The organism is Pseudomonas sp. P4_C3, from assembly GCF_056402075.1.
Genome location: NZ_JBFUIC010000004.1, coordinates 1 through 57,671 on the forward strand (window position 1 = coordinate 1; position 57,671 = coordinate 57,671).

Consider the following 57,671-nt stretch of genomic DNA (forward strand, 5'->3'; position numbering starts at 1 on the left):
GGTTCTCCTGGCGCAACCGGGCCAGCAGCGGGCTTTCGCGTTCGCCATCGGCAGTTTGCAATTGTTTGTTCAGATCTTCCCGTTGCCGTTCGCTTTCTTTCAAGCGTTGCTGCAACTCGGTGATCTGGCTGCCGGCGCTCAAGGAAAGCGGCGTGGAATTACCGCCCTCGACACTTTCCTCACCGTGGGCAGGCGCCCCGATCGACAACGTGACCAACATCAGACACAACGGACCCTTGCGCATCGCGACTCCTGATTCCAATACGAGTATTGGGCAAGTTGTCGGCCGGCAAGCGAGAATAATGAGCGATTGAGAACGCGATGTACCGACAAGGTTCATCGCGTGGGGCAATTGCGAGAAGAAAGTTACGGCAGGACTTGCTTGAACGGCTTGACCAGAACGTTGGCGTAGACGCCTGCGGCGATGTACGGATCAGCGTCGGCCCAGGCCTGGGCGGCGCTCAGGGAATCGAATTCGGCGACGATCAGGCTGCCAGTGAATCCCGCCGCGCCCGGATCATTGCTGTCGACGGCCGGGTGTGGGCCGGCCAATACGATGCGACCTTCGCCCTTGAGCACTTGCAGGCGATCGAGGTGCGCAGGCCGTGCGGCCAGGCGGGCTTCCAGGGAGTTGGCGACGTCTGTGGCAATGATTGCGTAAAGCATGTCAGTCCTCGGTTTTTGGCGTAGTGGTATCGGCATCGTGCAGATGGCGGGACAGGTAGATGCCCTGACCGACCAGGAACAGCAAAGTCATGCCCAGGCTGCCGAAGACCTTGAAGTCGACCCAGTAGCTCTGGAAGGTGAACGCGACAAACAGGTTGGCGGCACCGCAAAACAGGAAGAAGACGATCCAGGCGATGTTCAGGCGCGTCCAGACCGGCTCCGGCAAGGTCAGCGCGTGGCCCATGATGCGCTTGATCAGCAGGCTGTCACCGACGAAGTGGCTGCCGATGAACGCCAGGGCGAACAGCCAGTTGACCACCGGGGCTTTCCACTTCAGGAACGTCTCGCTGTGGAACGCCAGGGTCAGGCTGCCGAAGACCAGGCAGGCGATCAGGGTCAGCCACTGGCTCTTCTCCAGCTTGCGCTGCTTGATGAACAGCGTGCCGTAGACCACCAGGGAACTGACGATCAGCATCGCGGTGGCGCTGTAAATACCGCCTACAGTGAGCTCATGGCCGGCGATGTCGACGACCCGTGGATCGATCTTGAAGACGATGAAAAACAGCAGGAGCGGGATGAAATCGATGAATTGTTTCACAGTGGCAGCCAGAAGCAGGATGTGGCGGCATAATAACAAACATATGGGCGCGCGATAGCGCCAGCTGATTTGAGGTTACAAAGCCCTGTGAATGTTGATTTGCACTGCCATAGCACGGCCTCCGATGGCGCCCTGGCGCCTGCGGTTCTGGTGGCGCGGGCGTTCGAGAAAGGCGTGCGAGTCCTGGCCCTGACCGATCACGACACCCTTGAAGGCCTTGACGAGGCCCGCCACGCGGCCACCGCGCTGGGGATGCAACTGGTCAACGGCGTCGAATTGTCCTGCACCTGGGGTGGCGCGACCATTCATGTCCTGGGCTACGGTTTTGACGTGAACGCCGCGCCGTTGGTCGAGGCCATCGCCAGATTGCATGATGGCCGCTGGCTACGCTCCGAGGAAATCAGCCGCAAACTGGCGCTCAAAGGCATGCCGGGGGCGCTGGAGGGCGCCCGCAAGATCCAGCAGGAGCTGGGCGACAGCGGCAATGCGCCGGCCCGCCCGCATTTCGCCGACTGGATGGTGCGTGAGGGTTTCGTCAAGGACCGCGCCGAGGCGTTCCGCAAATGGCTGGGCGCCGGCAAGCTGGGCGACGTCAAGCAACACTGGCCGACCCTGGAAGAAACCGTCGAAACCCTGCGCGCAGCCAAAGCCTGGGTCAGCCTGGCACACCCCTGGCACTACGAATTCACCCGAAGCAAGCGTCGTCGCCTGATTGCCGACTATATTCAAGCAGGGGGCCACGCCATCGAAGTGGTCAATGGTTACCAGCCTGCCGAGCAAGTGGGCAGCCTGGCCATTCTGGCCCGCGAGTTCGGTCTGCTGGTCAGCGCCGGCAGTGATTTTCATGGCCCTGGAGGGTGGTCGGAGATCGGTGAATACCGGCCACTCCCGGAGGATCTGCCACCACTATGGTGTCGATTCAAACATGACCCAGTTATTGCCGCCGTCTGAACAGGTAGAGAATGTGAGTCAATTTTTCCAGATTCATCCGGAAAACCCGCAAGCGCGCCTGATCAAACAGGCAGTCGAGATCATCCGCAAGGGCGGGGTGGTGATTTATCCCACGGACTCTTCCTACGCCATTGGTTGCCAGATCGGCGACAAGGTGGCCGTGGAGCGCGTTCGGCGCCTGCGACAGCTGGATGAAAAACACAACTTCGCGCTGATCTGCAGCGACCTGTCGCAACTGGGCCTGTTCGCCAAGATCGACACCGGCACATTCCGTATTCTCAAGGCCCATCTGCCGGGACCGTATACCTTCATTCTCAACGCCACCCGCGAAGTACCGCGGCTGTTGTTGCACCCGAAGAAACGTACGATCGGCCTGCGTGTGCCGAGCCACCCGATTGCCCTGGCGCTGCTGGCTGAACTGGGCGAACCGTTGATGAGCGTGACCCTGATCATGCCTGGCGATGAAGATCCGTTGAGCGACCCACACGAAATGCGCCAACTGCTCGAACACCAGGTTGATCTGATCATCGACGGCGGTTTCGGCGGGATCAAGGCGTCCACCGTGATCAGCCTCGCCGACGGCGAGCCGGAAGTCATTCGCGTTGGTTGCGGCGACCCTGCGCCGTTCATGGTCGAGGCCTAGATGTCCGCAGTAGAACCCGTCGACAGTCAGGCCGGAGCCCAGCAGGAACTGCCCTTCGCCATGGTCTATGGCCAGGCGGTCATGGAAATGCCGCTGGACCTGTACATCCCGCCGGATGCCCTCGAGGTCTTCCTCGAAGCCTTCGAAGGGCCCCTCGACCTGCTGCTGTACCTGATCCGCAAACAGAACATCAACATCCTCGACATCCCGGTGGCGGAAATCACTCGCCAGTACATGGGCTACGTCGAGTTGATGCAGTCGGTGCGCCTGGAGCTGGCCGCCGAGTACTTGGTGATGGCTGCGATGCTGGCCGAAATCAAGTCGCGGATGTTGTTGCCACGGGCCGAAACCGTTGAAGACGAAGAGGAAGACCCGCGCGCCGAACTGATCCGCCGCTTGCAGGAATATGAACGCTTCAAGGCTGCCGCCGAAGGCATCGATGGCCTGAGCCGCGTCGGTCGTGATGTGGTGGTGCCCAGGCTTGACGCCCCAGAGGCCCGGGCGCGCAAGCTGCTACCAGACGTGCGTCTGTCCGAGTTGCTGCTGTCGATGGCCGAGGTGTTGCGCCGTGGCGACATGTTCGAAAGCCATCAGGTCAGCCGCGAGGCGCTGTCGACCCGCGAACGCATGAGCGATGTGCTGGAACGGCTCAAGGGCGGCGGTTTCGTGCCGTTCGTCGAGCTGTTCACCGCTGAAGAAGGGCGCCTGGGGGTGGTGGTGACCTTTATGGCGATCCTTGAATTGGTCAAGGAATCCCTGGTCGAGCTGGTGCAGAATGAGCCATTTGCCGCGATCCACGTGCGAGCGCGAGCCGAATAACGAGTCGAAACATGAACCTGACTGAACCCCGTGATCTGGCACCCTTGCTCGAAGCCTTTCTGTTGGCTTCGGGAAAACCGCAATCTCTGGAAAGCCTGTTCGAACTCTTCGAAGAAGGCGAGCGCCCGGAGCCGCCGGTGTTCAAGAAGGCCCTGACGATTCTGGCCAAGTCCTGCGATGGCCGCGCGTTTGAACTGAAGGAAGTGGCCTCGGGTTATCGCCTGCAAATTCGCGAGAAATTTGCGCCTTGGGTCGGGCGTCTGTGGGAAGAGCGCCCGCAGCGTTACTCCCGTGCCATGTTGGAAACCATGGCCCTGATCGCCTATCGCCAGCCGATTACCCGTGGCGAAATCGAAGACGTGCGGGGCGTGGCGGTCAACAGCAACATCGTCAAGACGCTGATGGAGCGCGAGTGGATCCGCATCGTCGGCTACCGCGACGTGCCCGGCAAACCGGCGATGTTCGCCACCACCAAGGCGTTCCTCGATCACTTCAACCTGAAAAACCTCGACGACCTGCCGCCGCTGGCGGAACTGCGCGAGCTGGAACCGGATCCGGTGCTCGATTTCGATGACGCGCCCGTACCTGCCGGTCTGCAAGCGTTGGCCGACGCCAGCGCCGAGCCGGAAGAGCCCAAGGAAGAAACCAGTTTCCACACGCTGTTGCTGGAACTGGACAGCATGGAGGAGGGGCTCAAGACCGACTTCGACGACTTGCTGCGTGATGGGGCGTCGCCTGAGTTCGATCCGCAACAGTCGGATATCGAACCAGAAGTCGAAGCGGCGCAGCCCGAGCCGGAAGGCGAGCCTCAGTCGGACATTGAACCAGAGCAAGAAGACGACATTCTCGGCGTTGCCGAAGCCCGGGAAAAACTCCTGGCCGCCGTTGCCGCCCTCGAACAGCCGAAGCCCGAGCCCGAACTGTCAGATGAGGAAGCCGAAGCCCGCGCCCTGGCCGAAGCCATCGAAGCGGAACGCCGCGAACTTGAAGATTGACACGGACCCTGTGGGAGCGAGCTTGCTCCGGGCGGCGATCCGACGATGACGGCAGAACATTCAACATCAAGGTGACTGATCCATTGCTATCGCGAGCAAGCTCGCTCCCACAGGGAGCTGTGTTTGCTGGGCAGCTGCGCCACCGGCCGGCGGAAAAACAAATAACCTTGCATTGATCAGCTAGTCTCTGATGCGCAAACGCCCTCATGCGCGTATGATTCGCGACCCTTCGGCGATCCCTTCGCCCAAGTACCCAGTTTTCAGACCACACCGGGAGGTGCCCAGATGAGTATCAAAGACCAGCAAGACGACCAGCCAATCGGCCCAGCAGGCGAAAAACTGCAGAAAGTCCTCGCCCGTATCGGCGTCGGCTCGCGCCGTGACGTGGAAGCCTGGATCAGCCACGGCCGCATCAAGGTCAACGGCAAAGACGCCACCCTTGGCCAGCGCGTCGACATGCATGACGCCATCACCATCGATGGCAAGGTGATCAAGCGCGAAGAGGCCGCCGAATCGGTGCGCCGCGTGATCATGTACAACAAGCCCGACGGCGAGATCTGCACCCGTGTCGATCCGGAAGGCCGTCCGACCGTGTTCGACAAGATGCCGCGCCCTAAAGAGGGTCGCTGGATCAACATCGGTCGTCTGGACATCAACACCACCGGTCTGCTGATGTTCACCACTGACGGTGAACTGGCCAACCGTCTGATGCACCCGTCCTACGAGATGGACCGCGAGTACGCCGTGCGTGTACGCGGTGAAGTCGACGACGAGATGATCGAGCGTCTGAAGGCTGGCGTTGTCCTTGAAGATGGCCCGGCCAAGTTCACCGACATCAAGCAGGCGCCAGGCGGTGAAGGTTTCAACCACTGGTACCACTGCGTGGTGATGGAAGGTCGTAACCGTGAAGTGCGTCGCCTGTGGGAATCCCAGGGCCTGGTGGTCAGCCGTCTGAAGCGCGTGCGTTTCGGCCCGGTGTTCCTCAACTCCGACCTGCCGATGGGCCGCTGGCGTGAAATGAGCCAGTACGAAGTCGACATTCTGAGTGCCGAGGTCGGCCTGACACCGGTCGCGATGCCGCAGATGAACGCCAAGAGCAAGGACAAGCTTGACCGGATGCAGCGCAAATCCTCGCGTCCGATGGCCAAGACCGAGCGCGTGCGTACCCTGCGTCCGGCCGCTGGCGCAGCCGCCGCACCTGCCGCGCCACGTGCCAGCCGCGAGCCGCAGATCGAAGGCGAGCGTCCAGGGCGCAAGCCTGCTGCGCGTCAGGACGGCGAACGCGGTCCACGCACGCCACGTCCGGCCAACGGCCGTACGGAGCGTGGCGAAGGTCGTGGTACGCCGGTAGCCGATCGTCCGGCCGACACCAAGCGCCCGGCCAAGCCTGCGCCGAAGCGTCCGGGGATCAAGCTGGTCGATGGTGACACGCCATCGGGCAAGCGCCGTGGCGCACCGGCCGGTTCCGGCCAGCGTCCGGGCTTTGGGCGTCGCAAGCCGGAATAATCGGCTGAGCGCTTCATAAAAAAACGCCAACCTTCGGGTTGGCGTTTTTTTTGGCCTGGCTTTGTGTCTGTGTCGTTTTTGAGGCCGCCTTCGCGGGCAAGCCAGTCGCCGCACCGGGATGTCCGAAGTGGAAAGCCAAAATTACATGCTGTAAAGAAATCATGACGAAATCAACAGATTAACCCCATGAAATCGCCCCTCCTCGAATGTTGTAAGAAAATTCTTACGCGTCATTACCTTGCATCCTTCTCTCAACGCTCTAGCCCGCTTGTTTCATCGCGCCATGCAGGGTGTTATGCGCGCCATGCCTGTCGTGCAGGTGCATAACAAAAAGGAGGCGCAATGAACGCCGTATACCATCTCCATCTCTCTGCGAGAGGCGGTTTTCCTGCCTTTCCCGTCGATGATCCGCAAGGATCTGACCCATTTTTTGCAGCCGCCCGAGCTCCTCGGGGCGGACACAGGCAATCCCGGCCATAGACACGCTTGTCCAGCGGGTCTGGCAGCAGGGGGTTACGGGTGTACAATGCGCCGCGTTTTACCTGTGACCTCCTGCGCATCTGCGCAAACCTCAAGGCTATCCGCCTTGTTCACTCCGTCGCGTCACGAGCGTGTCGGGTTCGATTTCGTCACAGATAAAAACAAACAGGTGACGCATGACCGTTGTAATTACGCTGAACTCCTGGTGCCTGCGCTGGGGTTTGATCGGTGCCGCTTAACGCCTTTCCTGAGCAGCAACGTCTACTGAACATCATCAAACCTTGCGTGAGACCCTTTTCATGAGTGGACAAAACCCGCAATCAGGCGAGCTGAAACGCGGCCTGAAAAATCGCCACATTCAATTGATCGCCCTCGGTGGCGCGATCGGTACCGGTTTGTTCCTCGGCTCGGCCGGGGTACTGAAGTCCGCCGGCCCGTCGATGATCCTCGGCTATGCCATCTGCGGCTTCATCGCCTTCATGATCATGCGCCAACTGGGCGAAATGATCGTCGAAGATCCAGTGGCCGGTTCCTTCAGCCACTTCGCGCACAAATACTGGGGCGGCTTTGCTGGCTTCCTGTCGGGCTGGAACTGCTGGATTCTGTACATTCTGGTGGGCATGTCCGAGCTGACGGCCGTCGGCAAGTACATCCACTACTGGGCGCCGGACATCCCGACCTGGGTCTCTGCAGCTGCCTTCTTCGTACTGATCAACGCGATCAACCTGGCCAACGTCAAAGTGTTCGGCGAGGCCGAGTTCTGGTTCGCGATCATCAAGGTCGTGGCGATCGTCGGCATGATCGCCCTGGGCAGTTACCTGCTGGTCAGCGGCAATGGCGGCCCGCAAGCGGCGGTCAGCAACCTGTGGTCCCACGGTGGCTTCTTCCCGAACGGCGTCAGCGGTCTGGTGATGGCCATGGCGTTTATCATGTTTTCCTTCGGTGGTCTGGAAATGCTCGGTTTCACCGCAGCTGAAGCCGACAAGCCGAAAACCGTGATCCCGAAAGCCATCAACCAGGTGATCTACCGGATCCTGATTTTCTACATCGGTGCCCTGATCATCCTGCTGTCGTTGACTCCATGGGACAGCTTGCTGACCACCCTGAACGCCTCCGGTGACTCCTACAGCGGCAGCCCGTTCGTGCAAGTGTTCTCGATGCTGGGCAGCAACACCGCTGCGCACATCCTCAACTTCGTGGTTCTGACCGCTGCCTTGTCGGTGTACAACAGCGGCACCTACTGCAACAGCCGCATGCTGCTGGGCATGGCTGAGCAGGGCGACGCGCCGAAGGGCCTGGCGAAGATCGACAAGCGTGGCGTGCCAGTGCGTTCGATCCTGGCCTCGGCCGCCGTGACCCTGATCGCGGTACTGCTGAACTACCTGATCCCGCAAAACGCGCTGGAACTGCTGATGTCGCTGGTGGTGGCCACCCTGGTGATCAACTGGGCGATGATCAGCTACTCGCACTTCAAGTTCCGCCAGCACATGAACAAGACCAAACAGACGCCGCTGTTCAAGGCCTTGTGGTACCCATACGGGAACTACGTCTGCCTGGCGTTCGTGGTGTTCATCCTTGGCGTGATGCTGTTGATTCCGGGGATTCAGACATCGGTGTATGCGATTCCGGTGTGGCTGGTGTTCATGTGGGTCTGCTACTGCATCAAGAACAAGCGCAGTGCTCAGCGTGCCTTGCAGGCCGCAGTGGAGTAACTCCGCGCAGAAACGACAAACCCGGCCAAGTGCCGGGTTTGTCGTTTCTGCACGTACACATTTCCCTGTGGGAGCGAGCTTGCTCGCGATTAGGCCGTGTCAGTCGACATCATCGCTGCCTGACACACCGCTATCGCGAGCAAGCTCGCTCCCACAAGGGATTTGTGGCGTGCTGAAGATCTGATCGCGGTATCCTGCACGCTCTGAATACGGACGCTTTTCCATGCTGGTGATTTCCAACAACGTGCACCTGCCGGATGCCGAGATCGAGTTGACGGCCATTCGCGCCCAGGGGGCCGGTGGGCAGAACGTCAACAAGGTTTCCAGTGCCGTGCACCTGCGCTTCGACATTCCGGCGTCGTCCTTGCCCGAGTTCTACAAGGAGCGGCTGCTGGCGCTGCGCGACAGTCGCATCACCAGCGACGGTGTGTTGATCATCAAGGCCCAGCAGTACCGGACGCAGGAGCAGAACCGTGCCGATGCGCTGGAACGTTTGATAGAGCTGATCCAGAGTGCCACCAAGGTCGAAAAGAAACGCCGCCCGACCAAGCCGACGCTCGGCTCAAAAACCCGTCGGCTCGAATCCAAATCCAAGCGAGGCAACATCAAGGCCGGGCGCGGCAAGGTCGATTTCTAACGCACGTCTCGCGTTTCGCGTTGCTTCGGCGCCTGCCGGTACAGGTAGACGCTGAGCGCAAGACCGCTGAGCGCGGCGAGTGCGGCGAACAGGAAGATCGAAGCAAAGCCGAATCCCGCCGCAATCGCACCGGCCAATGGCCCGGTGATCCCCAGCGACAAATCGATGAATAGCGAATAAGCACCCACCGCCGCACCACGGCTGGAGGCGGGCACCAGATTGACCGCTTCCACGCCCAGCGCCGGAAACACCAGCGAAAAACCGAACCCGCTCAGCGCCGCGCCCGCCAGTGCCCAATGAGCGTCGGGTGCCAGCCACAGCAGCAACAGGCCCAGGGTCTCCACCGACAGGCAGGCAATCGCCACGCGAAAGCCACCGAGACGGTTGATCAGGTTGCCGAACAGCAAGCGCGCGCCGATGAAGCTGGCGCCGAACAGGCTCAGGCACAGCACCGCGTTGTCCCAGTGTTGCGTGGCGTAATACAGAGTGATGAAGGTGGCGATGGTGCCGAAACCAATGGAACCCAAGGCCAGGCCACAGCCGTGGGGGAAGACCCGCCCGAGCACATGCATGAACGGCAGGCGCTCACCGGCAACGATTGGTGCGGCGGTTTTCGGCCAGGCCAGCAGCAGGCCGAGCACGGCCAGCAACACAATGCTCACGCCCATGCTCCACAAGCCCAGTCGATGGACGAGCAACACCCCCAAGGGCGCGCCGACAGCCAGTGCACCATAGCTGGCGATACCGTTCCATGAGATGACTTTGGCCGTGTTCGCCGCGCCGACGCGGCCGATGCCCCAGCCAATCGAGCCCGAGCCCACCAGGCTTTCCGCGCTGCCGAGCACCAGACGGCCGATCAACAGGCTGAACAGGCTCAAGGCCGGCAGGTTCTGGGTCCAGGCCGAGACCAGCATGAACACACCGCTCAAGCCGCAACCGGCCAGGCCATACATCACAGCCAGCTTGCTGCCCTTGTTGTCGATGATCTTCCCGGCATAGGGSCGGCTGAGCAGGGTGGCCAGGTATTGCACGCTGATCACCAGGCCSGCGATCACCGCGCCRAAGCCCAGSTCGCTGTGSACGTAGCCGGGCAATACGGCCAAGGGAATGCCGATGTTCAGGTAGCCGATAAAGGTAAACAGGACGATGGAAACAACTTGCAGCGTGACCGCCAGGGGGCGCTGGTTTTCAGGCATGGGTAAAGGTCCACGGTAAAGCAGGATAGATAGGCTGCTTATGATAGCGGTGTGGACAGTCGCAGGTTGTGAAAAAGTAAAACTATTTGCCGGGCGCTGTCATTCAGGTTTGACGGGAGCGACCAGCTGCGTGGTGACCAGGGCGGCCAGCGCATTTTCCTGGGTGCCGAAGCGGGCGAGCAAGGCGGTTTGTTTCTCGGGAGAGAGGCGATTCCAGATCTCGATCATTTTCTCGGCGGTGCCGATCAGGACGCTGGCCTGCGCTTCGCTGAATTCATCGGTCATGGGTAAAGGCTCTTTCAGGCAGTGTGGAAAGCGCATGTTAGCGCTTTCCACACGGTCTGTACGGCGGGTGTTTCAGTCTTCTCTGTCAGCCTGGCGGCTGTCAGTGGCTTCTTTCGGCTCGGGCTGTTGGGCTCCGGCTTGCTGCGTGGTCGTCTGCTCAGGTTCGTGCAGGCTTGGGAAGGGGAGATTAGGAATCTCGTGCATAGTCGCGCTCCTCGCTAAGTCTGTTGATAGATCTGGTAGATCCGCGCTTTTAAAAAGCTTGGGCAGGATACAGCACTGAAAATGACAAACGGATTTTTATATCCATTTGTTTCGACGGGTGGGGTTGTCTAGACATGACTGGAGGAGCGACACAAAACAAATGTGGGAGCAAGCTCGCTCCCACAGGGGATTTGCTGAGTTTGGGGGGTTACTCGCAGACTTTGGCAATCGCCTCGGCCAGCAAATCCAAACGCGTAGCATCAATACCTGCGACGTTAGCCCGTCCCGAACTGACCATATACACGCTGTGGTTGTCCCGCAGGTTCTTCACTTGCACAGGCGTCAAGCCGGTGTAGGAGAACATCCCGCGTTGCACGCCAATGTGCGCGAAGCGCTCGCGCAAACCGTGAGGCTCCAGCGCTTCCACCAGACCGCTGCGCAGTTGGGCGATACGCAGGCGCATGGCTTCCACTTCGTCAGCCCAGAGGTTTTTCAGCTCCGGATCAGCGAGGATGGTCGCGACCACGGCCGCCCCGTGATCCGGCGGCGTCGACCACAGGTTGCGGGCAATGTTGGCCAGTTGGCTGCGAATGTCGGTGAGCTTGTCGGCGGTTTTCGCGCAGACAATCAGTGCGCCGGTGCGGTCGCGGTACAGGCCGAAGTTCTTCGAGCAAGAGCTGGTGATCAGCAGTTCCGGCAACTCGGCGGCGAACAGCCGGGTCGACCAGGCATCCTGCTCCAGGCCATCGCCGAATCCTTGATACGCGAAGTCGATCAATGGCAGCAGTTCGCGCTTGCGTACCACCTCCAGTACCCTCTGCCAGTCATCCTGGGACAGGTCGAAACCGGTCGGGTTATGGCAGCAGGCGTGCAGCAAGACCACGTCACCCTTGGGCGCTTCATTGAGCGCCGCCAGCATGCCATCGACGTCGAGCCGGTTGTCACTGCCCACGTACGGGTAGTGGCTGACCTTGACCTTGGCTGCCGCAAAAATCGTTTCGTGGATCGGCCAGGTCGGGTTGCTCAACCACACGCCGCGGCCCGGCAGGCATTGGGCGATAAAGTCCGCGCTCAGGCGCAAAGCCCCGGTGCCGCCCGGAGTCTGGGTGGCGCCGGCGCGTTGTGCGCTGATCAGCTTCGAGTCGGCGCCCAGCACCAGCTCATTGATCGCTTTGCCGAACGCCGGCTCGCCGTGACCGCCGATGTAGGTCTTGGTGGACTGACTGTCCACCAGACGTTGCTCGGCAAGCTTCACCGACTGGAGAATCGGCGTCAGGCCCTGGGCGTCTTTGTAGACGCCCACACCCAAATCGAACTTGCGCGGGTTCGGGTCCTGCGCGTAGGCCTCCATCAGGCCGAGGATCGGGTCGCCAGGTACTCGACCGATGGCGTCGAAATGCATTATTTGCGGCCCTCGGCGTCCTTCGCCACTTCGTCAGTGCGCGCGGCCATGATGAAGTCGTTGCGGTGCAGCCCCTTGATCGAGTGGCTCCACCAGGTAACGGTGACTTTGCCCCACTCGGTCAGCAGGCCCGGGTGATGGCCTTCGGCCTCGGAGATTTCACCGACGGCGTTGGTGAACGCCAGGGCGTGCTTGAAGTTCTTGAACAGGAAGACCTTTTCCAGCTGCATGATGCTGTCACGTACTTCGATGTTCCAGTCCGGGATCTGCTTGATCAGGATCGGCAGTTCTTCGTCGCTGACTTGTGGGGCGTCGGCGCGGCAGGCTTCGCAATGGGCTTGAGTTAATGCGGTCATGATGTGTTCCTGAAATCGAATGTTGGGAAATCGGCCCTCAGTGCTACCACGCTAATCCAAAGCGATGGTTTCTGACAGGCTCACTTGATTCTAAAAGCGGCGGATCACGCGGCTTTTGGTTTTGGCGGAAATTTCGGTGTGTGCAGACCCATCTGCATCGCTTGCTTGACCATGCCCATGATGTCTTCGTGAGCGAGGTCGAACAGACGCTTGAGATTTGGCAACGCGAAGTACAGTGGCTGCAAGATATCGATGCGGTAGGGCGTGCGCATGCATTCCAGCGGATCGAACGCCTGATGCTCAGGCTCGTCCGACAGGCAATACACGGTCTCTTTCGGAGAAGACAGAATGCCGCCGCCGTAGATGCGTTGGCCTTGCGGAGTGTCGACCAGGCCGAACTCGATGGTCATCCAGTACAGGCGCGCCAGGTACACACGTTCCTCCTTGGACGCCTTGAGGCCGAGTTTGCCGTAGGTGTGGGTGAATTCGGCGAACCACGGGTTGGTCAGCAGCGGGCAGTGACCGAAGATCTCGTGGAAAATGTCCGGCTCTTGCAGGTAGTCCAGTTCTTCGCGGGTACGAATGAAGGTCGCCACCGGAAACTGCTTGCTGGCCAGCAATTCGAAAAAGGTCTGGAAGGGAATCAGTGCGGGAACCCGGGCAACTTGCCAGCCGGTGGTTTCACCGAGGACCTTGTTGATTTCGCCGAGTTGAGGAATGCGGTCGTGGGGCAGACCGAGTTTTTCGATACCGTCCAGGTACTCCTGGCACGCACGCCCTTCGATCACTTTCAGTTGGCGAGTGATCAGCGTGTTCCACACCGCGTGTTCTTCGGCGGGGTAGTCGATAAAACCTTGCGCATCGGGCTCGCGAGCCACGTATTGCGTCTGCTTCATGCTGCTCTCCTGCTAGGGGATTTCGTTCTTGTTATGTACTGCTATGGACCTAGAAATACTCCAAGGATTGCACTGTTGCAGCAGGTGCTCGGCGTCAAGCGTAGGAAAATTCCTCGATAATCGTAAAGCTTTCGTTACGTATTGAGCGTCGGTGCGCAAATGTTGAGATTGGCGGGTGGGAAAAGCTCTCCACCTGTAACATAATCTTGACGACTATCTGAGCGCCTCAGCAGAAATTATCCCTGCGCACCTTACTCACCGTTTTTTCAGGCCATTCATATGCGTATCAAAGTCCACTGCCAGAACCGCATCGGCATCCTGCGCGACATTCTCAATCTGCTGGTGGAGTACGGGATCAACGTGGCCCGCGGTGAGGTGGGTGGTGAGCATGGCAACGCCATCTACCTGCATTGCCCGAACCTGATCAACATTCAGTTCCAGGCCTTGCGTCCGAAGTTCGAAGCGATTGCCGGGGTGTTTGGCGTCAAGCGTGTAGGGCTGATGCCCAGCGAGCGTCGGCACATGGAGCTCAACGCTCTGCTCGGTGCGCTGGAGTTTCCGGTGTTGTCGATCGACATGGGCGGTTCCATCGTCGCGGCCAACCGGGCGGCGGCGCAGTTGCTCGGGGTGCGGGTCGACGAGGTGCCGGGGATTCCCCTGTCGCGCTACGCCGAAGATTTCGATTTGCCGGAACTGGTGCGCGCCAACAAGTCGCGGATCAACGGGCTGCGGGTCAAGGTCAAGGGTGACGTGTTCCTGGCCGACATCGCGCCACTGCAATCGGAGCATGACGACAGCGAAGCCATGGCCGGTGCGGTGCTGACGTTGCATCGAGCGGACCGGGTGGGCGAGCGCATCTACAACGTGCGCAAGCAGGAATTGCGTGGCTTCGACAGCATCTTCCAAAGCTCGAAAGTCATGGCTGCCGTAGTGCGCGAAGCGCGGCGCATGGCGCCACTCGATGCACCGCTATTGATAGAAGGCGAAACCGGCACCGGCAAAGAATTGTTGGCGCGGGCCTGCCATCTGGCCAGTCCTCGTGGGCAGTCGCCATTGATGGCGCTCAACTGCGCCGGCCTGCCCGAGTCCATGGCCGAGACGGAATTGTTCGGTTACGGCCCCGGTGCCTTCGAAGGGGCGCGGGCAGAAGGCAAGCTCGGGCTGCTGGAGCTGACGGCGGGCGGTACGCTGTTTCTCGATGGCGTYGGGGAAATGAGCCCGCGCTTGCAGGTGAAGTTGCTGCGCTTCCTGCAGGACGGTTGCTTCCGTCGTGTAGGCAGTGATGAAGAGGTCTACCTTGACGTGCGAGTGATCTGCGCGACCCAGGTCGACCTGTCCGAACTGTGCGCTCGCGGTGAGTTCCGCCAGGATCTCTATCACCGCTTGAATGTGTTGTCGCTGCACATCCCGCCGCTGCGCGAATGCCTCGACGGCTTGACGCCGCTGGTGGAGCACTTCCTCGATCAGGCCAGTCGGCAGATCGGTTGCCCGCTGCCGAAACTGGCCCCGGCGGCCATGGAGCGGCTCAGTCACTACCATTGGCCGGGTAACGTGCGGCAACTGGAGAACGTGCTGTTCCAGGCGGTTTCCCTGTGCGACGGCGGCACGGTCAAGGCCGAGCACATTCGTTTGCCGGACTATGGTGTGCGCCAACCCCTTGGCGATTTTTCGCTGGAGGGTGGGTTGGACGAGATCGTCGGGCGTTTCGAGAAGGCGGTGCTGGAGCGGCTGTATTCCGAGCATCCGAGCAGCCGGCAGCTGGGCAAGCGGTTGGGGGTTTCGCATACCACCATTGCCAACAAGTTGCGTGAATATGAGGTGGGCAAGACTGAGTCATAGCTGAGGCCTGCTGCGTTTGTGCTGGCCTCATCGCGAGCAAGCTCGCTCCCACAGTGGTTCATCGGCGGACACACAATCTGTGATCACCAGTGACCCTGTGGGAGCGAGCTTGCTCGCGATGGCGGTTGTGGCCGTTGCCCACGGTCACACCTTGCCACCCACTGGCATGACACCGCCGGTTTTTCGTCTCTGATACAAATCACAAATCCCCTCTGAATCCCCAAAGTCCCCTGTTTGCCGGGCCTGGCGCCGCCAAAAACAAGTTGGTCTGCAAATTGCTTATGGCTCAGCAGTACAGCAGTGGGCGGCAAACGTCCGGCAGGCAGAGGAAAGAGTGTGGACAAGTACCTTTATGTGGCAATGACCGGCGCCAGCCAGAATGCACTGGCGCAAAAGGCGCATGCCAACAACCTCGCGAACATCTCCACCAACGGCTTCCAGAAAGACCTGGAGCAAGCTCGTTCAATGCCGGTGTTCGGTGACAGCTTTCCGGCGCGTGCGTTTGCCATGTCCGAACGCCCGGCCACCGATTTCTCCCCCGGCTCACTGGTGGAAACCGGTCGCGACCTTGACGTTGCCGTGCAAGGCAGCGGCTGGATTGCCGTACAGAATCCCGATGGTGCTGAAAGCTACGTGCGCACCGGCAGCCTGAACGTTGACGCCCTGGGCGTGTTGCGTGCCGGTAATGGCATGCCGGTCATGGGCAATGGCGGGCCGATTGCCGTGCCGCCGGAGCAGCAGATCGAAGTCGGCGAGGACGGCACCATCAGCATCCGCGCAATGGGCGAAGGTCCCCGGGTGATGGCTGAAGTCGACCGCATCAAGCTGGTCAATCCGGACCTCAAGAACATGACCAAAGGCCTGGATGGTTCGATCCACACCAAGGACGGCGCGCCTGCGCAGGCCGATGCCGGCGTCAAGCTGGTGTCCGGGTTCCTCGAGTCGAGCAACGTCAATGCCGTGGAAGAGATGACCTCGGTACTGGCCTTGTCCAAGCAATTCGAGCTGCACATCAAGATGATGAACACCGCCAAAGACGATGACCAGGCCATGGCTCGGGTCTTGCAGATCAGCTAATTACCAGAACGTCGCGCCGTAAAACAGGCGCACGAGGAGAATCGAATGCTTCCGGCTCTATGGGTTGCCAAAACAGGCCTGTCCGCCCAGGACACCAACCTGACCACCATTTCCAACAACCTGGCCAACGTGTCGACCACGGGTTTCAAGCGTGACCGCGCCGAGTTCCAGGACCTGCTCTACCAGATCAAGCGTCAGCCAGGCGCCCAGTCGACCCAGGACAGCGAACTGCCGTCGGGTCTGCAACTGGGTACCGGTGTGCGTATCGTCGGCACCCAGAAAAACTTCACCGCCGGCAGTCTGCAAACCACCGAACAGCCACTGGACATGGCCATCGACGGTCGCGGTTTTTTCCAGATCCTGCAACCGGACGGCACCACGTCCTACACCCGTGACGGGACCTTCCACCTGGACTCCAACGGCCAGATCGTCAACGCCAGCGGCTTTGCCCTCGAACCGGCCATTGTCATTCCGAACGACGCGCAAACCTTCACGGTCGGTCGCGACGGCACAGTGTCCATCACCGTTGCCGGCAACCCGGCTGCCCAGGTGATCGGCAACCTGCAAACCGCCGACTTCATCAACCCGGCCGGCCTGCAGGCAGTGGGCAACAACCTGTTCCTGGAAACCGCCGCCAGTGGCGCGCCGCAAGTCGGCACTCCGGGCCTGAACGGTTTCGGCACCACGCTGCAGAACACCCTGGAAACGTCCAACGTCAGCACCGTTGAGGAGATGGTCAACATGATCACCACCCAACGCGCCTACGAGATGAACTCCAAGGTGATCTCCACCGCCGACCAGATGCTCTCGTTCGTAACGCAGAATCTGTAATCAAGTCTATGGGGCGGCCATGAGGCTGCCTGCAACACCGTGAGGTAGGGTCATGCATCGCTATGTATCTGTTCTGGCACTGAGTGGGATCACCGCGCTCGCAGGTTGCGTGCCTGCGACGCCCAAGCCCAATGACCCTTACTACGCTCCGGTGTTGCCGCGCACGCCCTTGCCGGCAGCGGCGAACAACGGCTCGATCTATCAGGCCGGTTTCGAACAGAACCTCTACAGCGACCGCAAGGCGTTCCGGATCGGTGACATCATCACCATCACCCTGAACGAAAGGACCCAGGCCAGCAAAAACGCCAACTCGCAAATTGGCAAGAACAGCAAGGCCAGCATCGGCCTGACCTCGCTGTTCGGCTCCACCCCCAACACCAACAATCCGTTCGGCAGTGGTGACCTGAGTCTGGACGCCAGCTATGAAGGCGATCGCGCGACCAAGGGCGACAGCAAGGCGGCGCAGGGCAACACCCTGACCGGCTCGATCACCGTGACCGTCGCCGATGTGTTGCCCAACGGCATCATCGCGGTGCGCGGCGAGAAGTGGATGACCCTCAATACCGGCGACGAATTGGTACGGATTGCCGGCCTGGTGCGCGCCGATGACATCTCTACCGACAACACTGTGTCGTCGACCCGTGTCGCCGATGCGCGCATCACCTACTCGGGCACCGGTTCGTTTGCCGATGCGAGTCAGCCAGGCTGGTTCGACCGTTTTTTCCTCAGCCCGCTGTTCCCTTTCTAGGTGGTCAGTTTGAATCTTAAACACCTGATGGTGGCCGCCTTGATGCTGTCCGCCGCGCTCAACGCGCAGGCCGAGCGTCTGAAGGATATCGCCAGCATTTCCGGCGTGCGTTCCAACCAATTGATCGGCTACGGCCTGGTGGTCGGACTTAACGGCACCGGTGACCAGACGACGCAAACCCCGTTCACCCTGCAGACCTTCAACAACATGCTCTCGCAGTTCGGCATCAAGGTACCGCCGGGGTCGGGCAACGTGCAGTTGAAGAACGTCGCGGCGGTGTCGATCAGTGCCGATTTGCCGGCGTTCGCCAAGCCGGGTCAGCAAGTCGACATCACCGTTTCGTCCATCGGTAACTCCAAGAGCTTGCGCGGCGGTACCTTGCTGCTGACACCGCTCAAGGGTATCGACGGCAACGTCTATGCGGTGGCCCAGGGCAACCTGGTGGTCGGTGGTTTCGATGCGGAAGGGCGAGACGGTTCGAAGATCACCGTCAACGTTCCGTCGGCCGGTCGCATCCCCGGTGGCGCGTCGGTGGAGCGCGCGGTGCCGAGCGGTTTCAACCAGGGCAACAGCCTGACGTTGAACCTCAACCGTTCCGACTTCACCACCGCCAAGCGCGTCGTCGACAAGATCAACGACATGCTCGGCCCTGGTGTGGCCCAGGCCATCGACGGCGGTTCGATTCGCGTCACCGCGCCGCTCGATCCGAGCCAGCGTGTCGACTACCTGTCGATCCTGGAAAACCTCGAAATCGATCCGGGCCAAGCGGTGGCGAAAGTCATCATCAACTCCCGTACCGGCACCATCGTGATCGGCCAGAACGTCAAGGTATCCCCGGCCGCCGTGACCCACGGCAGCCTCACCGTGACCATTACCGAAGACCCGATCGTCAGCCAGCCCGGCCCTCTGTCCAATGGCACAACGGCGGTGGTGCCGCGTTCGAAAGTCAACGCCCAGCAGGAAGCCAAGCCGATGTTCAAGTTCGGCCCWGGCACCACCCTCGACGAGATCGTGCGGGCGGTGAATCAGGTCGGCGCGGCACCGGGTGACTTGATGGCCATCCTCGAAGCGCTGAAGCAGGCAGGCGCCCTGCAAGCCGACCTGATCGTGATCTGAGGACGGCCATCGTGGATATGCGCAAGAGCGGTCTGGTCAGCAGCAGCGATTCGGGCTCCTATTCGGACCTCAATCGCCTGAACCAGCTCAAGGTCGGCGACAAGAACAGCGACGGCAACATGCGCAAAGTGGCGCAGGAGTTCGAGTCGCTGTTCCTCGGGGAAATGCTCAAGTCGATGCGCTCGGCCACCGAAGCATTGGGTCAGGACAATCCGATGAACACCCCGGCGGCCAAGCAGTACCAGGAAATGTACGACCAGCAGCTGGCCGTTTCCATGTCCCGCGAGGGCGGTGGTATTGGCCTGGCGGATGTGCTGATGCGCCAGATGTCGAAGAACAAACCGATGGCGCCGGGCGAGGCAGCGGCTGCGTCGCTGGCCAAGCAAGAGGCTGCCAAGGCGGCCGTGCAAACGCCGATGGCGGCTGGCACGGTTGCGCTCAATGGGCCGTTGTCACGGGTCAACGGCCAGCGTCCGTTGTGGGCCTCGCGCTCGGTCCATGCGCAGCAAGAGGCGGGCGAGGGCGCTCATCGCAATGACATGGCGCTGATCAATCAGCGACGCCTGGCATTGCCGCCGAAGCTGGCTGATCGGTTGTTGGCCGGGCTGGTGCCTTCGGTGACGACCACGGCCACAACGCTCAACAAGACACCATTACCTGAACGCACGACGAACACGGGTGCGGGACCGTTGTACAACGGCGACTGGCTGGCGAACGCACAGCAATCCTCCGCGGGCGGCATGCAGATTTACGGTCGCGCCATGGCGCAGATTCCTCTGGCACCACCGAAGAAAGCCTTCAGTTCCGCCGACCAGTTCGTCAACACCATGTTGCCGATGGCCAAGGAAGCGGCGGACCGGATCGGTGTCGATCCACGTTATCTGGTGGCCCAGGCGGCCCTGGAAACCGGTTGGGGCAAGTCGGTCATGCGCCAGCAGGATGGCAGCAGCAGCCACAACCTGTTCGGCATCAAGGCCGGCAACAGCTGGCAGGGCAATTCGGCGCGGGCGATCACCAGCGAATTCAGAAACGGGCAGATGGTCAAGGAGACGGCCGAGTTCCGTTCCTACGACTCCTACAAGGACAGTTTCCATGACCTTGTGACTTTGCTGCAGACCAATAATCGCTATCAAGATGTCGTGAAGTCGGCCGATAACCCAGAACAGTTTGTACGCGAGTTGCAGAAGGCCGGTTACGCAACCGACCCGGACTACGCAAGCAAGATTTCGCAGATAGCCAGGCAGATGACGAGTTACCAGAACTACGCTGCGGCGGGCGTTTCCACCACGCCTTTATAGGCACAAGGTATAAGGTCTGAAACATGAGTTTGCTCAATATCGGGATGTCGGGGCTGAGTGCTGGCCATAACTCGTTGGTGACGACCGGCAACAACATTGCCAACGTCGACACCGCCGGGTACTCGCGCCAGCAGTCTGTGCAGAGCACCAAAGGCTCGATTCAGTACGGCAATGTGTTCATCGGCACCGGCACGACGCTGGCCGATGTGCGTCGCGTGTACAACTCCTATCTCGATTCGCAGCTGCGTACCGCGACCTCGCTCGACAGCGAAGCTACGTCGTACAACGCTCAGGCCACGCCGCTGGACGCCACGCTTTCCGATTCCAACACCGGGCTGACCGGTGTGCTGCAAAAGTTCTTCACGTCGATGCAAGGCGTTTCGACCTCTGCCACCGACGACACGTCCCGCCAGTCGGTGCTGACCGGTGCCCAGGCCTTGTCCGCTCGCTTCAATTCGATTGCCAAGCAATTGAACGATCAGAACACCAACCTGAACGGCAGCCTGGGCGACATGGCGGATCAGGTGAACAAGCTGTCCACCACGATTGCCACGCTCAACCAGAAGATTTCCGAGCTCTCCACCGGCACCAACCAGCCAAACGACCTGCTGGACTCGCGCAACGAAGCCGTGCGCCAACTGTCCGGGCTGGTCGGTACCCAGGTGGTCGAGCGTGGCAACAGCTACGACGTCTACATCGGCAGCGGTCAGCCACTGGTGGTCGGCAACACCACCAATACACTGCAAACCGTGCCGAGCCAGGGCGATCCATCGCGCATGGCGCTGCAGCTCAACCGTGGCTCCAGCACCATCGACGTGACCTCGGTGGTCAGCGGCGGTGAGATCGGTGGTTTGCTGACTTACCGCAAGGAAGTGCTCGACCCTTCGCTCAATGAACTGGGACGCGTGGCGCTGGTGGTGGCTGACCAGATCAACAGCCAACAGGCGCAGGGCATCGACAAGAACGGTGATTTCGGCGCGGCGATCTTCAACAACATCAACAGTGCCGCCCTGGTCAGCCAGCGCAGCATTGCCGCGGCGGGCAACAGTGCCGGCTCCGGCAACCTGGATGTCACCATCAAGGACACCGGCAAGCTGACCACCAGCGACTATCAGGTGACGTTCACCAGCGCGACCAACTACACCGTCAAGCGCTCGGACGGCACCGACATGGGCGCGTTCAGCACCACGACGACCCCGGCCCCGGTGATCGATGGCTTCAGCCTGAACCTCAACGGCGGTGCGCTGAGCGCCGGCGATTCGTTCAAGGTGACACCGACCCGTGGCGCGGCGGCGAGTATCCAGACCGTGCTCACCGACCCGAAAAAAATCGCGGCCGCAGCACCGTTGACCGGCGTGACCAGTGCCAACAACACCGGCACCTACACCCAGCCGATGCTGACCAGCACCCTCGATATCTACAACCCGGCGGCCCAGGCAGAAATGCAGACCGCGCTCAAGAACTCGACGCCGGTCAAACTGGTGTTCGGCGCGGCCAGCGGCGGTAGCCAGAGCTACAACATGGTCGATGCCAAGGGCAATTCGATCAGCACCGGCACCATCGTTCCCGGCCAGAGCAACACCCTGAACCTGAAAGTGGGCATGGTCGATGCCAGCGGTGCGCCGGTCATGGACACCAGCGTCACGCCGGCCGTGCAGAAGACGTTTACCGTGCAGACCACGGTCGGCGCCACGCCCGCCAGTGGCGAAAGCTTCACCATCAACCTGACCGGCGCGGCGTCTTCGGACAACCGCAACGCCCAGGCGCTGGTCGGCCTGCAAACCAGGCAGACCGTAGACACCGGCACGGCGAGCAAGGGCATCAGCCTGACCGATGCCTACAACAAGCTGGTGACCAACGTCGGCGCCAAGGCTGCCCAGGGCAAGTCCGACAGCGACGCCACCACGGCGATCCTGGCCAATGCCAAAGGGGCGCGGGATTCGAACTCCGGGGTCGACCTGGATGAAGAAACCGGCAACCTGGTCAAGTACCAGCAGTACTACACCGCGTCTTCGCAGATCATCAAGGCTGCGCAGGAAATTTTCACCACGCTGATCAACAGCCTTTAAGGAGTCGTAATTCATGCGCATTTCCACCGCCCAGTATTACGAAATCACCGCTGCCAATTACCAGCGCAACTTCAACAAGGCCATCGCGACCAGCAACGAAGCCAGCAGCCTGACCCGCATCAACACCGCCGCCGATGATCCGATCGGTGCCGGTCGTTTGCTGGAGCTGGGTCAGCAGAGCGCGATGCTTGAACAGTACGGCACCAACATCGGCACCACCAAGAATGCGTTGAGCCTGCAGGAAACGACGCTCGACTCCATCGGTACCGCTTTGCAGCGCGCCAAGGAACTGGCCCTCGCCGCCAGCAACGGCATTGCCACCGATGCGGACCGCAAGGCCTACGCGTCGGAGTTGGGCCAGATCCAGCAACAAGTGCTGGGCCTGATGAACGCCAAGGATGCCAACGGCAACTATGTGTTCTCCGGTTCGAAAACCGACACCGCGCCTTACTCGCAGAACTCGGACGGCACCTACAGCTACAACGGTGACCAGACCACCATCGACCTTGGCATTGGCGATGGCATGACGGTCGGGACCAACACCACGGGCTGGAATGCGTTCCAGCAGACCCTCAACACCAGCCGCACCCAGACCACCATGACCGCTCCGGCGGTGGATGACGGTCGCGTGGTGCTGTCCAACGGTACGGTCGGCACCAGCTCCACCTACAATGCGAGCTTCACGGGCGGCCAGCCGTACACCGTCAGTTTCCTCAGCAGCACCCAGTTGAAGATCACCGACTCGCTGGGCAATGACGTGACCGCCGAAGCCAGTCAGAACGGCCTGATCAGTAACTCCAATGGCGCCAACCAGACGGTCAGTTTCCGTGGCGTTGACCTGAAGCTGAACATCAACCTCAAAACCGGTGATACCAACCCGGATGCGGTGATCGCCGGTCACAGCTTCAACCTGTCTTCCACGTCGGACACCTTCAACACCTCGCGCAGCGCCGGTAACGCGTCGACCGCGGTCATCACCGGTTCCAGCGTGAGCAACCCGACGGCGTACACCAACGCCTTCCCGTCGGGCGGGGCGATCCTCAAGTTCACCAGCGCCAGCAATTTCGACCTGTATGCCGCGCCGATCACCGCCGACAGCAAACCGGTGTCGTCGGGTACCGTATCGGGCGGCAACGCCACCGCGGCGGGTGTGACCTTTGCCCTGGGCGGTGGCGCCCCGGCGTCCGGCGACCAGTTCGTGATTCAGTCCAACAACCATCAGACCCAGAACGTGCTCGACACTCTCGGCCAGATGATCACCGCGCTGAACACGCCAGTCGATGGCGACCCGGTGGCCAAACAGAAGTTTCTGGGCACCATGGAGTCGGGAATGGGCAACATCGACAGTGCGGCCAACCAGATCGGCTCAGCCATCACCACGATCGGTGCCCGCGGTCAGGCACTGGATAACCAGACCGCGACCAACGAGAGCCTGACCCTGGCGAACAGCGCCAGTCAGAAGTCGATTCGCGATTCGGATCCGGCCGAAGTCATGACTCGCCTGACCTTGCAGCAGACCATGTTGCAGGCGGCGCAGCTGGCGTTCAGCAAGATTTCCCAGCTGGGCCTGTTCAACAAGATCTGACGGTGGTCGGGCGCGCAGGCGCCCGATGGCCTTGCCCCTTCAGTATTTATCGTCTTTTTTGCGGTAACAAAGGGCTCGCTTTTCAGGGCGGGCTCGCACCGCCTGTGAGCCTGCCGTGAATTCACTTCCGCTTGTCAGCCTGGTCATTCCCGCCTTCAATCCTCGCTTTTTCGGTCGTGCCTTGCACACGGCTGTGAACCAGAGCTACGGCAACCTGGAGATCATCGTTTGCGATGACAGTCGCGGTCACGAGATCGAAGACTTCGTGGCTTCGGTGGTTGAGCAGGGCGCGACCGTGCGGTATGTGCGTAACCCGCGCACCCTGGGGTTGGTGGGTAACCTGCAAGCCTGCCTGGAAGTGGCGCAAGGCGAGTACATCAAGTTTCTGTGTGATGACGACCAGTTGTTTTCGGCCTGCATCGAGCGTCAGGCCCAGGTGCTGATCGATTGTGCCGACGTCAATCTGGTCGTGGCCCAGCGCCTGCTGTGGGATGCCGACGACATGCCGCTGCCGTCGCGCCTGGAGAACACTCCGCTGTCCCCGGTGGGCGGAGTGTTCAAGGGCGAGGACCTGCTGGCGATCTTCGAAAACTTCCCGGTCAACATCCTCGGCGGCTTCAGCAACGCGATGTTCCGGCGGGCTGACGTGCTCGAACTGTTCCCGGCACTGACGCAGCCCGGCCATTGCTTCGTCGCGACCCTCGATTTTGCCTTGTACGTCTGCCTGATGCGGCGCGGCAATCTGGCGGTGTCCAATCATGTGCTCGGCGTCGAGCGCCTGTACCCCGAGCGGCTGAGCGGCCAGCAGTCGATGAAGGACGCGGCCGAAACCGAGCGGCAGTGGCTGTCGCAGATGCTCAAGGCCCGTGGCGGCGAATCTGCGCCGGCCCAGGGTTGGGTGCGCTATGTGCCTCTGAGCAACGTGGAGGAGACACCGCGGGTTTGGGAAGAGTTGCCGCTGAGCAGGACCCTGGGCACCAAGCAGACCACCCAGGATTGGCATGTCGGCATCGCCAGTGTCAGCTTCGCGCAACTGTATGCCCAGTGGCTGGCGTGCCGCACGCTCACCGACGGTCAGCGCGAGTTGCTGGCGGATACGCTGGAGGCTTGGCCAACCCGGCCCAAAATCGTTCCGGTCATCATCGATGAGCAAGGCAGCCGTTCGGCGCTGGAGCTCACTCTGCAATCGCTGGCGGATCAGGATTACGCCCCTGAACTGACGCTGGTGCTGTCGGCATCGTGCACAGAGGCAGTGCTGGATGAGCGTGTGTTCCGCTTGCCGTTGCAGGACGATTGGCAGCAGCAGATCAACGCCCTGTTGCCGCAACTGGAAGGCATTGGCTGGTTCTATCTGCTGCGCGCCGGTGATCGTCTGGTGGCGCCGGCCTTGCTGGTCATGGCTGAGCGGATTGCGTTGTCGCGCACGCTGACTTGCCTGTACAGCGACGAAGGTGGCTTGCATCAGGGTGAGTCGGCCGAACCTGCATTCAAGCCAGACTTCAACCTGGACCTGATGCGCAGCTATCCCTACGTAGGGCGAGCGCTGGCGTTCGAGCGCGAGCAATTCCTGGCGCTGGGCGGTTTCGATTCGGTGTACGGCGAACTGGCGCCACACGATGTGATGTGGCGAATGGTCGAGCAAGGCGGCACGCACGTGGTCGGGCACATTTCGGAGGTGCTGCTGGAGTCGGCGTTCGACCTGGCCAAATGGCTGTCGCTGCCGCAAGTGATGGACACCAATCCGCGGTTGCTCGAGGCGCACTTGCAGCGCCTGGGTGTCGCCCATGACATCCGTGAGGGCAGCTCGGCGCTGCTCAATCGAGTCGACTATCGGCATGCTGATCGGCCGCTGGTGTCGATCGTGATTGTCAGCAAGGACCAGACCCTGGCATTGCAACGTTGTGTCGAGAGTCTGCTGGAGAAAACGGTCTACGGCGAATACGAGTTGCTGTTGGTGGACAACGGCAGCGAGAGCGCCGAGGCGCTCGACTGGTTCGCCGGCATGGCGCAATTGGGCAGCGAGCGGGTCCGGGTGCTGCGCTGCGAGTTGCAGGGTAATGCGGCGGCGGTGCGCAATTTCGCCGCGCAGCAGGCCGCTGGCGACTACGTCCTGATACTCAATCCCTACACGGTGATCACCCAGGGCGAATGGCTGGGCGAGCTGCTCAATCATGCACAACGTCCGGAAGTCGGCGTGGTAGGCGCCAAACTGTTCAACCCGGATGGCCGCGTGCTGCATGCCGGCCTGATACTCGGGTTGCAAGGGCCGGCCGGCGTGCCATTCCATGGTGAGACGCTGCAGGCGGCGGGGTACATGTACCGCTTGCAGGTCGCTCACAATTTCAGTGCCGTCGGCGGTGATTGCCTGATGGTACGCAAGTCTGTCTTTGATGCAGTCGGTGGCCTGGATGAGCAGGGCCTGGCGCAGTCCCTCAACGAAGTGGACCTGTGTTTGCGCGTCGGTCAGGAAGGTTATCTGGTGGTCTGGACGCCTCACGCGCAACTGGCGTTGGGTGCGCAGCCGGCGATGCTCGCGCAAGAAGGTGACCAGGCTCGAAGCGAGCAGGAGCAGGAAGTTTTCTATAAGCGCTGGCTGCCGATCGTGGCCCGTGATCCGGCCTACAACGCCAACCTGGCGCTGCAGGGTTTGGGTGGGGCGAGTTTCAGTCTCGAGCCCGGCCTGCGATCCGGTTGGAGTCCGTTTTCCAGGGCGCAGCTGCCGAAGATTCTCGCGTTGCCGGTCAACGCATCTGCCATTGGCCACTACCGGGTCACTCAGCCGCTGATCGAACTGGAAGCCGCCGGCAGGGCGCACGGGCGCATTCATTACAACCTGCCGACCATCATCGAAGTCGAGCGTCATTCGCCTGACGTGATCATCCTGCAGGGGCGCTATTCCGAAGGTCCGATCAACGAAATCCCGAGCCTGCAAAAATACTCCAGCGCGCGGCGTATCTATGAGCTGGATGACTTCGTGATCAACGTTCCGCACCGCAATGCGCATATCCGCAATATGCCGGGCAAGGACGAAATGGAAAAACTGGTGCGGCGCGCCATCGGCATGTGCGATCGCGTGGTGGTCTCCACCGAGCCGCTGGGTAACGCGCTGTCGGACATGCATCAGGACATTCGCGTGGTGCCCAACATGTTGGCGTCGCACCTGTGGACCGATCTGCGCAGTCAGCGCAGAACCTCGAAAAAGCCCCGGGTCGGTTGGGGCGGCGGCACCAGCCACCACGGTGACCTGGCGGTGATCGCCGATGTGGTTCGCGAACTGGCCAATGAAGTCGACTGGGTGTTCTTCGGCATGTGCCCGGACGATCTGCGCCCGTACATGCATGAGTTTCATGGGGTGATCGGGCTGGATGTCTACCCGGCCAAGCTGGCCAGCCTGAACCTGGATCTGGCATTGGCGCCGTTGGAATTCCACATCTTCAACGACTGCAAGAGCAACCTGCGCCTGCTGGAGTATGGCGCTTGCGGTTACCCGGTGATCTGCACCGACACCGAAGCCTATCGCGGCTACCTGCCGTGCACCCGGATCAAGACCAACTCCACGGATGAATGGCTGCAAGCGATCCGCATGCACCTGGCCGATCCGGACGCCAGCTATCGCATGGGCGATGAGTTGCGCGAGATCGTGCTGCGTGACTACGTGCTGCGCGGCGACAATTTACGCTACTGGGAAAATGGCTGGCTGGCGGACTGATCGTTCAAGGTGTTCCGCGCAAAGGCAGGCGACGTCAAGTCGCCTGCCTTTTTTTTGCTTGGACCGGTTTAGGCATGGCCTCCTGTGGGAGCTGGCCTGCCAGCGAAGGTCGTCAACGATAACGCGGCAAACATGAATAAACGCGGTCCCCTGTAGGAGCCGGCTTGCTGGCGATGGTCGCCAACGATAACGCGGAAAGCCTGAATAAACGCAGTCCCCTGTAGGAGCTGGCTTGCCAGCGATGGTCGCGAACGATAACGCGGGTAACATGGATAAACGCAGCGCACTCGACTCCATCGCCAGCAAGCCGGCTCCTACAACCCCCCCCCCCGCAGCGCATCGCCCGGCAACGGATTGAAAGAGCTGGCGCGTTTCCTGCAAGTCCCCCTCATATCGCCATAAAACGAGCACTTCCGGTGAGCCCGGACGTGCCCTGAACGGCGGCAGGTTTAACCCGGATGGCCCGCAAAAGCTTGATACAGCTTGGCTGAGCCCTGTGACGAACAAGAGAGGAAGGGGATGAAGGCAGTTATTTTGGCGGGTGGCCTGGGTACGCGGATCAGCGAAGAGTCGCACCTCAAGCCCAAGCCAATGATCGAGGTCGGCGGCAAGCCAATTCTCTGGCACATCATGAAACAGTACTCCGCTCACGGGATCCACGATTTCGTGATCTGCCTTGGCTACAAGGGCTATGCGATCAAGGACTTTTTCGCCAACTACTTTCTGCACACCTCCGACGTCACCTTCGACATGTGCAACAACCGCATGGATGTTCACCAGAACTACAGCGAGCCATGGCGCGTCACGCTGATCGACACCGGGGAAGAGACCATGACCGGCGGCCGTTTGCGCCGCGCCCGACGCTACCTCGAAGACGAACAGGCGTTCTGCTTTACCTACGGCGACGGCGTGTCGGACCTCAACATTGGCGCGTTGGTGGATTTCCATCTCCAGCACGGAAAACTGGCGACCGTCACCGCGGTACAGCCACCCGGCCGCTACGGCGCGCTTAATCGCGATGGCGACAAGGTCCTGGGTTTCACCGAAAAGCCTCGCGGTGATGGTGGCTGGATCAATGGCGGGTTCTTTGTCCTGTCGCCCAAGGTGCTGCCGTTGATCGACGGCGACGACACCTCGTGGGAGTCCGGTCCGCTGGATGGCCTGGCCGAGCGCGGCGAGCTCATGGCGTTCCAGCACGACGGTTTCTGGCAACCGATGGACACCCTGCGTGACAAGAACCACCTCGAGGCGTTGTGGCAGAGCGGGGAGGCCCCATGGAAGCAATGGGACTGAGCCCGCAATTCTGGCGCGGCAAGCGGGTGCTGGTCACCGGCCACACCGGTTTCAAGGGCAGTTGGCTGACGTTGTGGCTGCAAAGCCTGGGTGCCGAAGTCAGCGGGTTTTCCCTCGACCCGTCCACCGAGCCGAGTCTGTTCGAACTGGCGCGGGTGCATGAAGGCATCAACGATCAGCGCGGCGACTTGCGTGACCTGGGCGCTTTGCTGGAGCTGATCGCCGAGACCCGGCCGGAAATCGTCCTGCACCTGGCGGCGCAGCCGCTGGTGCGCGAAGGTTATCGCGACCCGTTGGGCACGTACTCCAGCAACGTCATGGGCACGCTCAACCTGCTCGAAGCGATCCGTCAGGTCGGTGGCGTGCGTGCCTGCGTGCTGGTGACCACCGACAAGGTTTACGCCAACCAGGAATGGCTGTGGCCGTACCGCGAAAACGAAGCGTTGGGCGGTCACGATCCCTACAGCAGCAGCAAGGCTTGCTGCGAGTTGTTGGCGCAATCCTATGCCGCCTCATTCTTTGCGCCTGAAAAGCATGCCGAGCATGGTCTGGCGTTGGCCACGGCCCGTGCCGGCAACGTACTCGGTGGTGGCGATTTTGCCCCGGAGCGGTTGATTCCCGACGTGCTGCGGGCATGGTCGGCGGATGAACCGGTGACCTTGCGTTACCCGCAGGCGGTGCGCCCATGGCAACACGCGCTGGAACCTTTGGCCGGCTATCTGCAACTGGCTGCCGGCCTGTATGAGCAAGGCCCGCAATTCGCCGGGGCGTGGAACTTCGGTCCCCTCGATGCGGACATGTGCAGCGTCGGTGAAGTGGTCGAACTGCTCGCCAGCCGCTGGCCGCAGGCACGCGGGCTGCGCATCGAACCGAGTGATTTGCATGAGGCCGGCCTGCTGCGCCTGGACAGCAGTCGCGCCCGTCAATTGCTCGGCTGGCAACCGCGCTGGTCGTTGCAGCAGTGCCTGACCCAAACCCTGGATTGGCATCTGGCGTGGCAGAACGGCGATGACATGCGTGCCATCACTCTGGCGCAATTGAACCTGTACCGAGGCGCGCTGTGAGTGAATTTCTGCTGAAGGCATTGCCGCTGAGCGGTCTGTTCAACGTGCAGCACAAACGCTTCGAGGACGAGCGCGGGCACTTTTCCCGATTGTTTTGCGAAGGCAGCCTCGGTGCATTTGGCCAGGCGTTTCATATCCGCCAGATCAATCACTCCTGCACCCGCGAACGCGGCAGCGTGCGTGGCCTGCATTACCAGAATGCCCGCGCGCCGGAAGCCAAGTTGATCTCCTGCCTGCGCGGTGAAGTCTGGGATGTCGCGGTGGATTTGCGTCCCGACTCCGAGACCTTCCTGCACTGGCATGCCGAACACCTGCGTGCCGGCGATGGCCGCAGCCTGTTGATTCCGGCCGGGTTCGCCCATGGCTTCCAGACCCTGAGCGCCGACGCCGAGCTGCTTTACCTGCACAGCAACGACTACACGCCGGAACACGAAGGCGGTTTGTCGGTGCTCGATCCACGGCTGGCGATTGCCTGGCCGCTGCCTGTCAATAATCTGTCGGTGCGCGATGCCAGTCATCCAGCGCTCGATGAACACTTCGCCGGAGTGCGTCTATGAACTGCCGTGGTTGCGCCACTGCGCTGACCCTGCCGCTGATCGACCTGGGCACCTCGCCGCCGTCCAATGCCTACGTGCGTGTCGACCAACTGGAGCAGGCCGAACAATGGGTGCCGCTGAAGGTTGCCGTGTGCCAGCAATGCTGGCTGGTGCAAACCGAGGATTACACCAGCGCCGATAGCCTGTTCGATGCCGAGTACGCTTATTTCAGTTCGTTCTCCAGTACCTGGCTGGCCCATGCCGAGCGTTATGTGGCCGAGATGGTCGAGCGTTTTGGCCTGAGCGCCGACAGCCGCGTGGTGGAAATCGCGGCCAACGATGGTTACCTGTTGCAGTACGTGGCCGGGCGCGGCATCCCTTGCCTGGGCGTCGAGCCGACCCGCAGCACCGCGCAAGCGGCGCGGGAAAAAGGCCTGGAGATTCGTGAAGTGTTTTTCGGTCGCGACACCGCCGCGCAGCTGAAAAGTGAAGGCTGGGGCGCCGACCTGATGGCCGCCAACAACGTGCTGGCCCACGTCCCGGACATCAATGATTTTCTCGGCGGTTTCGCGACCCTGCTCAAGCCGACGGGTGTGGCGACCTTCGAATTCCCGCAGTTGCTGACCCTGATGGCCGGTCAGCAATTCGACACGCTGTACCACGAGCATTATTCCTACCTGTCGCTGACCGCTGTGCAGACCTTGTGCGAGCGCAATGGCCTGCAAGTGTTCGACGTCAGTCAGCTCCCGACCCATGGCGGCTCGCTGCGAGTGTTCGTCCAGCGCCTGGACGGCGAGCGTCGCGAAGTGCAACCGGCGGTCCGGCAACAGCTGCAGGCCGAACTCGTCGCCGGGGTGAAAACCCCTGGGTTCTACGCGACCCTGGCGCCCGCCGCCGAGCGCATCAAGCATGATCTGCTGCGCTTCCTGTTGCAGGCCAGGGCCGATGGCAAACGCGTGGTTGGTTACGGCGCCGCCGCCAAGGGCAATACCTTGCTCAACTACGCCGGGGTCAAGCCGGACCTGCTGGCCTGGGTGGCCGATGCCAACCCGCACAAGCAAGGCAAGTACCTGCCCGGCAGCCGCATTCCGATCGTGTCGCCGGCACAGATCGACATCGAGAAGCCGGACTACGTGCTGGTACTGCCGTGGAACCTGCTGGATGAGATCACCCAGGCCTTTGCCGGCATTCGTGCATGGGACGGTCGTTTTGTCATTGCCATTCCCGAGTTGATCATTCGATGAGCCGAATTCATTACACCAAACCCAGTGTCGGTGAGCTGGAAGCTGACTACGTGCTCGATGCCGTCCGCCATGGTTGGGGAGAGCGTTGCTACGAGTACCTGACACGCTTCGAAAAGTCCTTTGCCGAGCACCTGGGTGCGACGTACGCGATTGCAACGTCCAGTTGCACCGGCGCGCTGCACATGGGCATGGCGGCGCTGGGCATCGGTGCCGGCGATGAGGTGATCCTCGCCGATACCAACTGGATCGCCTCGGCCGCGCCCATCACCTATCTGGGCGCGACGCCGGTGTTCGTCGACGTGCTGGCCGACAGCTGGTGCCTCGACCCGCAGCAGGTTCGCCAGGCGATCACCCCACGAACCAAAGCGATTCTGGCGGTGCACCTCTACGGCAATCTCTGCGACATGGATGCGTTGCTGGCCATCGGTCGCGAGTTTGGCCTGCCGGTCATCGAAGACGCCGCCGAGGCGATTGGCTCGCAGTGGCGCGGTCAGGCCGCCGGTTCCCTGGGCGCGTTCGGCGCGTTTTCCTTTCATGGCACCAAGACCATGACCACCGGCGAAGGCGGCATCTTCGTGACGTCGGACAAGGCCCTGTATGACCGCGTACTGACCCTGTCCAACCATGGCCGCGTGGCCGGCAGCAGCAAACAGTTCTGGCCGGATTTCCTCGGTTTCAAATACAAGATGAGCAACCTGCAAGCCGCCGTCGGTTGCGCGCAGGTTGAGCGGATCGACGAGTTGATCGAGCGCAAGCGTGCGATCTTCGCCAACTACGCCGGCGCCCTGGCTGCATTGCCGGGCTTGTCCATGAACCCTGAACCGGAACACGCGCGCAACGGTTACTGGATGCCTACCGTGGTCTTTGACCGCGAGCTGGGGATCACGCGGGACATGTTGAGCGCCGCCTTCCAGGCCGCCGATATCGACGCGCGGGTGTTCTTCTGGCCGCTGTCGTCCTTGCCGATGTTCAGCGAACTGACGGCCGACTCACCCGTGGCGCATGCGCTGCCGGAACGCGCGATCAATCTGCCGAGTTACCACGACATGACCGATGACGATCAGCACCGGGTCATCGAGGTGCTGCGCGCGCTGGTACTCAAAAGGACCCGGCTATGAAGGTTTACCTGCTGGGGGCGGCCAATCCTGAAGCGGTACGGATGATCCTCACCCTGCAACGCACCCAGCCGGACGTGCAATTCGCCTTTCTCGATAACGATCCGGCGAAACAAGGCACGCTGTTTCATGGCGTGCCGGTGGTGGGTGGTACCGACAAGGTGGCAGAGCTGAAAGGCCCCGACACACGCTTTGTCAATTTGATCACTGGCAGCACGGCGCTGCGTTACCGGACCACCTGCGAGATCGTCGAGGCCGGTGGCAGCCTGGGTAACTTCATCCACCCGGGCATCGATCTGACGATGATCACGATGGGCGTCGGCACGTATCTGCAAGAGGGCGTGATCATGCAGGCGCAAGTCAGCCTGGGTGACAACACCAGTATCAGCGCCGGCAGCGTGGTCGGGCATGAAGGGCAGATCGGCCATTCGGTGTTCATGGCGCCGGGCGTCTGCATTGCCGGTTGTGTCGAGATCGGTGACGGCACCTTTATCGGCACCAACGCCACGATCCTGCCGCGATTGCGCATCGGTCGTTGGGTGACTATCGGTGCGGGCGCCGTGGTGACCAGAGACGTTCCAGACTATGCGGTTGTGGTGGGCAGCCCCGCCAGGACCATCAAGACCAATCCTGCTTCCTTTCAAGACGGTCGGGTTTTCAAGTAACCACCGCGACTAATTTCCGGAGAGTCTGTAATGAATCCTCATGAGCAGTTTCGTGAAGAAGTAAAAGAGAACATCGAAGGCCTGCAACAGGACAAAGCCTTGCAAACCACGTCGCTGGATTGGGTTGGCACGACCGCCAGACATAAGTACACCTACAACTTCAGCTGGATGGGCCGCCCGATCATTCAGTTCCCCCAGGACATGGTTGCCATGCAGGAAATCATCTGGGCGCTGCGGCCGGACATCATCGTCGAGACCGGTATCGCCCACGGCGGCTCGCTGGTGTTTTACGCCTCGATGCTGGAACTGATCGGCCACGGCGAAGTGTTGGGCGTCGACATCGATATCCGCCAGCACAACCGTGAGGCAATCGAAGCGCACCCGATGAGCAAGCGGATCCGGATGATCCAGGGTTCGAGTATCGATCCGGCGATTGTCGAACAGGTTCGCCAGCGCGTCGAAGGCAAGAAAGTGCTGGTGGTTCTGGACTCCAACCACACCCACGAGCATGTGCTTGAAGAACTGCGGGCCTATGCGCCGATGACCTCGGTAGGCAGCTACTGCGTGGTGATGGATACCGTGGTGGAAGACATGCCCGAAGACGCCTTCCCGGACCGCCCGTGGGGCAAGGGCGACAACCCGAAAACTGCGGTATGGGCCTATCTGGAAGAAAACCGCGATTTTGAAATCGACCAGGCCATTCACAGCAAGCTGCTGATCACCGTCGCGCCGGATGGCTATTTGCGTCGCGTGCGGTAATCGACAAGACATCGTTGGGTTTTTTCGGCGATACGCCGTTGTGGGGAAAGGTATGCAAGGCAAGAACAATTCTGAACACGGGTTGGCACTCAACGAACAGTTGACCGTGGTGCTGATGTCTCACGAGCGGCCGGCATTTTTGCGCCGGGCGGCACGTTTCTACAGCGGCTTGCCTTGCAGGATTCTGGTGCTGGACTCTTCGACCGAAGGCCAGCCAAGCCTGGCCGGGCAGTTTGAAAATGTGGATTACCAGCATGTCCCGCAGTTTGGCTACTGGGGCGTTCGCGCCAAGCTGGCTTTTGGCGTGGAGCAAGTGACCACGCCGTTCATGGTGTTCGCCGCCGACGATGACTTCCATGTGCATGACGCCCTGCGCGCAGCCGTGGCGTTCATGGAGGCCAATCCCGACTACGGGCTGTGCCACGGTTACAGCATGATGTACCTGTCGCAACCCAACAGCGTCAGCTACTTTCGGCGTGACAAAAAGGTCTGTGAAGACTATTCGTCCGAGCACGCCGAGGAGCGTGTGCTCGATTATATGCACCAGTACCTGCCGCCTTTTTATGCCGTACAGCGCACCGACCTGGTACGTGACTGGTATCAGGTCATGCCTCAGGATACGTCCTTCCAATGGCAGGAAATTGGTCACACGTATTACATGCTGGCGCGGGGCAAGGCGCGGATTCTGCCGATCCCGTATGTCGTGCGGGAGATGAACTACGGGTATTCGGACCACAACACCGAGATCTTCCACACGCTGGCTCATACCGATGCCAAGACGGTCGCCGAGCGTGAAGCCTTTGCCGCGTTCCTCTTCGGGCTGCCGACTCAAGTTCAAGGCGAGAACCCGGAGCAAGGCAAACAGTTCGCGCTGCAAAGTTTTGAAGCCCTGGCCGATAGCTTGCGCACCGGTCGCGCACTGACCACCGAGCTGATTATCGAGTCCGCCTGGACGAGCGTCGAGAAAGGCCCGGAGCGCCGTTTCGGCCCCAAGCAATACGTCGAAATGCCGTTCTACAATCAGCAGTTTTTCGATCAGTTGACCCAGTTCGAATTCCTGTTGCACGCCATGCCGGCCGGTCGCGTTCAGTTGGCAGGCCTGGAGGGTATCTGGACCCGCCAGCAGAGCCTGATGCTGGCGCGTAACAATGACACGCCGGAAAGTGTGGTCGACCGTTTGTGGCAGGCCCACGACAGTAATGTGTTCAACCGCACGGTGGTCAAGCGTCTGGTGGCTCAGCTGGAACTGCTGGGCGAAGAAGAAGAGGCGCAGCCCCTGAACGACTGGGCTGCACGTCTTGACGCGGTGTCGGTCGAGGGCAACGGTGCGACGTTCGACAAGATGCTCTCCGGTCGTTTGCTCAAGTGGCTTGCGCCCCGTCAGCCCGATGCACTTGAGGCTGAGTCGATCGCCCAACACCTGGCGGCCAACGACGGTGGTCCACAGTTCGGGATCTTCCTGCTGGACCTGGATAACGATATCGACAAGCTGCAAGTCTCTCTCGACAGCCTGCTCGAAGGTCACAGCAAGGCGTTCAGGATTGTGGTCTTCACCACCGGTGAAGCACCGGCGGCGACCACGGCGCAGAACACCCTGCACTTTGTCCGGGTCACGCAAAGCAACTACGTCGACAAACTGAACCAGAGTGCTCGTCAATCGACGTGCGACTGGCTGCTGCTGGCTGAAGCCGGCGACGAGTTCACTGCCRGTGGCCTGTTGCGTGCCAGCCTGGAATTGCTGGCCGCCGCAGACTGCCGCGCCGTCGCCACCGACGAAATCCTGCGCACCGCCGAAGGCGCACTGGTGGACGTGTTCCGCCCTGGCTTCAATCTTGACTTGCTGCAAAGCCTGCCGGCCTTGATGGCGCGTCACTGGCTGATCCGCCGGGAAGTGTTCATTGAAGTCGGCGGCTACCAGCCTGACTTCAGCAAGGCCCTGGAATTCGACCTGCTGCTGCGCATCATCGAGCAGGGTGGCCTCAACGGGCTGGCCCACCTGGACGAGCCGTTGCTGATCAGCCAGGCACCGGTGCTGGAAGAAAACGCCGATGAGCGCCTGGCGTTGCTGCGTCACCTGGGCAATCGTGGCTACAAGGCCAAGGTCACTTCGACGGTGCCTGGCACTTATCAGATCGACTACCGCCACACCGAGCGCCCGCTGGTGTCGATCATCCTGCCGGCCGGGGATGACCTGGCGGCCCTGCAACAGTGCCTGCAAGCGGTCTTGCTGCGTACCCGCTACATCCAGTACGAAGTGCTGATCGCGCTCAACCCCAATCAGTCGGCCGAGGTCAACGATTGGCTGGGTACTTACCAGCATCCGAAAGTCAACGTGCTGCGTGCCGACCAGACCCTCAGCGACGCGGCGTTGTACAACGCGGCCAGCCAGCAGGCGCAGGGCGAGTACCTGGTGCTGTTGGCCGCCGACAGTGAAGTGGTCAACCCGAACTGGCTTGAGTCGCTGCTCAATCACGCCCAGCGTCCGGAAGTCGGCGTGGTCGGTCCCAAGTTGATCGACCGCGACGGCAAGGTCACCCAGGCCGGGCTGATTCTCGGCATGAACGGTGGTGTGGGCTCAGCCTTTGTCGGGGAAAAACACGACGCCGAAGGTTACCTGCACCGGTTGGCCATGGAGCAGAACTACTCGGCGGTGTCGAAGGTGTGCCTGATGGTGCATAAAGCGTTGTTCGACGACCTGGACGGTCTGGACAGCGTGACCTTCGCCGACGGCTTGAGCGACGTCGATCTGTGCTTGCGGGCCGGTCAGGCCGGTTACCTCACCGTGTGGACGCCGCTGGTACAGGTCATTCATTCGGGTGCAGTGCCACAGGCGCCGCAGGCCCTCGATGCGCTGCGTCACAAGTGGGCGCCAGCCTTTGCCCAGGACCAGGCCTATAACGCCAACCTGGCCTTGAGCGGCAAGGGCTTTGCCCTGGGCGAAAGTGCTTCGGTGAACTGGGCGCAGATGCTCGGTTAGGCCCGGCGAAAAGGTATAAGGGATTCAAGGCATGTTCAACGGTAATTCGATTTTCATCGCAGGCCGGACCGGTTCGTTCGGGCGTCAGATCATCCGGGACGCGCTGGTGCGTGCCTGGTTGCCAGCATGATTCCTTACGCTCGGCAAAGCCTCGATCAGGCGGATATCGACGCCGTGGTCGGTGTATTGCAGTCTGACTGGCTGACCCAGGGGCCGACCATCGAGCGCTTCGAGCGAGCGATGGCCGAACGCTGCGAGGCCGGTTTTGCCGTGGCGGTGTGCAATGCCACGGCGGCCTTGCACATCGCTTGCCTGGCGGCGGGGCTCGGCCCGGGCGATCGGCTGTGGACGACACCGAATACCTTTCTCGCTTCGGCAAACTGTGGTCGCTACTGCGGTGCCGAGGTGGATTTTGTCGATATCGACCCGCTGACCTGGAACCTCGATGCCGCTGCGCTGGCCGTCAAGCTGGAGCAGGCCGAGCGTGAAGGCCGGCTGCCGAAAGTCCTGGTGGCGGTGGCGTTCTCCGGGCAGAGCTGCGACATGCGCAGGATCGCCGCCCTGGCCAAGCGCTATGGCTTTACCGTGATCGAAGACGCGGCCCATGCTGCTGGTGCGTCCTACGCCGGGCGCCCGGTGGGTTGTGGCGAGTTTGCCGCGATGACTGTGTTCAGCTTCCATCCGGTGAAGATCATCACCAGTGCCGAGGGCGGCATGGTCATGACCAACAGCCCGGAGCTCGCCGAGCGTTTGCAACGCTTGCGCAGCCACGGCATGACCCGGGATCCGCAGCAAATGACCGGACCCAGCCACGGCCCCTGGTACTACGAACAGGTGGAGCTCGGTTTCAACTACCGCATTACCGACCTGCAGGCGGCCCTTGGTTTGTCGCAGTTGAACAAACTGGATGAGTTTATCGAGCGTCGGCGTGAACTGGCGGCGCGTTATGCGCGCTTGCTGGCGTATTTGCCGCTGACCTTGCCCGCTGCACAACCCGAGGCCGAGTCGTCATGGCATCTGTATGTGGTGCGCCTGCAACTCGATCAGATCAATCTCACGCATCGTGAGGTGTTCGAGGGCTTGCGAGCTGCCGGGGTCGGGGTGAACCTGCACTACATTCCCGTGCATTTGCAGCCTTACTATCGTGATCTCGGGTTCGCCGAAGGTGATTTTCCGCAGGCCGAACGTTACTACGCCGAAGCCATCAGCCTGCCGTTGTACCCGTTGCTCAGTGATGAAGAACAGGACTATGTGGTCGAGCAGATGCGGCAGCTTTTCGAAATAATCCAGCCATTGCGGCGGGTGGGAAATGTGTGATGCGTGAACTGACCGAGCAGGAAGCTTTCTGGCAGGGCGAATTCGGCAACCAGTACGTTGATCGCAATCTCGGACAGCCGCTGGTGGCCGCTAACCTGGCGTTGTTTGCCAAGGCGCTGACACGGGTCGGGCGCATCGACAGCCTGGTGGAACTGGGCACCAATGCCGGCAACAACCTGCAGGCACTGCGGCAGCTGTTGCCACGCTGCGAGTTGTTCGGCGTGGAGATCAATGCCAGTGCCTGTGCCGCGGCCCGGGCGTTGGGTATTGCACAGATCTGGCACGGTTCGCTGTTCGATTTCCCCCGGGAACGTACCTTCGACCTGACCCTGAGCAAAGGCGTGCTGATTCACCTGGCGCCGGAGTTGCTGCCGGCCGCATACGCGCAACTGTATGAGCTGAGCCAGCGCTACATACTGATCGCCGAGTACTACAACCCGGCGCCGGTCGAGGTCCCGTATCGTGGCAACAGCGGCAAGTTGTTCAAGCGCGATTTTGCCGGTGAAATGCTTGATCGCTATGACGACCTGCAACTGCTCGATTACGGTTTTGGCTACCACCGCGATCGGCAATTCCCGGTGGATGACATCACCTGGTTTGTCCTGGAAAAACGCCGTTGAACAACGTCGCCATCATCCCGGCCCGTGGTGGCAGCAAACGCATACCGCGCAAGAATCTCAAGCCGTTCGCCGGTGTGCCGATGATTGCCCGCTCGATTCAGCTCGCCCTGGAGTCCGGGTTGTTTTCCCGGGTGGTGGTCAGCACCGACGACGAAGACATCGCCGGGCTGGCGCGGGACTGCGGCGCCCAGGTGCCCTTCATGCGCCCGGCGGCACTGGCCGATGACTTCACGGGTACCGCAGCGGTGATCGCCCATGCCCTGCAAGCACTGCGTGAGCAAGGGGAGACGTTTGATCGCGCCTGCTGCATCTACGCGACCGCGCCGTTGCTGCAATCGCGATTTCTTGCCCAGGGGCTGAACCTGCTGGAACAGCATCCCGACAAGTCGTTCGCCTTCTCGGTGTGCGACTTCGGTTTCCCGGTTCAGCGAGCCCTGACCCTTGATGATCACGGCGCATTGACGGCACTGTATCCGCAGTATCGTGATACCCGCTCCCAGGATTTGTCGATCGCCTATCAGGATGCCGGCCAGTTCTACTGGGGCCGCAGCGATGCGTGGCTGCGTGGCGAGGTGCTGTATTCACCGTACAGCCTGCCGGTTATCCTGCCGCGTCATCTGGTGCAGGACATCGACACACCGGAAGACTGGACGCGCGCGGAGTACCTGTATGCCGCGCTCAAAGCCGGAGGTGAGCTGAAATGAGAGTGCTGATTCGTTCCGACGCCTCGCCGACCATCGGCAGCGGCCACATCGCGCGCTGCCTGTGCCTGGCCCGCGTATTGCGCAGGCAGGGCAGTCACGTGGCTTTTGCCTGTCGCCTGTTACCGGGGCATCGAGTGGAGGCACTGCGGGCCGAAGGTTTCGAAACCTTCGCGCTGCCCGAGCGCTACACCGATGAAGACCCGCAGCAAGCCATCGAATCCATGCTGCCATGGCAGGCGGACATCGCCGCGCTCGAGCCGCTGCTGGAACACCAGCCGGCGTTCGACTGGATCATTGTCGACCACTACGGCCTCGATCATCACTGGCAGACGGCCGCCCGGCGCTTTTCGCCACGGATCGCCGTGGTGGATGACCTCGCCACGCGGACCTACAGCGCCGATTTGCTGCTGAACCAGAATCTTTCGGGTACGCCAGAAGCTTATGCGTCGTTGCTGGCGCCAGGCTGCCGGACATTGTTCGGCCCCCGGTTTGCCATGCTGCGCGACGAGTTCCGTTGCCCGGCCATCGAAATCAAGCCCCAGGCCCGGCATGTGCTGGTGAATTTCGGCGGTTTCGACGCAGCCATGCAGACCCATCATGCGATGCTGGCGCTGGCGGACTTTGCCGAGCTGGAAGTCGATTTTGTCGCCGGTGCGGGTAATCCGGCCTGGGCGCAGATGCAGGCGTTGGCGGCGAGTCGCCCGCATTGGCGCCTGCACAGTTTTGTCAGCGACTTTTATCGATTGATGACCGAAGCCGACCTGTTTGTCGGGGCGGGTGGCGGCACCAGTTGGGAGCGGGCGGCCATGGGGCTGCCGACGATTTGCATTGCCGTATCGAACAACCAGCAGGCCAACGGCGAGGTGATGGCGGCCGCGGGCGCCCATGTATTCATGGGGGCCCGCGAGCATGTCAGCGTCGAGCAGCTGCGCCTGGCCATTGGCTTTGTCGCGGGTAACCAGGGTTTGCGCCAGAGCCTGGCGCAACAATCTCGACTGTTGGTCGATGGTCGTGGCGCGCAGCGGGTAGCGGCGGCGCTGGCCGGCGCGGTGCTGAGGATGCGCCCGGCGACCCTGGGTGATGCGCAGCTGTTGTTCGAGGGGCGCAACACCGAGGCCGTGCGCCGCTCGTCGCTGGAGACCGGCGTGATCGAGTGGCCTGCGCATCAAAACTGGCTGACGGCGAGCCTGAGCAATCCCCGGCGGCTGTTGTTGATTGCCGAGGCCGATGACGGTCCGGTCGGTGTGCTGCGTTATGACCTGCGTGGCTTTACCGCCGAGGTGTCGATTTACCTGTTCGAAGGCCGGTTCGGCCTGGGCTGGGGCAGGGCGCTGCTGGACCGTGGAGAAACCTTTGTGAAGGCCCACTGGCCAGAACTTCAGTCACTCACGGCCCAGGTCTTGCCCGCTAACCAGCCGTCGCTGAAGGTCTTTCGCGAAGCCGGTTTTACCCAGAGTGCCTGCGCGTTCACGCGCGTATTGAAGGATCACACAGATGACTAGCTTCAAGATTGGCGAGCGCCTGATCGGTGCCGATGCGCCGCCTTTCATCATTGCCGAGATGAGCGGCAACCATAACCAGTCCCTGGACATGGCGCTGCAAATCGTCGAGGCCGCGGCCAAGGCCGGTGCCCATGCGTTGAAGCTGCAGACCTACACCGCCGACACCATGACCCTGGACCTGGCCGAAGGCGAGTTTTTCATCAAGGACCCCAACAGTCTGTGGGCCGGTACTTCGTTGTACGCGCTGTACGAGAAGGCCCACACGCCCTGGGAATGGCATGCGCCGATTTTCACTCGCGCCAAAGAACTGGGGCTGCTGGCGTTCTCCACGCCATTCGATGAGAGCGCCGTGGACTTTCTCGAAAGCCTCGACGTGCCGGCCTACAAGATCGCCAGTTTCGAAAACACCGACCTGCCGCTGATACGCCGGGTGGCCGCAACAGGCAAGCCGCTGATCATTTCCACCGGCATGGCCAGCATCGCCGAGCTCGATGAAACCGTGCGTGCCGCCCGCGAAGCCGGGTGCAAGGATCTGGTGCTGCTCAAATGCACCAGCACCTATCCGGCATCTCCCGCGAACAGCAATGTGCGCACGATCCCGCATTTGCGCGAATTGTTCGATTGCCAGGTGGGGCTGTCCGACCACTCCATGGGCGTCGGTGTGTCCGTGGCGGCGGTGGCACTGGGCGCAACGGTGGTGGAAAAGCATTTCACCCTCGAGCGTGCGGCCGGTGGCGTCGACGCCAGTTTCTCGCTGGAGCCCTCGGAGCTGGCCAGCCTGGTGATCGAAACCGAACGCGCCTGGCAAGCCATGGGGCACGTACATTACGGCGTCACCGAGGCGGAGCGCCAATCCCTGGTGTACCGTCGATCGTTGTATGTCACCCAGGACATGGCGGCTGGCGAGCCCTTCAATGCGACAAATCTGCGAGCCATCCGTCCGGGGCTCGGGCTGGCGCCCAAGCATGCGCAAAGCCTCCTGGAACGCCGTGCCCGTCAGGCTATCAAGCGTGGAACACCACTGGACTGGTCGTTGGTCGAATGACCCATTGCCGGGCTGATTCGGCAAAATAGCGTGACCTGCGAGTCATAACGGGCATCTTCACTGTATTGTATTGACCGGGAAGATGGCGCCTGACCCTTTATCGGGTTCAGTGATGGTCCTTTACGCTTCCCGGCCGTCGCCTTGGGGCGACAGAAATCCAGGTTTGTCGGCGCCCCTCGATTCCTGCGGGTGGTGGTATTGGGCTGTTTATTATTGGGAAGCCGTAATGATTGGCATAAAAAGCATTGCGAGCTACGTTCCTGTAGCCGGCGTGGACAATTACGCACAAGGTGCAAAATTCGAGAAGGATGAAGAATTCATCCTGGGCAAGATCGGTTCGGCTTTCCTGCCGCGCAAGGGCGTTGATCAGGAAACTTCCGATCTGTGCGTTGAAGCGGCCAATGCGCTGTTTGCCAGCAACCCTGATCTGAAACGTGAATCCATCGATGCGTTGATCGTCGTCACCCAGAACGGTGACGAAGAAGGCCTGCCGCATACCGCGGCCATAGTTCAGGACAAACTCGGCCTGCCGACCAGCGTCGCCGCGTTCGATATTTCCCTGGGCTGTTCCGGTTACGTCTACGGCATCTATGCGATCAAGGGCTTCATGGAGGCCGCTGGCCTGAAGAACGGCCTGCTGATCACTGCCGACCCGTATTCGAAGATCGTCGACCCGGAAGACCGTAACACCACCATGTTGTTCGGCGATGCGGCCACCGCGACCTGGATGGGCGAAAACCCGACCTGGGCACTGGGCAAGGCCAAGTTCGGCACCGATGGTTCCGGCGCTCCACATTTGAAAGTCACCGACGGCGTGTTCTTCATGAACGGTCGCCAGGTGTTCAACTTCGCACTGCTCAAGGTGCCGGCACATTTGCATGAGTTGCTCGGTGAGTCGCAATTGAGCGCGGATGACATCGACGCGTTCTGCATTCACCAGGGCAGTGCGGCGATTGTCGATGCGGTCGCGCGGCGCTTCGAAGAATGCCCGCAGAAGTTCATCAAGGACATGGTCGAGACCGGTAACACGGTGTCGTCGAGCATTCCATTGCTGCTGGAAAAGCATATTCTCGATTCCGAATGGAAGCGCGTTGCGCTCAGCGGTTTCGGTGTGGGGCTGTCATGGGGTTCGGCGATCATCTATCGCCCTTGAGTGAAAGTTTTTTAATAAAAAGGCCGGTACAAAAAAGCGCTCAAGGGTTAACCTTGAGCGCTTTTTTGCTTGTAGGGAATGYGAGGTAGCATGAGCGAATGCTTTGAAGATAATGCTCAGGTTATCCAGCGGCGCTGGCCGTCGCTGTATGCGCGATTGAATACGGAAGATCGCCTGACCGTCGATGTTGACCTGATCGAAGGACGAGACTCGACGTTGTGTGTGGGCGGCATCCAGCTCACCAGCCGCCATGATCGCCTGCGCGAGGCCCGTTTACAGGCTGCCAGTCTTGCGTTCGACAAGCCTCATCTGCACGTCTACGGCACCGGTTTTGGCGATTTGCCTTCGGTTTTGCTGGAGCGTGCCGGGCTTGAGAAACTCTATGTCCATATCCTCAACGGCGCGCTTTTCGCATTGGTGTTGCAGCTGATCGATCAGCGCCAGTGGCTGGGCGATCCGCGTGTGCAATTGCTGTATGCCGGCGATCTGTCGGACATCTGCACACCGTTCTTTGCATTGCCTGCCGAGATGCTGCTGGCGGATGACTTCAGTGCGAAGATTCGTGATCGCCTGGTCAGCGAAGTGCACTTGAGTTTCAACAATCGTGAGTTCGACCCGCAATCTCCCGTCATTCAGCAGCGCTTGCAGGACACCCTTGAAGTGCTGCTGGCCGATGATGATGTGGCACAGCTGTTTGGCACGTGTTCCGAGCGTGAAATCTATGTGATCGCCACAGGGCCCAGCCTTGAAGGGAATTTCGAGCGTTTGGCAGCGGTGCGCAATCAAACGCCGCGACCGCTGTTCATCAGCGTAGATACCGCTTACCGGCCCCTTCGCGAGCACGGAATCAAGCCTGACCTGGTCGTGAGCATCGATCAGCGCATCAGCGTGCTGCACTTGCCGGGCGAGGGCTCCGAAGGCATTCCGCTGGTGTACTTGCCTTTGAGCGATCCACACATGCTGAAGGCCTGGAAAGGCAAGCGTTATGGCGGTTATTCCGCCAGCCCGATCTACGCTGCGTTGCGTGAGCAACAGTCGCGTGCGCAGCTCTACGTCAGTGGCAGCGTGATCCATCCTGCGGTCGATCTGGCGGTGAAGATGGGCGCGCAGCGCATCACGCTTTTCGGTGCGGATTTTTCCTTTCCGATGAACCGCACCCATACCGGTTGGAACGACGGTGACCTGGGGCCGCCAGTGAACCAGGCCAGGCACTGGGTGCACGATGGTCATGGGCAAAAGGTCAAGACGCAATTGAATTTCCGCAGTTACCTGTGCGAGCTCGAGCGTTACATTGCCAGGCATCCCGAGGTGCTTTTTTTTAACAGCAGTCGGGCTGGGGCAATGATTGCCGGTACACGGTTCAATCAGGATTTCGTGCAATGAAGCCTCAAGTGAAAGGCATCGACGAGTACCGGCAGTGCGCTGGGCTTTTTCGCCTGGGACGTGATGTCGAAGCGGCATTGAACATGGTCGATCTGTTCGATGAGGCGCAGCGACTGTTTGCGCAGGCGCCCCAGGAGGTTCAGCAGGCGTGGGCTTTGATGCTCAGGCAAATGCTGGCCTGTCAGGAGCGCCAGGATTGGCTGGGGCTCGCCGACTTCATGGAATATGAGTTGATCGAGTTGCTCGAAAACCTGCCGGCTTGAGGGGTGGCGACAGCTTTGGCGCGGGCGTTTGTGGGCTGGACAGTTTTATGGCGTCATTTTTTCGCGGTTGAGGGGCGCTAAGCCCTTGTTTTCTCGGAGATGGCAGGGTGATGGCATTTTTTTTAAAAAAAGCCCTCAAGCAACCTGCCAACCCGACGATAACTATTACGAAGGTTCTCTAGGCCATACCCGGCGGTTGCCAGGGCCGGAAGCCGCAGTACCCAACCAACGAGGAATTCGTCATGGCTTTAACAGTAAACACCAACACCACGTCGTTGAACGTTCAGAAGAACCTGAACCGTGCTACCGACGCTCTGTCGACTTCGATGGCTCGCCTGTCTTCCGGCCTGAAAATCAACAGCGCCAAAGACGACGCCGCTGGCCTGCAGATCGCAACTCGCATGGCCGCACAGATTCGTGGTGGCAACCAGGCAGTGCAGAACGCCAACGACGGTATCTCCGTTGCCCAGACCGCTGAAGGCGCGCTGCAAGCTTCGACCGACATTCTGCAGCGTATGCGTGAACTGGCTGTTAAAGCACGTAACGGTACCAACAGCACTGCTGACCAGACCGCTACCAACTCCGAATTCGCTCAGATGTCTGACGAAATCACCCGTATCTCTGCCTCTACCAACCTGAACGGCAAAAACCTGCTGGACGGTTCGGCTGGCACCATGCAGCTGCAAGTTGGCGCCAACACTGGTTCGGCCAACCGCATCGACCTGGTACTGAGCTCCAAGTTCGACGCCGTATCCCTGTCCGTAGGCAGCGGTACTGTTGTTCTGACCGGTGCGACTTCCGCTACCCTGTCTGCCAACATCGACAACGCGATCACCGCGATCGACGCCGCTCTGGCATCGATCAACGCCACCCGCGCAAACCTGGGTGCTTCGCAGAACCGTCTGACCAGCACCATCTCCAACCTGCAGAACATCGTGGAAAACACCACCGCTGCACAAGGCCGTGTACAAGACACCGACTTCGCCGCAGAAACCGCGAACCTGACCAAGCAGCAAACCCTGCAACAGGCTTCTACCTCGGTTCTGGCTCAAGCCAACCAACTGCCTTCCGCTGTACTGAAGCTGCTTCAGTAATTTCGGAATAAGTTTGAGCGGGGGAGTGTGCTGGTCACGCTCTCTCGCTTTTTACGTTAAGAGGTGATGGACATGGAGATGAGCGTAAAGCTTGGCGTGTCTTATCCGGCTCCCCAGCCAGCGAGCACCGTTTCGGATAAAGCGCCGGAAAAGCCTGAAGCCGCCAGCGTGACTCCAGCGGCGGATAAGAAACCGGATGCGGATGACGTCCACCTGAAGCAGGCGGTGCAGCAGATCGAAAAGTTTGTACAGTCGATCAAGCGCAATCTGGAGTTCTCGATAGACGAGCAGTCCGGAAAGGTCGTCGTCAAAGTGATTGCAAGCGAAACGGGTGAAGTCGTGCGACAGATCCCCTCCGCAGAAGCCCTCAAGCTGGCAGAAAGCCTGAGCAATGCGAGTCACGTATTGTTCGACGCCAAAGTCTGATAGCTGGCATGAATAGTGTTTGTACGTTCTTGGGCGCAGGTATTGGTCAAAAGAGTGGCAGCAACCTGAAGGGAGACGAAAAATGGCAAGTCCAATTTTACCGGGTGCGGGCTTAGGCTCTGGCCTGGATATCGGTGCGATCGTCACTGCGCTGGTCAACGCCGACAAATCGGCGAAACAGACGCAGATCGATACTCAGACCAAAACCAACACGCTGAAGATTTCCGGTGTCGGTTCCCTGAAAAGCGCACTGACGGCCTTTCAGACGGCGCTGACCAATCTCGGTAGCAAGACCAATCCTGTGTTTGCGGGCTATACCGCCACTTCGGGTACCCCGTCGATTCTGGGTGCGACTTCCGACAACACCGCCGTTGCCGGTACCTACAGCGTTGTTGTGAATAACCTGGCCACCAGCTCGAAAGTCGCCAGTGCTTCTTTCGCCGGCGGTGCGGCCAGTGCCATTCCGAGTGGTACTTTGAAAATCAGTCAGAATGGCACTGATTACGATGTCACGATTCCAGCCAGTGCGACCCTGCAGAGCACCCGGGATGCCATCAACTCCGCGCAGGCGAGTAATGGTATTTCTGCCAACATCGTGACCGACAGCAGTGGTGCGTCGCGACTGGTGATCAGCTCCAGCAAGACCGGCGCGGGTTCCGACCTTACGGTCAGCGGTATCGTCGGTCTTGAAATCGACGGTACCCAAGCGATGGGCGCCAACCCTTCGGCTTCAAGTTCAGGGGCTGTCAACGGGGTTGCGGTGGATGCATCGCTGACCATCGATGGTCTGGCAGTGACCAGCAAGAGCAATACGGTAACCGGCGCAGTCAGCGGCCTGACCCTGAACCTGGCGTCGGTGAGTCCAGGTACGCCGCCGGCTGCGGCGACCGTCACCGTCGCGACCAATACCGCCGGTTTGCAAACCTCGATCCAGTCGTTCGTTGATTCCTACAACACCCTGATGAACACCATCAATTCCCTGTCCAAGGCGACCGCGGATGCCGATGGCAACCTGACGGTTCAGTCGGCGTTTACCGGCGACTCGATGTCGCGCACACTGATCTCCGATATCCGCGGCGTGCTGACCGCTCCCGGGGCGGGCGGTCCATTGGCGGTGCTGTCGCAGATCGGCGTGTTGACGAACGAGAAAACCGGCAACCTGGCGTTCAACACCACGGCGTTCAACGAGAAGATGGCCATCAACGGTATGAGCGGCCAGATGCAGCAGTTGTTCAACGGTAGCAATGCTACCAACGGCCTGCTGGCGCGCATGGGTACCGCAATCAAGCCTTATGTGCAGACGGGTGGGTTGCTGGACCAGCGCAATACCAACCTGCAGAGCGTGAGCAAGAGCCTTTCAACTCAGCAGACTGCGTTGGACTTTCGTGTCGCCAACATGACCAAGACGTTGACCGCCAAATACAATGCAATGGACCTGTTGGTCGGGCAAATGAAGGCGACGGCGACGAACATCACCTCGTTCTTCACTTCCTTGAACGCCCAGAAGTCCAACACCTAGTCATGAGCTGACGAAAAAACCCGGCTACGCATTTTCGCGTGTGCCGGGTTTTTGTCTTTTGATCTAAAGTTTTCTGTCTTGCAGACGATACTCTGGCTATACGAGTCATTGTGGTAATGAGGTAGAACATGAATCCAATGTTAGCCCTTCGGCAGTATCAGAAAGTGGGGGCGCACGCCCAGACGTCCGAAGCAAGTCCGCATCGTTTGGTGCAGATGCTCATGGAAGGTGGCCTGGACCGGATCGCTCAGGCCAAAGGTGCCCTGGAGCGCAAGGACATTCCCGGCAAGTGTGTGTCGATCAGCAAGGCGATCGGCATCATCGGTGGCTTGCGTGAAGGCCTGGATCTTGAAAATTGCGCCGAAGCCGTGGGCGAACTCGACAGCCTTTACATCTACATGATGAAGCGTCTGGCCGAGGCGAACATCAGCAGCGACCCGAGGATTCTCGATGAGGTCGCGGGCTTGCTGCGCACGGTGAAAGAAGGCTGGGACGGCATTGCTGCGCCAGCTCCGCAGTTCTAGGGAGATCGCCATGAGTCTTGTATTGCAGCGAATAGAACAAACTCGCGAAGCGCTGGTCGGTGCTTTGGCCGAGCGCGACTGGGAGGCCATCGGTCAATTGGACCTGGATTGCCGTTCCTGCATGGAAGACGTCTTGAGCGAGGCTTCGTTGGACGAAGAAGTTCTGCGTAGCAATCTTGAGGAGTTGCTGTATGTCTACAAGCAGCTACTTGAGGTAGCGATGGGGGAGAGGCAGGCGATAGTCGATGAAATGTCTCAGATCCAGCAAGCGCGGAACGCGGCAAAGGTTTACCATCTGTTTGGTTAATTAACCCCAAGTTAATCCAGATATGTGCGCCATAAATTTGACTGTGCGCGGTTTTTTGACTTAACTAGTGGCTGGTTCCAGATTTCAGTCGTCTTCAGGCATAACATGCCTGCAAGCGTCTAGCTTGCCCCAGCATTTTGGGCATTGAGTTGACTAGGGAAGTTGCTATTGCATGTGGCGTGAAACCAAAATTCTGCTGATTGATGACGATAGCGTCCGCCGCCGCGACCTGGCGGTGATTTTGAATTTTCTCGGTGAAGAAAATTTACCCTGCGGTAGCCATGACTGGCAGCAGGCTGTCGGCTCTTTGTCGTCAAGTCGTGAAGTAATCTGTGTCCTCATCGGGACAGTCAATGCTCCTGGTTCACTTCTGGGCTTGTTAAAGACACTCTCGACATGGGATGAGTTCCTTCCGGTTTTGTTAATGGGCGATAATTCTTCCATTGACCTGCCGGAAGACCAGCGTCGGCGAGTGCTTTCGACTCTCGAAATGCCGCCCAGCTACAGCAAATTGCTCGATTCGCTGCACCGTGCCCAGGTCTATCGCGAGATGTACGACCAGGCCCGCGAGCGCGGTCGTCATCGCGAGCCTAATCTTTTCCGCAGTCTTGTCGGCACCAGCCGGGCGATCCAACACGTCCGCCAGATGATGCAGCAAGTCGCCGATACCGATGCCAGCGTGCTGATCCTCGGTGAGTCCGGCACCGGCAAGGAAGTGGTTGCGCGCAACCTGCATTACCATTCCAGGCGCCGCGAAGCGCCGTTCGTGCCGGTCAACTGCGGGGCGATCCCGGCCGAGTTGCTGGAAAGCGAACTGTTCGGTCATGAGAAGGGCGCCTTTACCGGGGCGATCACCAGTCGCGCCGGTCGATTCGAACTGGCCAACGGCGGCACCCTGTTCCTCGATGAAATCGGCGACATGCCGCTGCCGATGCAGGTCAAGCTGCTGCGCGTGTTGCAGGAGCGCACCTTCGAGCGCGTGGGCAGCAACAAGACCCAGAGCGTCGACGTGCGCATCATTGCGGCGACCCACAAGAATCTCGAAAGCATGATCGAGATCGGCACCTTCCGCGAAGACCTGTACTACCGCTTGAATGTGTTCCCGATCGAGATGGCGCCGCTGCGTGAGCGCGTCGAAGACATTCCGCTGCTGATGAACGAGTTGATCTCGCGCATGGAGCACGAGAAGCGCGGTTCGATCCGGTTCAACTCGGCGGCGATCATGTCGCTGTGCCGGCATGGCTGGCCGGGCAACGTCCGCGAACTGGCCAACCTGGTGGAGCGCATGGCAATCATGCATCCATACGGCGTGATCGGCGTGGTCGAGTTGCCGAAGAAATTCCGCTACGTCGACGATGAAGACGAGCAAATGGTCGACAGCCTGCGCAGCGATCTGGAAGAGCGCGTGGCCATCAACGGTCATACGCCGGACTTCACGGCCAACGCCATGTTGCCGCCGGAGGGTCTGGACCTGAAGGACTACCTCGGTGGTCTGGAGCAAGGCTTGATTCAGCAGGCGCTGGATGACGCCAATGGCATTGTGGCGCGCGCGGCCGAGCGGTTGCGTATCCGTCGTACCACGCTGGTGGAAAAGATGCGCAAGTACGGCATGAGCCGTCGTGATGGAGACGAACAGGCGGATGATTGACGCCTGTTTTTCAAGTCATTCATTTATAAGAAGTTTTTTTTAGGCACGGGTATTGCTACGTCTCTCGCAACGTTCCGTTTCACTGACGGTCAGCCAAGCGAGAGAGCACAATGCCCCAAGCCGCCCAGATGTCTCCTGTCCCTGATGTTTCGCGGCAGCCGTCGTCCGTAGAGCAGGCGAGTCGGCTGGGCCTTGAGCAGGCATTCGCACTGTTCAATCAGATGTCCACTCAGTTGACTGATTCCTACAGCATGCTTGAAGCCCGGGTCACCGAGCTCAAGGGTGAACTGGCGGTGGTCAGTGCCCAGCGCATGCAGGAGCTGGCGGAAAAGGAACGCCTGGCCAACCGTCTGCAAAACCTCCTTGATCTGTTACCCGGCGGTGTCATCGTCATTGACGCCCAGGGCATCGTGCGCGAAGCCAATCCGGCGGCGAGCGAGCTGCTGGGCCTGCCGCTGGAAGGTGAATTGTGGCGCTACGTCATTGCCCGCTGTTTTGCGCCGCGCGAAGACGATGGTCATGAAGTCTCCCTCAAGGATGGTCGGCGTCTGTCGATCGCCACGCGCTCGCTGGACGCCGAGCCGGGCCAGTTGGTGCTGCTCAATGACCTGACCGAAACCCGCCATCTGCAGGATCAACTGGCCCGTCATGAGCGTCTGTCGTCATTGGGGCGCATGGTCGCTTCATTGGCTCATCAGATACGCACACCGTTGTCCGCCGCGCTGCTGTATGCCAGTCACTTGACCGAGCAAGAGCTGCCGGTCGCTACCCGGCAGCGCTTTGCCGGGCGTCTCAAGGAGCGCCTGCACGAACTGGAACACCAAGTGCGCGACATGTTGGTCTTCGCCCGTGGCGAGTTGCCGCTGACCGACCGCGTGACCCCCGGTCAACTGATGCAATCGTTGCAAGCGGCGGCGCTGACCCACGTGCAGGATCTGCCGATCCGCTGGCAGTGCGACAGTCACTCGGGGGAGTTGCTGTGCAATCGCGACACCCTGGTCGGTGCGATCCTCAATCTGATCGAGAACGCCATCCAGGCCAGTGCCGGTCAATTGCGCCTCAAGATTCACCTCTACACCCGCGGCAACAACCTGCGCCTGTGCGTCAGTGACAGTGGCAGCGGTATCGATGCGGCCGTTCTGGCGCGATTGGGCGAACCCTTTTTTACCACCAAGAGCACCGGTACAGGTCTTGGCCTGACCGTGGTCAAGGCCGTGGCGCGTGCTCATCGGGGCGAATTGCAGCTGCGCTCGCGGCTCGGTCGCGGCACCTGCGCGCAGGTCATCCTGCCGTTGTTCAGCAGCGCTCAAGGCGCGGAGTGACGCCGATGGGTATCAAGGTTCTGCTGGTCGAGGACGACCGCGCTTTGCGCGAGGCACTGGCTGATACGCTGCTGCTCGCGGGGCATGATTACAAGGCGGTGGGGTCGGCAGAGGAGGCGTTGCTTGCCGTCGGCGGCGAGGCCTTCAGCCTGGTGATCAGTGACGTCAATATGCCGGGCATGGACGGCCACCAGTTGCTTGGCATGCTGCGAGCGCGGCAGCCGCAGTTGCCGGTGTTGCTGATGACGGCTCACGGTGCGGTCGAGCGCGCGGTCGATGCGATGCGCCAGGGGGCGGCGGACTATCTGGTCAAGCCATTCGAGCCCAAGGCGTTGCTCGATCTGGTGGGGCGTCATGCCCTGGGCAGTCTCGGCCTGACCGAGGGCGAAGGGCCGGTAGCGTTCGAGCCGGCGAGCGCGCAGTTACTCGAGTTGGCGGCGCGGGTCGCGCGCAGCGATTCCACGGTGTTGATCTCGGGCGAGTCGGGCACGGGCAAGGAAGTGCTGGCGCGTTATATTCATCAGCATTCTCATCGAGCCAATCAGCCGTTCATCGCGATCAACTGCGCAGCGATTCCGGACAACATGCTCGAAGCGACGTTGTTCGGTCACGAGAAGGGTTCCTTCACCGGCGCCATTGCCGCGCAAGCCGGCAAGTTCGAGCAGGCCGACGGCGGCACCATTTTGCTCGATGAAATTTCCGAAATGCCCCTGGGGCTCCAGGCCAAATTACTGCGTGTGCTGCAAGAGCGCGAGGTCGAAAGGGTTGGCGCGCGCAAACCGATCACGCTGGATATTCGCGTGGTCGCCACCACCAATCGCGACCTGGCGGGTGAAGTGGCGGCGGGGCGTTTCCGCGAGGACCTCTATTATCGCCTGTCGGTGTTTCCCCTGGCCTGGCGCCCGTTGCGCGAGCGTACCGCCGACATCCTGCCGCTGGCCGGGCGTCTGCTGGCCAGGCACGTCAATAAAATGAAGCATTCGCCTGCCAGGTTGTCGCCCGAAGCTCAGGCGTGCCTGATCGGTTATCCATGGCCGGGTAACGTTCGTGAGCTGGACAACGCGATTCAGCGTGCGCTGATTCTGCAGCAGGGTGGCTTGATCCAGCCGCAGGATTTCTGCCTCGCCGGGCCGGTGGCTTGCGCGCCACTGCGTGCGTTGGCGCAGGCGCCGGTACGCCCCGTGGAAGTCGAGTCCGAGTCGGTCGGTGCGCTGGGCGATGACCTGCGTCGCCGTGAATTCCAGATGATCATCGATACCTTGCGCGCCGAGCGCGGTCGTCGCAAAGAGGCGGCCGAGCGCCTGGGTATCAGCCCGCGAACCCTGCGCTACAAGCTGGCGCAGATGCGCGATGCCGGCATGGATGTGGAAGCCTTTTTGTTCGCCACCTGATCCTGATTGTGTCCCTGTAGGAGCGAGCCCTGCTCGCGATGGACGTGAACGATAACGCTGGGAACCTGACACCCCGCGGTGTTCTCGGGTTCATCGCGAGCAGGCTCGCTCCTACAGGGGGCGGCGGCGATGAGAAGGGCTTTTGTGAAACAAGGCCATGGAGCTGGCACCCTTGTTGCTAACACCTCATTACCCGCCGAGTGAGTGTCAAAAAATTGCGGGTCGTCAAAGAGAGAGACCATGAGCCAAGGTATTGAATTCAATCGGTTGATGCTCGACATGCGCGCCATGCAAATGGATGCCATGTCTGCGCCGAAATCGACGGCCGTCCCTGAAGTGGCGGGCAGCAGCTTTTCCGACATGCTCGGCCAGGCCGTCAATAAAGTGAACGACACGCAACAGGCTTCCACTCAGTTGGCCAGCGCCTTCGAAATCGGCAAAAGCGGCGTCGACCTCACAGACGTGATGATTTCCTCGCAGAAGGCCAGTGTGTCATTCCAGGCATTGACCCAGGTGCGCAACAAGCTGGTTCAGGCTTACCAAGACATCATGCAGATGCCTGTTTAAAGGACGAGATTGAGTCATGGCAGAAGCAGTCGCCGATAACGTTCCGGCCAAGGCCACTCCAATAGACGGCAAGCCGCCGCTGTTCGGGTTGTCCTTCCTGGAAAACCTCTCCGAAATGACCATGTTGCGTCAGGTGGGCCTGTTGGTCGGCCTGGCGGCGAGCGTGGCGATTGGTTTTGCCGTGGTGTTGTGGTCCCAGCAGCCTGACTACCGGCCTCTGTACGGCAGCCTTGCCGGCATGGACGCCAAGCAGGTCATGGAAACCCTGGCCTCCGCCGATATCCCGTACACCGTCGAACCCAATTCCGGTGCCTTGCTGGTCAAGGCCGATGACCTGTCCCGCGCGCGGCTCAAGCTTGCGGCCGCTGGTGTCACTCCCAGCGATGGCAATATCGGTTTTGAAATCCTCGACAAGGAGCAGGGACTGGGTACCAGCCAGTTCATGGAAGCGACCCGCTATCGTCGCGGCCTCGAAGGCGAACTGGCCCGGACCATTTCCAGCCTGAACAACGTCAAGGGTGCCCGCGTGCACCTGGCGATCCCGAAAAGTTCGGTGTTCGTGCGCGACGAGCGCAAGCCGAGCGCTTCGGTTCTGGTTGAGCTCTATTCCGGTCGCTCCCTCGAACCCGGCCAGGTCGTGGCCATCATCAACCTGGTGGCGACCAGCGTTCCCGAACTCAGCAAGTCGCAGATCACCGTCGTCGACCAGAAGGGCACCCTGCTCTCGGATCAGGCGGAAAACTCCGAACTGACCATGGCCGGCAAGCAATTCGACTACAGCCGTCGCATGGAAAGCATGCTCACCCAGCGCGTGCACAATATCCTGCAGCCGGTGCTGGGCAACGACCGTTACAAGGCCGAAGTCTCGGCCGACGTGGATTTCAGTGCGGTCGAGTCGACTTCCGAGCAATTCAACCCGGATCAACCGGCGTTGCGCAGCGAGCAGTCGGTCAACGAGCAGCGTACCGCCAGCAACGGCCCGCAAGGTGTGCCGGGTGCCTTGAGCAACCAGCCGCCGTCGCCGGCCTCCGCTCCGCAAACGACCGGTGGTGCCACCGCGTCGGCCGGCATGGTGCAGCCAGGCCAGCCGCTGATCGACGCCAACGGCCAGCAAATCATGGACCCGGCCACCGGTCAGCCAATGCTCGCACCGTACCCGGCGGACAAGCGTTCACAATCGACCAGGAACTTCGAACTCGACCGTTCCATCAGCCACACCAAGCAGCAGCAGGGCCGATTGAATCGCCTGTCGGTGTCGGTGGTGGTCGATGATCAGGTCAAGATCAATCCGGCCAACGGCGAAACCACCCGTGCGCCCTGGAGCGCCGATGAATTGGCGCGCTTCACTCGCCTGGTGCAGGACGCGGTCGGCTTCGATGCCAGCCGTGGTGACAGCGTCAGCGTGATCAACATGCCGTTCTCCGCCGAGCGCGGTGAAGTGATTGCCGATATTGCGTTCTATTCCCAGCCGTGGTTCTGGGACATCGTCAAGCAAGTGCTGGGTGTGCTGTTCATTCTGGTGCTGGTGTTCGGTGTGCTGCGTCCGGTGCTCAACAACATCACCGGGGGCGGCAAGGGCAAGCAGCTGGCCGGTATCGGCAGCGACGTCGAGTTGGGCGGCATGGGCGGTCTGGATGGCGAGTTGGCCAACGACCGTGTCAGCCTCGGCGGTCCGCAAAGCATCCTGCTGCCGAGCCCGAGCGAAGGCTATGACGCTCAGTTGAACGCAATCAAGAGTCTGGTGGCAGAAGATCCGGGTCGTGTGGCCCAGGTCGTGAAAGAGTGGATTAACGCAGATGAGTGATAACCGAGCCGTTGCCGCCAAACTGTCCAAGGTCGACAAGGCCGCAATCCTGTTGTTGTCCCTGGGCTCCACCGACGCTGCCCAGGTGCTGCGCCACATGGGCCCCAAAGAGGTTCAGCGCGTGGGCGTGGCCATGGCCCAGATGGGTAATGTGCACCGCGAGCAGGTCGAGCAGGTGATGAGCGAGTTCGTTGATATCGTCGGCGACCAGACCAGCCTGGGCGTCGGCTCCGACGACTATGTGCGCAAGATGCTCACCCAGGCCCTGGGCGAAGACAAGGCCAACGGCCTGATCGATCGCATCCTGCTCGGTGGCAACACCAGCGGCCTCGACAGCCTGAAATGGATGGAGCCGCGCGCCGTCGCCGACGTGATCCGTTACGAGCACCCGCAGATCCAGGCGATCGTGGTGGCGTACCTCGATCCGGACCAGGCCGGTGAGGTGCTCGGCAACTTCGACCACAAGGTGCGGCTCGATATCATCCTGCGGGTGTCCTCGCTGAACACCGTGCAGCCAGCGGCCCTGAAAGAGCTCAATCAGATTCTCGAGAAGCAGTTCTCCGGCAACTCGAACGCCTCGCGCACCACCCTGGGTGGCATCAAGCGTGCGGCGGACATCATGAACTTCCTCGACAGCTCCATCGAAGGTCAGCTCATGGACTCGATCCGCGAAGTCGACGAAGACCTGTCCGGTCAGATCGAAGACCTCATGTTCGTCTTCAACAACCTGGCCGATGTCGACGACCGCGGGATCCAGGCGCTGCTGCGCGAGGTGTCCTCCGATGTGCTGGTGCTGGCCCTCAAGGGTTCGGACGAAGGCGTCAAGGAGAAGATCTTCAAGAACATGTCCAAGCGTGCCGCCGAACTGTTGCGCGACGACCTGGAAGCCAAGGGCCCGGTGCGCGTCAGCGACGTGGAAACCGCGCAGAAGGAAATCCTCACCATCGCCCGCCGTATGGCCGAAGCCGGAGAAATCGTTCTCGGCGGCAAGGGCGGCGAGGAAATGATCTAACACCATGGTCAAGAATGATGATGCACCCACTGACCTGATCCGGGCCAGGGATGTCGGTGGCTTCGAGTCCTGGGCGCTGCCCAGTTTCGACCCGCCGGAGCCGGAGCCTGAACCAACGCCTGAACCCGAGCCGCCGGAAATGGAGGAAGTGCCGCTGGAGGAAGTCCAGCCGCTGACCCTCGAAGAGCTCGAAAGCATTCGCCAGGAAGCCTACAACGAAGGCTTTGCGGTGGGTGAGAAGGAAGGTTTCCACAGCACCACGCTCAAGGTCCGCCAGGAAGCCGAGGTGGTCCTGGCCGCCAAGATTGCAGCGCTGGAGCAATTGATGAGCCATCTGTTCGAGCCCATCGCCGAGCAGGACACCCAGATCGAAAAAACCCTGGTCGACCTCGTGCAGCACATCACCAAACAGGTGATCCAGCGCGAACTGGCCATCGACTCCACGCAAATCGAACACGTCATGCGCGAGGCTCTAAAGCTCTTGCCGTTGGGCGTGGGCAATGTGCGGCTGTACATCAACCCGCAGGATTTCGAACAGGTCAAAGCCCTGCGCGAACGCCATGAAGAAACCTGGCGCATCGTCGAGGACGAGTCGTTGTTGCCCGGCGGTTGCCGGGTCGAGACAGAACACAGCCGCATCGACGCCACAGTTGAAACCCGTGTCGCGCAGGTGATGGACAAGCTGTTCGACCAGTTGCACGAACAGTCCTTGCACCCGGCCGCGCCGGACTTGAGCCTGGAACTGCCGGTCGACAGCAAGCCTGCTGCCGCGCCAGTAGCGGATGCGCCTGATGCGCCT

Annotated in this window: 52 protein-coding genes and 1 pseudogene (2 of these 53 only partly in view); 45 read left to right on the forward strand and 8 right to left on the reverse strand. The window is 60.8% G+C overall.

The annotated features are described in order from the left end of the window. The 3 genes and pseudogenes from AC1DVH_RS01680 to AC1DVH_RS01690 form a co-directional block, all read right to left on the reverse strand. Positions 1-244: pseudogene (locus tag AC1DVH_RS01680) on the reverse strand (translation initiation factor 2); the annotation flags it as partial. 122 nt (positions 245-366) lie between these two features. Beyond that, complete coding sequence (locus AC1DVH_RS01685; RefSeq protein ID WP_477752379.1) at positions 367-666, reverse strand: YciI family protein; 300 nt, start codon at positions 664-666, stop codon at positions 367-369. Between the two features lies 1 nt (position 667). Beyond that, positions 668-1,264 carry a septation protein A gene (locus tag AC1DVH_RS01690; RefSeq protein ID WP_477752380.1) on the reverse strand — a complete coding sequence of 199 codons (597 nt, stop codon included), beginning with the start codon at positions 1,262-1,264 and terminating at the stop codon, positions 668-670. Between the two features lie 87 nt (positions 1,265-1,351). Here AC1DVH_RS01690 and AC1DVH_RS01695 point away from each other — a divergent pair, with 87 nt between their 5' ends. The 7 genes from AC1DVH_RS01695 to arfB all read left to right on the forward strand — a co-directional run bounded on the left by AC1DVH_RS01695 (position 1,352) and on the right by arfB (position 9,007). Then, a complete protein-coding gene (locus AC1DVH_RS01695) occupies positions 1,352-2,215 on the forward strand; it encodes a PHP domain-containing protein (protein WP_218432616.1) in 864 nt (287 codons plus the stop codon). 13 nt (positions 2,216-2,228) lie between these two features. Then, positions 2,229-2,858: an L-threonylcarbamoyladenylate synthase gene (locus AC1DVH_RS01700; protein WP_032829738.1), complete on the forward strand. Its 630-nt coding sequence runs from the start codon at positions 2,229-2,231 to the stop codon at positions 2,856-2,858. 60 nt (positions 2,859-2,918) lie between these two features. Next, positions 2,919-3,677, forward strand: a complete 759-nt coding sequence (locus tag AC1DVH_RS01705) for a segregation and condensation protein A (RefSeq protein ID WP_181456712.1) — start codon at positions 2,919-2,921, stop codon at positions 3,675-3,677. Positions 3,678-3,688: 11 nt separating this feature from the next. Beyond that, a complete protein-coding gene (gene scpB, locus AC1DVH_RS01710) occupies positions 3,689-4,672 on the forward strand; it encodes an SMC-Scp complex subunit ScpB (RefSeq protein WP_477752381.1) in 984 nt (327 codons plus the stop codon). A gap of 285 nt (positions 4,673-4,957) precedes the next feature. Continuing rightward, positions 4,958-6,178 carry a 23S rRNA pseudouridine(2605) synthase RluB gene (gene rluB / locus AC1DVH_RS01715; protein ID WP_477752382.1) on the forward strand — a complete coding sequence of 407 codons (1,221 nt, stop codon included), beginning with the start codon at positions 4,958-4,960 and terminating at the stop codon, positions 6,176-6,178. A gap of 779 nt (positions 6,179-6,957) precedes the next feature. Further along, a complete protein-coding gene (locus tag AC1DVH_RS01720; RefSeq protein ID WP_477752383.1) occupies positions 6,958-8,370 on the forward strand; it encodes an amino acid permease in 1,413 nt (470 codons plus the stop codon). A gap of 223 nt (positions 8,371-8,593) precedes the next feature. Beyond that, entirely contained in the window at positions 8,594-9,007 is a 414-nt protein-coding gene (arfB, locus tag AC1DVH_RS01725; RefSeq protein WP_108218603.1) for an alternative ribosome rescue aminoacyl-tRNA hydrolase ArfB, read from the forward strand. Here arfB and AC1DVH_RS01730 read toward each other — a convergent pair. From AC1DVH_RS01730 to phhA, 5 genes are all read right to left on the reverse strand, one after another. Next, a complete protein-coding gene (locus AC1DVH_RS01730) occupies positions 9,004-10,203 on the reverse strand; it encodes an MFS transporter (protein ID WP_477752384.1) in 1,200 nt (399 codons plus the stop codon). The two genes, arfB and AC1DVH_RS01730, sit on opposite strands and share 4 nt — an antisense overlap. 99 nt (positions 10,204-10,302) lie before the next feature. Continuing rightward, on the reverse strand, positions 10,303-10,488 hold the full coding sequence (locus AC1DVH_RS01735) for a hypothetical protein (RefSeq protein ID WP_477752385.1): 186 nt from the start codon (positions 10,486-10,488) through the stop codon (positions 10,303-10,305). Between the two features lie 412 nt (positions 10,489-10,900). Next, positions 10,901-12,094, reverse strand: a complete 1,194-nt coding sequence (locus AC1DVH_RS01740) for an amino acid aminotransferase (RefSeq protein ID WP_477752386.1) — start codon at positions 12,092-12,094, stop codon at positions 10,901-10,903. Then, entirely contained in the window at positions 12,094-12,450 is a 357-nt protein-coding gene (locus AC1DVH_RS01745) for a 4a-hydroxytetrahydrobiopterin dehydratase (RefSeq protein WP_046037728.1), read from the reverse strand. Before AC1DVH_RS01745 ends, AC1DVH_RS01740 begins: the two co-directional genes overlap by 1 nt. Positions 12,451-12,554: 104 nt before the next feature. Further along, positions 12,555-13,346, reverse strand: coding sequence for a phenylalanine 4-monooxygenase (phhA, locus tag AC1DVH_RS01750; protein WP_104449926.1), 792 nt, complete (start codon positions 13,344-13,346; stop codon positions 12,555-12,557). Between the two features lie 279 nt (positions 13,347-13,625). Here phhA and AC1DVH_RS01755 point away from each other — a divergent pair, with 279 nt between their 5' ends. Next, positions 13,626-15,185, forward strand: coding sequence for a sigma-54-dependent phenylalanine hydroxylase transcriptional regulator PhhR (locus AC1DVH_RS01755; RefSeq protein WP_008021363.1), 1,560 nt, complete (start codon positions 13,626-13,628; stop codon positions 15,183-15,185). 336 nt (positions 15,186-15,521) lie between these two features. After that, complete coding sequence (locus AC1DVH_RS01760; RefSeq protein ID WP_477752387.1) at positions 15,522-16,262, forward strand: flagellar basal body rod protein FlgF; 741 nt, start codon at positions 15,522-15,524, stop codon at positions 16,260-16,262. 45 nt (positions 16,263-16,307) lie between these two features. Then, a complete protein-coding gene (flgG, locus tag AC1DVH_RS01765) occupies positions 16,308-17,093 on the forward strand; it encodes a flagellar basal-body rod protein FlgG (RefSeq protein WP_007975316.1) in 786 nt (261 codons plus the stop codon). Positions 17,094-17,145: 52 nt separating this feature from the next. Continuing rightward, positions 17,146-17,841, forward strand: coding sequence for a flagellar basal body L-ring protein FlgH (gene flgH / locus AC1DVH_RS01770; RefSeq protein WP_108218610.1), 696 nt, complete (start codon positions 17,146-17,148; stop codon positions 17,839-17,841). A gap of 27 nt (positions 17,842-17,868) precedes the next feature. Beyond that, complete coding sequence (locus AC1DVH_RS01775) at positions 17,869-18,957, forward strand: flagellar basal body P-ring protein FlgI (protein WP_477752443.1); 1,089 nt, start codon at positions 17,869-17,871, stop codon at positions 18,955-18,957. An 11-nt stretch (positions 18,958-18,968) separates the two neighbouring features. Beyond that, positions 18,969-20,255 carry a flagellar assembly peptidoglycan hydrolase FlgJ gene (gene flgJ / locus AC1DVH_RS01780; RefSeq protein WP_477752388.1) on the forward strand — a complete coding sequence of 429 codons (1,287 nt, stop codon included), beginning with the start codon at positions 18,969-18,971 and terminating at the stop codon, positions 20,253-20,255. Between the two features lie 23 nt (positions 20,256-20,278). Beyond that, entirely contained in the window at positions 20,279-22,324 is a 2,046-nt protein-coding gene (gene flgK / locus AC1DVH_RS01785) for a flagellar hook-associated protein FlgK (RefSeq protein WP_477752389.1), read from the forward strand. A 13-nt stretch (positions 22,325-22,337) separates the two neighbouring features. After that, complete coding sequence (locus AC1DVH_RS01790) at positions 22,338-23,909, forward strand: flagellar hook-associated protein 3 (protein WP_477752390.1); 1,572 nt, start codon at positions 22,338-22,340, stop codon at positions 23,907-23,909. Between the two features lie 115 nt (positions 23,910-24,024). Beyond that, the gene (locus AC1DVH_RS01795; protein ID WP_477752391.1) at positions 24,025-27,618 is read left to right on the forward strand and encodes a glycosyltransferase; all 3,594 of its coding nucleotides are present in this window, start codon (positions 24,025-24,027) and stop codon (positions 27,616-27,618) included. Between the two features lie 519 nt (positions 27,619-28,137). Continuing rightward, on the forward strand, positions 28,138-28,911 hold the full coding sequence (gene rfbF / locus AC1DVH_RS01800) for a glucose-1-phosphate cytidylyltransferase (RefSeq protein WP_108218616.1): 774 nt from the start codon (positions 28,138-28,140) through the stop codon (positions 28,909-28,911). Then, positions 28,893-29,975 carry a CDP-glucose 4,6-dehydratase gene (gene rfbG, locus AC1DVH_RS01805; RefSeq protein ID WP_477752392.1) on the forward strand — a complete coding sequence of 361 codons (1,083 nt, stop codon included), beginning with the start codon at positions 28,893-28,895 and terminating at the stop codon, positions 29,973-29,975. Before rfbF ends, rfbG begins: the two co-directional genes overlap by 19 nt. Then, a complete protein-coding gene (locus AC1DVH_RS01810) occupies positions 29,972-30,532 on the forward strand; it encodes a dTDP-4-dehydrorhamnose 3,5-epimerase family protein (RefSeq protein ID WP_477752393.1) in 561 nt (186 codons plus the stop codon). Before rfbG ends, AC1DVH_RS01810 begins: the two co-directional genes overlap by 4 nt. Next, on the forward strand, positions 30,529-31,755 hold the full coding sequence (locus tag AC1DVH_RS01815; protein ID WP_477752394.1) for a methyltransferase domain-containing protein: 1,227 nt from the start codon (positions 30,529-30,531) through the stop codon (positions 31,753-31,755). Before AC1DVH_RS01810 ends, AC1DVH_RS01815 begins: the two co-directional genes overlap by 4 nt. After that, the gene (locus tag AC1DVH_RS01820; RefSeq protein ID WP_477752395.1) at positions 31,752-32,873 is read left to right on the forward strand and encodes a DegT/DnrJ/EryC1/StrS family aminotransferase; all 1,122 of its coding nucleotides are present in this window, start codon (positions 31,752-31,754) and stop codon (positions 32,871-32,873) included. Before AC1DVH_RS01815 ends, AC1DVH_RS01820 begins: the two co-directional genes overlap by 4 nt. Next, the gene (locus AC1DVH_RS01825; RefSeq protein WP_477752396.1) at positions 32,870-33,535 is read left to right on the forward strand and encodes an acetyltransferase; all 666 of its coding nucleotides are present in this window, start codon (positions 32,870-32,872) and stop codon (positions 33,533-33,535) included. The genes AC1DVH_RS01820 and AC1DVH_RS01825 overlap by 4 nt, the downstream gene beginning before the upstream one ends. A gap of 30 nt (positions 33,536-33,565) precedes the next feature. Beyond that, the gene (locus tag AC1DVH_RS01830) at positions 33,566-34,294 is read left to right on the forward strand and encodes a cephalosporin hydroxylase family protein (RefSeq protein ID WP_477752397.1); all 729 of its coding nucleotides are present in this window, start codon (positions 33,566-33,568) and stop codon (positions 34,292-34,294) included. 52 nt (positions 34,295-34,346) lie between these two features. Further along, entirely contained in the window at positions 34,347-37,271 is a 2,925-nt protein-coding gene (locus AC1DVH_RS01835) for a glycosyltransferase family 2 protein (protein WP_477752398.1), read from the forward strand. Positions 37,272-37,397: 126 nt separating this feature from the next. Next, on the forward strand, positions 37,398-38,588 hold the full coding sequence (pseC, locus tag AC1DVH_RS01840; protein ID WP_477752399.1) for a UDP-4-amino-4,6-dideoxy-N-acetyl-beta-L-altrosamine transaminase: 1,191 nt from the start codon (positions 37,398-37,400) through the stop codon (positions 38,586-38,588). Then, positions 38,588-39,208 (forward strand): pseudaminic acid biosynthesis-associated methylase, encoded by a 621-nt coding sequence (locus AC1DVH_RS01845; protein ID WP_477752400.1) that lies wholly within the window; start codon positions 38,588-38,590, stop codon positions 39,206-39,208. Before pseC ends, AC1DVH_RS01845 begins: the two co-directional genes overlap by 1 nt. Continuing rightward, positions 39,205-39,912, forward strand: coding sequence for a pseudaminic acid cytidylyltransferase (pseF, locus tag AC1DVH_RS01850; protein ID WP_477752401.1), 708 nt, complete (start codon positions 39,205-39,207; stop codon positions 39,910-39,912). The genes AC1DVH_RS01845 and pseF overlap by 4 nt, the downstream gene beginning before the upstream one ends. Then, on the forward strand, positions 39,909-41,414 hold the full coding sequence (gene pseG / locus AC1DVH_RS01855; RefSeq protein WP_477752402.1) for a UDP-2,4-diacetamido-2,4,6-trideoxy-beta-L-altropyranose hydrolase: 1,506 nt from the start codon (positions 39,909-39,911) through the stop codon (positions 41,412-41,414). The genes pseF and pseG overlap by 4 nt, the downstream gene beginning before the upstream one ends. After that, a complete protein-coding gene (gene pseI, locus AC1DVH_RS01860; RefSeq protein WP_477752403.1) occupies positions 41,407-42,459 on the forward strand; it encodes a pseudaminic acid synthase in 1,053 nt (350 codons plus the stop codon). The genes pseG and pseI overlap by 8 nt, the downstream gene beginning before the upstream one ends. 226 nt (positions 42,460-42,685) lie before the next feature. Then, positions 42,686-43,612, forward strand: coding sequence for a ketoacyl-ACP synthase III (locus AC1DVH_RS01865; RefSeq protein WP_477752404.1), 927 nt, complete (start codon positions 42,686-42,688; stop codon positions 43,610-43,612). A gap of 90 nt (positions 43,613-43,702) precedes the next feature. Beyond that, positions 43,703-44,995, forward strand: a complete 1,293-nt coding sequence (locus AC1DVH_RS01870) for a motility associated factor glycosyltransferase family protein (protein ID WP_477752405.1) — start codon at positions 43,703-43,705, stop codon at positions 44,993-44,995. Beyond that, a complete protein-coding gene (locus AC1DVH_RS01875) occupies positions 44,992-45,258 on the forward strand; it encodes a hypothetical protein (RefSeq protein WP_477752406.1) in 267 nt (88 codons plus the stop codon). The genes AC1DVH_RS01870 and AC1DVH_RS01875 overlap by 4 nt, the downstream gene beginning before the upstream one ends. Before the next feature lie 242 nt (positions 45,259-45,500). Continuing rightward, positions 45,501-46,352: a flagellin domain-containing protein gene (locus AC1DVH_RS01880; protein WP_108218632.1), complete on the forward strand. Its 852-nt coding sequence runs from the start codon at positions 45,501-45,503 to the stop codon at positions 46,350-46,352. Positions 46,353-46,424: 72 nt separating this feature from the next. Beyond that, positions 46,425-46,778 carry a flagellar protein FlaG gene (locus AC1DVH_RS01885; protein ID WP_477752407.1) on the forward strand — a complete coding sequence of 118 codons (354 nt, stop codon included), beginning with the start codon at positions 46,425-46,427 and terminating at the stop codon, positions 46,776-46,778. Positions 46,779-46,860: 82 nt separating this feature from the next. Continuing rightward, positions 46,861-48,297: a flagellar filament capping protein FliD gene (gene fliD / locus AC1DVH_RS01890; protein WP_477752408.1), complete on the forward strand. Its 1,437-nt coding sequence runs from the start codon at positions 46,861-46,863 to the stop codon at positions 48,295-48,297. A 128-nt stretch (positions 48,298-48,425) separates the two neighbouring features. Then, positions 48,426-48,821: a flagellar export chaperone FliS gene (fliS, locus tag AC1DVH_RS01895; RefSeq protein WP_477752409.1), complete on the forward strand. Its 396-nt coding sequence runs from the start codon at positions 48,426-48,428 to the stop codon at positions 48,819-48,821. 10 nt (positions 48,822-48,831) lie between these two features. Further along, a complete protein-coding gene (fliT, locus tag AC1DVH_RS01900) occupies positions 48,832-49,128 on the forward strand; it encodes a flagellar protein FliT (RefSeq protein ID WP_015096255.1) in 297 nt (98 codons plus the stop codon). 172 nt (positions 49,129-49,300) lie between these two features. Beyond that, positions 49,301-50,776 (forward strand): sigma-54 dependent transcriptional regulator, encoded by a 1,476-nt coding sequence (locus AC1DVH_RS01905; RefSeq protein WP_477752410.1) that lies wholly within the window; start codon positions 49,301-49,303, stop codon positions 50,774-50,776. 128 nt (positions 50,777-50,904) lie between these two features. Further along, a complete protein-coding gene (locus AC1DVH_RS01910; RefSeq protein ID WP_477752444.1) occupies positions 50,905-52,098 on the forward strand; it encodes a sensor histidine kinase in 1,194 nt (397 codons plus the stop codon). A gap of 5 nt (positions 52,099-52,103) precedes the next feature. After that, positions 52,104-53,489, forward strand: a complete 1,386-nt coding sequence (locus AC1DVH_RS01915; protein WP_477752411.1) for a sigma-54-dependent transcriptional regulator — start codon at positions 52,104-52,106, stop codon at positions 53,487-53,489. Between the two features lie 240 nt (positions 53,490-53,729). After that, entirely contained in the window at positions 53,730-54,056 is a 327-nt protein-coding gene (gene fliE, locus AC1DVH_RS01920) for a flagellar hook-basal body complex protein FliE (protein ID WP_008021337.1), read from the forward strand. A 16-nt stretch (positions 54,057-54,072) separates the two neighbouring features. Next, entirely contained in the window at positions 54,073-55,860 is a 1,788-nt protein-coding gene (fliF, locus tag AC1DVH_RS01925) for a flagellar basal-body MS-ring/collar protein FliF (RefSeq protein ID WP_477752412.1), read from the forward strand. Continuing rightward, positions 55,853-56,872 carry a flagellar motor switch protein FliG gene (gene fliG / locus AC1DVH_RS01930; RefSeq protein WP_007983391.1) on the forward strand — a complete coding sequence of 340 codons (1,020 nt, stop codon included), beginning with the start codon at positions 55,853-55,855 and terminating at the stop codon, positions 56,870-56,872. Before fliF ends, fliG begins: the two co-directional genes overlap by 8 nt. A 4-nt stretch (positions 56,873-56,876) precedes the next feature. Beyond that, positions 56,877-57,671 carry the 5' portion of a flagellar assembly protein FliH gene (gene fliH / locus AC1DVH_RS01935; protein ID WP_477752413.1) on the forward strand. It continues 3 nt past the right edge of the window, so the window shows 795 of its 798 coding nt (coding positions 1-795); it begins with the start codon at positions 56,877-56,879; the stop codon falls past the right edge of the window. After that, positions 57,664-57,671 carry the 5' end (the start) of a flagellar protein export ATPase FliI gene (gene fliI, locus AC1DVH_RS01940; RefSeq protein ID WP_223461365.1) on the forward strand. 1,351 nt of this gene lie beyond the right edge of the window, so 8 of the gene's 1,359 nt are visible here — the first part of the coding sequence; its start codon is at positions 57,664-57,666; the stop codon falls past the right edge of the window. Before fliH ends, fliI begins: the two co-directional genes overlap by 11 nt.

Bases quoted from the DNA above. Each gene is read 5' to 3' on its own strand.
- AC1DVH_RS01685 (WP_477752379.1), bottom strand. From the start codon at position 666: ATGCTTTACGCAATCATTGCCACAGACGTCGCCAACTCCCTGGAAGCC.
- AC1DVH_RS01705 (WP_181456712.1), top strand. From the start codon at position 2,919: ATGGTCTATGGCCAGGCGGTCATGGAAATGCCGCTGGACCTGTACATC.
- scpB (WP_477752381.1), top strand. From the start codon at position 3,689: ATGAACCTGACTGAACCCCGTGATCTGGCACCCTTGCTCGAAGCCTTT.
- rluB (WP_477752382.1), top strand. From the start codon at position 4,958: ATGAGTATCAAAGACCAGCAAGACGACCAGCCAATCGGCCCAGCAGGC.
- AC1DVH_RS01720 (WP_477752383.1), top strand. From the start codon at position 6,958: ATGAGTGGACAAAACCCGCAATCAGGCGAGCTGAAACGCGGCCTGAAA.
- arfB (WP_108218603.1), top strand. From the start codon at position 8,594: ATGCTGGTGATTTCCAACAACGTGCACCTGCCGGATGCCGAGATCGAG.
- AC1DVH_RS01735 (WP_477752385.1), bottom strand. From the start codon at position 10,488: ATGACCGATGAATTCAGCGAAGCGCAGGCCAGCGTCCTGATCGGCACC.
- AC1DVH_RS01740 (WP_477752386.1), bottom strand. From the start codon at position 12,094: ATGCATTTCGACGCCATCGGTCGAGTACCTGGCGACCCGATCCTCGGC.
- AC1DVH_RS01745 (WP_046037728.1), bottom strand. From the start codon at position 12,450: ATGACCGCATTAACTCAAGCCCATTGCGAAGCCTGCCGCGCCGACGCC.
- phhA (WP_104449926.1), bottom strand. From the start codon at position 13,346: ATGAAGCAGACGCAATACGTGGCTCGCGAGCCCGATGCGCAAGGTTTT.
- flgG (WP_007975316.1), top strand. From the start codon at position 16,308: ATGCTTCCGGCTCTATGGGTTGCCAAAACAGGCCTGTCCGCCCAGGAC.
- flgH (WP_108218610.1), top strand. From the start codon at position 17,146: ATGCATCGCTATGTATCTGTTCTGGCACTGAGTGGGATCACCGCGCTC.
- flgK (WP_477752389.1), top strand. From the start codon at position 20,279: ATGAGTTTGCTCAATATCGGGATGTCGGGGCTGAGTGCTGGCCATAAC.
- AC1DVH_RS01790 (WP_477752390.1), top strand. From the start codon at position 22,338: ATGCGCATTTCCACCGCCCAGTATTACGAAATCACCGCTGCCAATTAC.
- rfbF (WP_108218616.1), top strand. From the start codon at position 28,138: ATGAAGGCAGTTATTTTGGCGGGTGGCCTGGGTACGCGGATCAGCGAA.
- rfbG (WP_477752392.1), top strand. From the start codon at position 28,893: ATGGAAGCAATGGGACTGAGCCCGCAATTCTGGCGCGGCAAGCGGGTG.
- AC1DVH_RS01815 (WP_477752394.1), top strand. From the start codon at position 30,529: ATGAACTGCCGTGGTTGCGCCACTGCGCTGACCCTGCCGCTGATCGAC.
- AC1DVH_RS01820 (WP_477752395.1), top strand. From the start codon at position 31,752: ATGAGCCGAATTCATTACACCAAACCCAGTGTCGGTGAGCTGGAAGCT.
- AC1DVH_RS01825 (WP_477752396.1), top strand. From the start codon at position 32,870: ATGAAGGTTTACCTGCTGGGGGCGGCCAATCCTGAAGCGGTACGGATG.
- AC1DVH_RS01830 (WP_477752397.1), top strand. From the start codon at position 33,566: ATGAATCCTCATGAGCAGTTTCGTGAAGAAGTAAAAGAGAACATCGAA.
- pseC (WP_477752399.1), top strand. From the start codon at position 37,398: ATGATTCCTTACGCTCGGCAAAGCCTCGATCAGGCGGATATCGACGCC.
- AC1DVH_RS01845 (WP_477752400.1), top strand. From the start codon at position 38,588: ATGCGTGAACTGACCGAGCAGGAAGCTTTCTGGCAGGGCGAATTCGGC.
- pseG (WP_477752402.1), top strand. From the start codon at position 39,909: ATGAGAGTGCTGATTCGTTCCGACGCCTCGCCGACCATCGGCAGCGGC.
- pseI (WP_477752403.1), top strand. From the start codon at position 41,407: ATGACTAGCTTCAAGATTGGCGAGCGCCTGATCGGTGCCGATGCGCCG.
- AC1DVH_RS01865 (WP_477752404.1), top strand. From the start codon at position 42,686: ATGATTGGCATAAAAAGCATTGCGAGCTACGTTCCTGTAGCCGGCGTG.
- AC1DVH_RS01870 (WP_477752405.1), top strand. From the start codon at position 43,703: ATGAGCGAATGCTTTGAAGATAATGCTCAGGTTATCCAGCGGCGCTGG.
- AC1DVH_RS01875 (WP_477752406.1), top strand. From the start codon at position 44,992: ATGAAGCCTCAAGTGAAAGGCATCGACGAGTACCGGCAGTGCGCTGGG.
- AC1DVH_RS01880 (WP_108218632.1), top strand. From the start codon at position 45,501: ATGGCTTTAACAGTAAACACCAACACCACGTCGTTGAACGTTCAGAAG.
- AC1DVH_RS01885 (WP_477752407.1), top strand. From the start codon at position 46,425: ATGGAGATGAGCGTAAAGCTTGGCGTGTCTTATCCGGCTCCCCAGCCA.
- fliD (WP_477752408.1), top strand. From the start codon at position 46,861: ATGGCAAGTCCAATTTTACCGGGTGCGGGCTTAGGCTCTGGCCTGGAT.
- fliS (WP_477752409.1), top strand. From the start codon at position 48,426: ATGAATCCAATGTTAGCCCTTCGGCAGTATCAGAAAGTGGGGGCGCAC.
- fliT (WP_015096255.1), top strand. From the start codon at position 48,832: ATGAGTCTTGTATTGCAGCGAATAGAACAAACTCGCGAAGCGCTGGTC.
- AC1DVH_RS01905 (WP_477752410.1), top strand. From the start codon at position 49,301: ATGTGGCGTGAAACCAAAATTCTGCTGATTGATGACGATAGCGTCCGC.
- AC1DVH_RS01910 (WP_477752444.1), top strand. From the start codon at position 50,905: ATGTCTCCTGTCCCTGATGTTTCGCGGCAGCCGTCGTCCGTAGAGCAG.
- AC1DVH_RS01915 (WP_477752411.1), top strand. From the start codon at position 52,104: ATGGGTATCAAGGTTCTGCTGGTCGAGGACGACCGCGCTTTGCGCGAG.
- fliE (WP_008021337.1), top strand. From the start codon at position 53,730: ATGAGCCAAGGTATTGAATTCAATCGGTTGATGCTCGACATGCGCGCC.
- fliF (WP_477752412.1), top strand. From the start codon at position 54,073: ATGGCAGAAGCAGTCGCCGATAACGTTCCGGCCAAGGCCACTCCAATA.
- fliG (WP_007983391.1), top strand. From the start codon at position 55,853: ATGAGTGATAACCGAGCCGTTGCCGCCAAACTGTCCAAGGTCGACAAG.